The organism is Myxococcota bacterium, assembly GCA_039030075.1.
Taxonomy (GTDB): domain Bacteria; phylum Myxococcota_A; class UBA9160; order UBA9160; family SMWR01; genus JAHEJV01.
This window is the reverse complement of record JBCCEW010000004.1, coordinates 228327-283813: the sequence shown is the minus strand read 5'-3', so window position 1 is coordinate 283813 and position 55487 is coordinate 228327. Positions and strand designations below refer to the sequence as shown.

The following is a 55487-nucleotide window of genomic DNA, read 5'->3' as shown; positions in this document are numbered from 1 at the left end:
TGCGCGAGCAGCTCGGGTCGATCGACGAGCCCGATCTCCAGCGCCGCCGGCGTGCCCACCGCGACGCGCTGCTGGCCGAGCTCGACGCGAACCCGGGCGTGCGCGCGCTGCTCGACGCCGCTCGGGTCCGTGGCCTGGCCCTCGCGGTGGCGTCGAGCTCCGAGCGGGTCTGGGTGGAGCGGCACCTCGCGCACCTCGGCCTGCGCGAGCGCTTCCGGGCGCTGCGCTGCAAGGAAGACGTGGTGCGCGTGAAGCCCGATCCCGCGCTCTTTCGCGCGGCGGCCGGCGCGCTCGGTGTGGCGCCCGCCGACTGCGTGGCCTTCGAGGACTCGCCCAACGGGGTCGCTGCGGCCGTCGCTGCCGGGATGCCCTGCGTGGCCGTGCCCGGGCCGATGACCCGCGGCCTCGACTTTAGCCGGGCCACGCTCGAACTCGATTCGCTCGCCGGATCGGACCTCGACGCGCTCTTCGCGCGGCTGGCGTAGCTCGGCGCGGGGAGGACCCGCCCAGGCTCAGGACCGCCAGATGCGCTTGTCGACGCTGCCGAAGGTCTTCGAGAGTTCGACCCGGCTCGGGGCGATCTTCACGAGCGTGTAGTTCGGATCGGTCGGCCCGCCCGACCAGAAGTCGGACAGGTCGTAGTCGATCACGTCCCACACCCGCTTCTTCTCGGCGGCGTCTTCGACGATCGTGGCGGTGCCGCGGCACATCAGATGAACGAAGTCGGGCGGTGCCACCTGGAACTGCACGTCGACGCGCGGGTCGGCGCGCAGGTCGCGGACCTTCGGCGAGGTCGTGCCCGTCGCGAACCAGAGCGTATCGCCCTCCCAGGTCGGGTGGACCATCCGGACGCGCGGCCCATCGGACGAGGTCGTCGCGAGCGCGCACCAGACCGAGGCCTTCGCGGTGGCCTCCACGTCTGCGAAGAACTGCTTCGCGTCGTCGGCTTGGACTCGGGTCATGGGAAACCTCCGGTTCAGGATCTCTTGCGCCGCGGCGGGCCGCCGGGGAGCGTCTTCATCCACACGCCGGCGGCCTGGCCACCGTCGATCAGGAGCTCGGTCCCGGTGCAGTGGAGGCTCTCGTCGGATGCCAGATAGAGCACACCACTCGCGATCTCATCCGCGTGACAGGCGCGCTGCAGCGGAGTGTGGCCCTGATACTTGCTGTACTCCTCGAGGGGCACGCCCATCGCGTTGCCCATCGCGGTGTCGGCGCCGCCCGGCTGGACGCTGTTCACGCGAATGCCGCGCGGGCCGAGCTCCATCGCGGCCGCCTTCGTCATGCCCGAGACGGCCGACTTCGACGCCGAGTAGATCGCGAGCGCGTTCATCGGGCTCACCGACGCGGTCGAAGACAGGTTCACGATCGAGCCGCCACCGGCGGCGGCCATCGCGGGGACCACCGCCTGGATGCCCAGCATCACGCCGATCACGTTGATGTCGAGGATCTTGCGCGCGAGGTCGGGGGACAGCGTCTCCAGGAGTTCGAAGTGCGCGCCGCCGATGCCCGCGTTGTTCACGAGCACCGAGGGAGCCCCGAACTCGCGCTCGCAGAGCTCGACGATCTTCGGCCACTGGGTCTCGTCGGAGACGTCGTGTTCGGCGAAGCGCGCCGCCGAGCCGAGTTCGGCCGCGGTGGCCTTGCCGTCGTCCACGAGCACGTCGGTGAGCAGCACGTTGGCGCCCTCGGCCACGAACCGGCGGGCGGTCGCCGCTCCGATGCCGCGCGCGGCCCCTGTCACGATCGTCGTCTTTCCCTCGAGGCGTCCCATGCTTGGCTCCTTGGTCGGCGCGGCATTCTACCCAGCCCCTGCCGACCGCGGGAAGCACAGATCGCGGCACGGGGAAGGGTCGGTATCGTCCCCCTTCTCCGCCTCCCCGTGGACCCGCCCCGGACCCGCGAGCTCCCGAGCTCCAGAACCCTCGAGAACCGATGCCGGAAACTGCCCCGAGCCCCCCCGTTCGAGTCGCCGACGTCCCGGGCTGGGACTGGGAGTGCGACGTCGCGGTGGTGGGCTACGGCGCCGCGGGAGCCTCTGCCGCGATCGGCGCGGCCGAACAGGGCGCGCGCGTGCAGGTCTTCGAGGTGGCGTCGGGCCATGGGGGGACCAGTGCGATGGCCGGGGGCGACATCTACCTCGGCGGCGGCGGCGGGACTCCGGCGCAGCGGGCGAACGGCTTCGAAGACCAGACCGAGGACTTCTACCGCTACATGTGCCTCGCGGGCGGCGAGGACGCGGATCTCGAGCGCACCCGACTCTACGCCGACGGGGCCCTCGATCACTACACCTGGCTCGTGGAACAGGGGGTGCGCTACCGGACCAGCCATCTGCCCGGGAAGGTGCAGGCACCGGGCACGGGCGACTGCCTGATCTGGTCGGGCAGTGAGGGCGCCTGGCCCTACCGCGACGCGGCGACGCCGTGTCCGCGGGGTCACCTCCCCGAGGTGATCGGGGAGATGGGCGGGCGTTTTCTCGTCGACACCCTCGTCGCCGCAGCCGAAGCCCGGGGCGTGCGCACGGTGTACGACGCACGCGCGCGGTCCCTGGTGGTGGACGAGGTCGGCCGCGTCCACGGTGTGGCCGTGCGCAGCGAGGGCACGCTGCGCTTCGCACGCGCCACGGGTGGGGTGGTCCTGTGCGCCGGCGGCTTCGTGCTCGACCGCGAGATGCTGCTGCGGCACGCACCCCAGGTCGCGCGCCTCGCCGATGATGCGCTGAGCGCCGGGCACGACGACGGCAGCGGCATTCGCCTGGGACAGAGCGTGGGCGGCGACGCCATCCATATGGACGAGCTCTTCGTCACGCTTCCGATCTATCCGCCCGAGGCCCACGTGAAGGGCATCCTCGTGAACGAGGCGGGCCAGCGCTTCACCAACGAAGATGCCTATCCGGGTCGCGTGGCCGTCCACTGCCTGCGTCAGCTGGGGGATCGCATCTTCCTGCTGGTCGACGATGCGATCTTCGAGCCGCCGAGCGAGTTCTCGCGCATCGAAGTGGCGGCGGTCGGAGAGACCTGGGAGGAAGTCGAGCGCGAACTCGGCTTCCCGGAGGCGACGCTCGCCGCGACCGTCGCGTTCCACAACCGCTTCGCAGCGAAGGGTGAGGATCCGCTCTTCCACAAGGAGGCGGCCTGGCTGAAACCCCTGGACGCGCCGCCCTTCGCGGCACTCGCGTGTCACCTCGGGGACGCGTTCTATCCCTACTTCACGCTGGGAGGCCTGCGCACCCGGCCGACGGGCGAGGTGCTGCGCTCCGATGGCGCGGCGATCGCCGGCCTCTACGCGGCGGGACGCACGGCCTGCGGCTTGCCGCGTTCAGCCGAGGGCTACAGCTCGGGGATGTCGCTCGGCGACTGCACCTTCTTCGGGCGACGCGCGGGCGCGGCGGCCGCGCGCGCGACGGGCGCCTAGAGGGCATCTCATCGGCCCCTCGGTCGCCAGGCACCCGCCTTCGCCCCGATCTCATCGTGGCGAAATCTCGCCGTGGCTGCGGCTATGCCTGCGATTTCGCCTCGATCTCGGGCCGAATTCGAGCCCCTGGCTCGGTCGGGGTCTATGAGATGCCCTCTAGCCGCGCAGCTCGGCCAGCTTCACCACCCGCGCGGGGATCTCGCTCGGGGCTTCGCTCTCGGGGTGGACGATCCGGAACAGCATGCCGCCCTGGTCGTGGCCGAGGGTGTTCAGCCAGTTCGGGTAGGCAGGTCCCGGGTCTTCGGCGGCGATCACGATGCGCAGCCGGCCCTCGGCGTCGGTGCGCGCGGTGAACTTGTTGACCGAGATGTCGAAGAAGCGGTGCTCGAGCGACTCCATCCAGAAGTTCGAGAGCTGGAGGTTCCAGGTCTGACACCCGGGGAGTTCGGGCGGCTCGACCAGCAGGGCTTCGTCGGGCGCGAGCTCCCAGTGGCTCTGGTAGTAGCGGATGGTCGGGTCGCCGCCCGCCGCGAGCAGCGGCTTCTGGTCGTGGAGGGGCAGGGCGTTCAGCGTGCGTCGGCGGTAGTCCTGAGTCCAGAGCTGTCCGAGCTGCACCGTGCTCTCGAGGAAGGCGAGCGCTTGCATGAGACGCGGCTCGAGCTCGGCCGGATCGAGGTTGTTGTTCGGACGGTCCGGGTTGAGACACTCGATCGCGAATTCCGCGCGGCGTTCCTTCCTCCGGTCGCCGAAGGTCTGGCGCACGACCATGATCCCCGAGTCGGCCGTCATCGGTAGCCAGTTGCCGGGTTGGCGCTTCTGGCTCATCGAGATTTCGAAGCGGCCGTCGGCATCGAAGTCGATCTGGCTCGAGTCGATCTCGCCGGTGCTCGCCATCTTGTCGACGTTACCCGGGCCCGCTTTCACGCCGAGGCTGAACCATTTCACGGTGCCGCGCTGACCGGTGATCCGGTAGTCGAAGCGACCGTCGATGCGGCAGTTCTCGTAGTAGTTGTCCGGGTTGTCGTTCAACACCTTCTTCGTGTCGTCGGCGAGTCGGAAGAAGGCCGGGTACTGGGGGTCGGCGTAGTCGACCGCGCTCTCGAGACCGGCGCGCAGGATGCGCGTCAGATAGCGGTATCCCAGCGCCTGGTTCATCAGGTCCTTGGGAACGCCCTCGCCGCGGACGAGGGCGCCGGCCGCTTTCAGTCGGTCGCAGAAGTCGTTCCAGAGGCTGCCATCGAGGATGCGCTGTTCGCTGTCCGAACTCATGAGGTCTCCTTCGGGAACCAGCTTGCCACACCAGGCGCGCCGGCTCGCGGCAGCGCCATGCGGAGGGCCGGGCCGGCCGACACGGTGAACGTACGCGCCGGCGCGAAGAGCTCGGCGTCGAGGGTGCAGGTCTGAGGCACGGTCAACTCCAGCGTGCTCTCCCGCATCGGGAAGTGCGACAGGCTGTTGGGACCCCAACCGCTCCGCAGGGCTGGCAGCTCGAGCGAGAGACGCACGGCGCTGGCGTCGGTCGCGGTCAGGTGAATCCGTTCGGGGTCGTCCCCGGCGGTGAGAAAGGGCGCGAAGCCCAACCCGATCTCGCGGACGCCGGCGGCGCCGATCACGGTGAAGCGCTGCTGCCCGATGCGGTCGCCGTCGACGCACAGCTCGGTCTCGAAGGGTGCGAACAGCTCGCTCGCCAGGCGGCCGCCGCGCAGCGCCGAGCTCGCCACGCGGCCGACGACCGCGAGCGCGGCGCGCGGGCCCAGCACGGGCTCCTGGTAGTAGAGCTCGAGGAAACGCACGCCGGCCCCGACGACGAAGATCCAGCCGAAGCGCGGCGCTTCCCCGTCGGCGACCACGCGGACGACGGCGCGCGGTGCCTCCTCGAGCTTCCCCGCCAGCAGGGCTCGTAGCGAGTCTTCGGGGGAAGTCCGTATTCCGAAGGAGCGGGCGATGGTGTTCACCGTGCCACCGCGGCAGGGCACGATCACCGGCAGGCTCTCGGCGTCGAAGTTCTGGAGCAGCGGGGTGAGCGTGCCGGGCCAGGTGCCGTCGCCGCCGACGACCAGCAGAGCGTCGACCCCTTCGTCGAGGAGGCGAGACACGGCGGGCAACACGTCTCCGGCTTCCCGGGTGGCGACGACGTGCGCCTCGGGCAGCGTGCGCGCGAGGCGCTCGCGCAGGCTCGGATCGCGGCGGACTCCGCGCGCGTTCGCGTTCAACAAGACCCCGGGGCGTCGCGGCTTTCCGCTCATGGCCCCAAGGTATCCGAGTCGGAGGCCGACACCGAACGACGTCCGCTCTATGCTGGCGTAGTGACTGCCCTCGTCTCCGTCGCCCGCTATCGGCGCCGGGTGGGTGCGTCCCTCGAACGCGTCTGGGAGAACGTGCGCGACTGGGAGCACCTGCCCTGGTTGCACCGCGACAGCTTCAAGAGCATCGCGCTCCGCGAGGCCGGCGACTTCGGCTGGCGGGCCCGCGCCGAGATGCGCGCGGTACCCGGAACCTTCGATCTCGAGCTCGTGATCGGCAACGACGACCGCTACGTCTCGCGCACCCTGAGCGGGCCGGGCGCGGGTACCGAGATCTGGACCTCGCTCGATCCGGTCGACGCCGCCCACACCGACATCGAGGTCGAGTTTTGTCTGCCCGACGTGCCAGCCGAGCGCGTCGACGCCTTCGGCGAGCGCTACGTCGCGCTCTACACCCAGCTCTGGGACGAAGACGAGGCCATGATGCAGCGTCGCTCCTGGTTGCTCGACGGGCCCGGGCGCGGCGCTCTGGCGCCCGACGCCGTGGACCTCGGACCGGTCGATGCACTCGCGTCGCGGGTACCGCTACGCGTGGAGGTCGGGGGCCGGCCAGTGGTGGTGTGGCGCGACGAGGACAACTGGCTCGCATTCGACGCGCTCTGCCCCCACGCCCTCGGACCCCTCGACGCCGCGCCGATCGAGTCGGGTCGCGTGATCTGTCCCTGGCACGGCTACGCCTTCGATGTACGCAGCGGGCGCGGCTGCGACGGACACGAGCGCTTGCGCCTCGCATCGGCTCCGCGGCTCGAGCAGCGCGACGGCCATCTCTGGGCGTTGCCCGCTGCGAAGCGCTGAGTCGCGCGTAGGGCTAGTCGCGGGCCGCTGCCCGCGCGAGGGCGTCGCGTGCGTCGGGATGGGCGATCGCGATCAGCGCGTCGCGCCGCTGCTTCGTCGTCAAGCCCGCGAGCTCCGCCGCACCCTGTTCGGTCACCACCACGTCCACCTGGTGCCGTGGCGTGGTGATGCAGGTGGTGGGCGTGAACTCGGAGACGATCCGCGACACGAAGCCATCCTCACCGCCGGCGGTCGAGGGCAGACAGATCAGCGACCGCCCTTCTTCGGAGAACGACGCGCCCATCACGAAGTCCTCGTGGCCGCCGATTCCCGAGTACTCGCGGCCGCCGAGGTGGTCGGCGACCACCTGACCCACGAGGTCCACCGAGAGCGCTCCATTGATCGAGACCATGCGCCGGTTCTGGGCGATCAGCGACGGCGTGTTCACATCGTCGACCGGGAGGAAGCGCACGAGGTCCTGCCCCTCGCCCTCGAGCCAGTCGTACATCTCGCGGGTGCCCATCGCGAAGGTGCAGATCGAGTAGCCGTCGTTCAGCCCTTTGCGGTCGTTGGTGATCTTTCCCGCCTGGTGGAGCTTCATGAGGCCCGTCGTGAACATCTCCGAGTGGATGCCGTACCCGCCGCCGTCGCGTTCGGCGAGGATCGCGGCCACCGCGTCGGGAATTCCGCCGATGCCCGTCTGCAGGGTGGCGCCCTCGGGAATGAAGCGCGCCGCATGGCCGGCGATCGCGCGCTCGACGTCGCGCGAGCGGGCGTCGGGTAGCACCGGCGGCTCACGATCCGAGGCGATCAGCACGTCGATGTCGTCGACGTGCAGGGCATGACGCGACTCGCCCAACCCCAGCGTGCGCGGCAGCTTCGGGTTGGCTTCGACCATGAGCAGTCGCTCCGGGTCGCGGCCGGCGCGCAGCAGTTCATCGACGGTGGCACCGGCGTGCAGGGACAGGGAGCACCAGCCATCGGAGTCGGGGGGCGTCGCCGCCGTCGCCATCACCCGTGCGGACATCTTGCGGGCGATCTTCGTGAAGCGGCGGAAGTCGGCGGGCACGAAGTGCACGTCGTGACCCGCGTCGCGCAGGGCGCGTTCCGCCGGGCCGTAGAAGCCCGAAAGCAAGCGCACGCCGGGCCGCGCGAACAGAGGAAACAGATCGATCAGGAGCGATGCGAACACGACCAGTCGCTCGAAGCGCGGCCGTTCGCCGAGTGCGTGCAGGAAGGCGGCCGGCTGCCCCGGCCCGAGCGGTACGACGACGGAGTCGGTCCCGTGTACGCGGTCTGCCGCGGCGCCGGCGCTCAGCTCCTCCATGGCCTCCCCCCTCGGATGCGTTGGATGCTCGAAGCCGCCTCATTGTAGGAGCGGTCTCGGGCGACTCTGTCGCGTGTTGCTGGCTGCCGCGCCGGGTCGCACCCGGTCGGGTGGCTTCCCACCAGTATCGGCCAGTTTCGGCGGAACCGCCCCGCGGGAATAGGACATTTTCTGATTCGAATCGGGTGGCGGGCCGTCCTTTTCAGAATTAGAATTCGTATTCTGATTCAGCGAAGCCGCGGCGAGCCGATCACGCCGCGAGAGCAGGACCCAGCATGGCTGACACATCGGATTCACGACCGCCGCGCGGCGCCGACACGACAAGCGCGACCCCCCTGCGCTGGGTCCGCCCGCCCCAGCAGGCGCGCAGCCAGGAAACCCTCGAGCGCATCCTCGACGCCGCCGAGCAGCTGGTCGGTGAGAAGGGCTTCGACGACACCCCGATCTCCGAGATCGTGTCGCGCGCCGGCTCATCGGTGGGCGCCTTCTACAGCCGCTTCGACGACAAGAGCGCCCTGCTGCACGCCCTGTACGAGCGCTACGTCCAGCAGGCGCTGGCCACCGCGGACGAAGCGCTGGACCCGTCCCGATGGGCGGGCGCCTCGGTGGCCGAGATCATCGATGCGGTGGTTCGCTTCCTCGTCGAGATCTACCGCGATCAGGGCGGGCTGATCCGCGCCTTCGTGATGCGCAACCACGTCGACCCGAGCTTTCAGGCGCGACGCGAGCGCCTCTCCCACCGTGTGAGCGAGGGGCTCTCCGAACTCCTGCTCGCCCATCCGGACGAGATCGCGCATCCCGATCCGGCGCGCGCCGCCGCCTTCGGCATGACCCTCGTCTTCAGCACCCTCGACAACACCATGTTGTTCGGCGAGATGCGTTCCGGCGCCTTCCAGCTCAGCGACGAAGACCTCGCCACCGAGCTGACGCGCACCTACCTCGCCTACCTGGGCATTCCCGTTTCCCATTCCACGACGCAGAACCCATCCCACGCAACGAAGGGGTCGGCCGCCGCGCCGATCCGTTCCGAGGAATCCTCATGAGCCTGGATCCGATCGCGAAGTTTCAACCGGAGCAGCGGAACGCCATCGAGGCGTTCGATGTGCCGCAGAACCTCACGTACAACTGGGAGTACGACAACGATCGCAAGCGCCTCGCGCGCCTCTACGAGAACGCGAAGCGCGACCAGTGGAACTCGACCGAGCGTCTCGATTGGTCGATCGACGTGGATCCCGAGAAGGGGCTGATGCCCGACGCGGCAATCGGCATCTTCGGCACCGACATCTGGCAGAAGCTCGACGCGAAGCAGATCGAGCGGCTGCGCCACGAGGCGGTCACCTGGCAGCTCTGCCAGTTCCTCCACGGCGAGCAGGGCGCCCTGCTCGCGACGGCCCAGATCGTCGACTCCGTCCCGTGGTACGAGGGCAAGCAGTACGGCGCTACGCAGGTGATGGACGAGGCGCGTCACGTCGAGGTGTATCGCCGCTTCATCCAGGAGAAGCTCGGCAACCAGTACGACGTCAACCCGGAGCTGAAGAAGCTCCTCGACCAGATCCTCGCCGACTCGCGCTGGGACATGAAGTTCCTCGGCATGCAGATCATCGTCGAGGGATTGGCGCTCGCAGCCTTCGGGACGATGCGCGACACGACGACCAACTCGCTCCTGCGCGATCTGACCGCCGCCGTGATGGAGGACGAGTCGCGCCACGTCGCGTTCGGCGTGCTCTCGCTGCGCGAGTACTGCGCCGACCTCACCGAGAAGGAGAAGATCGAGCGCGAGGAGTTCATCTACGAGGCCTGCGTGCTGATGCGCGATCGCATCCAGAGCCGCGAGGTCTGGGAGCGGATGGATCTCGACCCCGAGCTCTGCATCGAGCACTCGGAGAAGTCGGGTATCGCGGCCCAGTTCCGGCACCGCCTCTTCTCGAAGATCGTGCCCAACGTGAAGAGCCTGGGCCTGCTCTCGGACCGCCAGCGCGAGCGCTTCCACCAGCTCGACGTGCTCCAGTACGAGCACGAGACCACCTCGGACGTCGAGCACGACATCGAGATCGAGCAGCGCGTTCGGGCGGGGGAGATCGACCCGGCCACGCTCGCGTCCTGAGCGCGTCAGCGTCGCGTCCGGTCGGGCCCTGCCGCTGGCGGGGCCCGCGACCGGCCCGCTAGCCTCCGCGCTTCGCCCGCCCTCGGAATCCGGGGTGCCCCTGTGGCATCCCAGTGTCGATGTCCATCCTTCGATTCTCCTGGCTCGGCCCGCGCGTCCTCCTCGCCGCGATCGCATGTTTCGCGTGCTCCGACGCCCCTGTCGACGTCGCGGCGCCCGGTCCGTCGGCCCTCGCCGGCAAGCTCACCCTGAGCGGATCCAGCACCCTGGCTCCCCTCGCCGCCGAGATCGGCAAGCGCTTCGAGGCGTCCCATCCCGGCGTGCGGATCGACGTGCAGACCGGCGGCTCCTCGCGCGGCATCGCCGACGCCCACTCTGGACGCGTCGACATCGGCATGTCGTCGCGAGCGCTCACGACCTCCGAGGGCGCCGCGACCCGGGAGCACGTGGTGGCGCGCGACGGCGTCGCCTTCGCCGTCCATGCCGACAACCCGGTCCAGGCGCTGAGCGGCGACCAGCTGTTGGCGATCTATCGCGGCGAACTCACCCGCTGGAGCGAGGTCGGGGGCGACGACGCACCGATCGTGGTGGTCGACCGCGCCGAGGGGCGCTCGGAGCTCTCCCTGGTCGCCGACTACTTCGGCGTCGTTCCCTCCGCGTTCCGCGCGGGGCTCGTGTGCGGCGAGACCCAGCACTGCGTGAAGACCCTGGTCGGGAATCCCTATGCGATCGCGTATCTCTCGGTGGGCGCCGCCGAGTTCGAGCGCGACCGCGGCGCGCCGCTGCGGCTGCTGGCGCTGGACGGCGTGCCGGCCAGTCGCGACTCGGTGGCGAGCGGCGCGTATCCCCTCGGACGTCCGCTGCTCTTCGTCACGCGTGCGTCGTCCCCCTTGTCCGAGGCCTTCCTCGCGTTGGCGCTCTCACCCGAGGTCGCCGACCTCGTGAGCGGGCAGGCGTTCGTTGCGCCGCGCTGAGGACCGCCTGCTGCGCGCCTTCGTGGTGAGCAGCGCGATCGGCTGTGCGTCGATCGTGCTCCTCATCTTCGGCTTCTTGTTCGCGACGGCCGCGCCCGCCGGCGCCGAGCTCGGCGTGTGGCGATTCTTCTCCGACCCGTCCTGGCACCCGCTCGAGGGGCGCTTCAACCTGTTGCCCATGTTCGTGGCGACTGTCGCCGCCACGGGCGGCGCGCTGCTGCTCGCCACGCCGCTCGGGCTCGCGTCGGCGCTCTTCTCGCGGGCCTACGCACCGCCCATCGTGGCGGCGCTCTACCGACGGCTGCTCGAACTCCTGAGCGGGATTCCCTCGGTGGTCTACGGCTTCTGGGGGTTGGTGACCCTGGTGCCCTTGATCTCCGCGTGGCAACCGCCGGGCGCGAGCCTGCTGGCCGGGAGCCTGATCCTCGCGGTGATGATCCTGCCGACGGTGGCGCTCCTGGCCGACGCGGCGATCGCTGCAGTTCCCGCCGCGACGGTGGCCGGCGCAACGGCACTCGGCCTCGGCCGCGCCTCGACCCTGCGTCGGGTCGTGCTGCCCGCAGCACGCCCCGGGATCGTGACGGGCGTGTTGCTCGCCACCGGCCGCGCCGTCGGCGAGACGATGGCCGTCCTGATGGTGTGCGGAAACGTCGTGCGCATGCCGGCGAGCGTCTTCGACCCGGTGCGCACGCTCACCGCCAACATCGCGCTCGAGATGGGGTACGCCTTCGGTCTGCATCAGGCGTCGCTGTTCGCGACGGGCCTCGTGCTCTGGGCGCTCGCGGCTTGCCTCGTCCTCGCGGCCGAGTGGGCGTCGTCGGGGCAGATGGGGGAGCGCCGTGCTTGAGATCGGCGCCTCGCGTCCGCCGTCGGGCCTGCTGGATACGCTGGCCCTCGTCGTCACCTGGAGCGTCGCGAGTCTGGTGACGCTCTTCTTCGGTTGGCTGCTCGTCGACCTGGTCGCGGGCGGGGTGTCCCAGCTCTCGTGGTCGTTCCTGATCGAATCTCCGCGCAACGCCCGCGGCGACGGCGGCATCGGCTCGGTGCTCGTCTCGACTGCGTGGATCCTCGCGATCTGTCTCGGCGTCGTCATCGTACTCGGCACCGGTGCCGCCGTCTGGCTGGCGGAGTACGCAGCGCGCACGGGCACGCGCGCCCGCTGGGTGCGGCGCAGCCTCGACGTTCTGGCCGGCGTTCCCTCGATCGTGTTCGGCCTGTTCGGAAGCGTGCTCTTCGGCGCGTGGCTCGGTCTCGGCTTCTCGATCCTCGCGGGCGGATTGACGCTGGCCTGCATGGTGCTGCCGATCTACATCCGTGCGGCCGAAGCGGGGCTGCGCGCGGTACCCGACGACCAGCGTCGCGCGGCTGCGGCGCTCGGTCTGTCGCGCACGACGACGCTCTGGCGCGTGCTGCTTCCCGGGGCGAGCGCCGGCCTGGCGGTGGGGCTCGTGCTGGGGGTCGGCCGGGCCGCGGCGGAAACTGCAGCGTTGCTCTACACGGCGGGCTATGTCGACCGTATGCCGACGAGCTGGCTCGATTCCGGCCGCTCACTCTCGGTGCACATCTTCGATCTCTCGATGAACGTGTACGGGGGCGAGGGGAACGCCTACGCGGCGGCTCTGGTGCTGGTCGGCCTGCTGCTCGCGATCAATCTGGTGGCGTCGGCGATTTCGGCGCGCTTCGGCGCGCGATCCGAGGGGGCCTGGTGAGCGATCGAAACATCCTTTCCCTGCACGAGGGGCGAGCGGCCAGGCCGGCGCCCCTGATCCGGACCTGTTGTCTGTCGGTGCACTACGACGGGAAGACGGCGCTGCGCGACGTCGAGCTCGAGATCACCGAGGGCGCCGTGACCGCCGTCATCGGGCCGTCGGGCTGTGGCAAGTCGAGCTTCCTCGCGAGTCTCAACCGCCTGACCGACCTCGTCCCGGGCTGTGTCGTCACCGGCGCAGTCCGACTGGCCGGCCAGGACGTCTGCGAGCGCAGCTGCGACGTGGTCGCCCTGCGTCGGCAGGTGGGAATGATCTTCCAGAAGCCGAACCCGTTCGCACTCTCGATTCGCAAGAACCTCGAGATGCCGCTCCAGGAGCACGGTGTGCGCTCGCGCAGGGAGCGCGGGGAAACGGCGGAACGGGTGCTGCGCGAGGTCGGGCTCTGGGACGAGGTGAAGGATCGGCTCCACCACTCCGCGCTCGCGCTCTCCGGCGGCCAGCAGCAGCGGCTGTGCATCGCGCGGGCGCTGGCCCTGGAACCCCGCGTGCTGCTTCTCGACGAGCCGTGCAGCGCCCTCGATCCGATCTCGAGCGGTGTCGTGGAAGACCTGATCGTGCGACTGCGCGGGCGCGTCACCCAGGTCGTGGTGACCCACAATCTTGCCCAGGCGCGTCGCATTTCCGACGACGTCGCGGTGTTCTGGGTGCGCGACGGCGCCGGTGCCATGATCGAGGCCGGCCCGACCGAGCGGATCTTCGAACGCCCCCAGCAGCTCGAGACCCGACAGTACATCGACGGCGTACGCGGGTAGCGCCCGGCCCGCGGACGTGCTGGCATCTCGGCGAGCCCCCGGGCTCGTCGCGCGCCAAACGTTCCGGAGGAAGGGATGAGCCAGCCGAAGCGACCGCAGGGATTCGATCGACGCACCTTCTTGCGCGGGAGCGCGGCCGCCAGTGTGTCCCTGTCCTGGCTTCCACTCGCTGGGCACGCCGCGGAGCCGCCGCGGGTGCGCAAGCGCGTGACGCTCGGGCGCACCGGGATCCAGGTCCCCGACATCGGGTTCGGCGCGAGCCGCCTGTCGGGTGACGAGAAACTCGTGCTGCACGCCCTGGACCGGGGTATCGACTACTTCGATACGGCCGATCGCTACACGCTGGGCAGCTCGGAAGAGACTCTTGGCCGGGCCCTTGCGGGCAAACGCGACGCCGTCACGTTGGCGAGCAAGACGAAGTGCGGCGCGCGCACCGACGTCGCGGAGCTCTTCGAGGCGCTCGAAGCGAGCCTGCGCCGGCTGCGCACGGACCGCATCGACATCTACTTCAACCACGCCGTCAACGACGTGGGGCGTCTCCAGAACGAGGCGTGGGGCGAATTCACCGAGCGGGCGAAGCAGCAGGGAAAGATCCGCTTCACCGGGATCTCGGGGCACGGTGGCAAACTCGCCGAGTGCCTCGACTACGCCTTCGATCACGACCTCGTCGACGTCGTGCTCGTCGGTCACAACTTCGGCCAGGATCCGGCCTTCTATCAGCGGCTGACGGCGTCGATGGACTTCGTGGCCGTCCAGCCCGAGCTGCCGCGCCTCATGGCGAAGGCGAAGGAGAAGAACGTCGGCGTCATCGCGATGAAAACCCTGCGCGGCGCACGTCTCAACGACCTGACGGCCTACGAGCGGGAAGGTGGCACCTACGCCCAGGCGGCCTTCCGCTGGGTCCTGTCGGGAAGCCACGTCGACGCGCTGGTGGTGACGATGAAGAGCCCCGAGATGGTCGACGAATACCTCGGCGCGTCCGGTACGGGCGGCGTGAGCGGCCACGATCTGCAGCTGCTCGCCCGCTACGAGGGTCTGCACGGCGACCAGCAGTGCCGCTATGGCTGCGGGACGTGCCTGTCGGCCTGCCCGGCGGGAGTGACCATCGACGAAGTGCTGCGCACGCGCATGTACGCGACGGACTACGGCGACCTCGAGCTCGGACGCACCGACTACGCGTCACTGGGCGAAGGGGCCTCGGCGTGCGCCACCTGTACCCATCAGTCCTGTGCGGGCGCCTGCCCCCACGGCCTCGACATCCCGACGCTGACCCGCGACGCGCATCGACGCCTGGCCTAGTCGCCGGCACGAGGAACCCTTGATGAACGGAGCCGAGAGCTTGGTGCGCACTGCGCACGCGAGCGGGATCGACCTCTGCCTGGCGAACCCAGGCACCACCGAGATGCAGCTCGTGGCAGCCCTGGACGCCCAGCCCGGGCTGCGCGCGGTGCTCGGGCTCTTCGAGGGCGTCTGTACCGGCGCGGCGGACGGCTACGCGCGCATGAGCGGGCGGCCCGCCTTGACCCTGACCCACCTGGGTCCCGGATTCGCGAACGGCATTGCCAATCTCCACAATGCCCGTCGTGCGCGCACGCCGATCGTGAACGTGATCGGGGACCACGCCCGCTGGCACCTGGAGGCCGACGCACCGCTCACCTCCGACATCGCCGGGCTGGCGCGACCGGTCTCCGGCTGGGTGCGCACTACGGCCCAGGCCTCCGAGCTCGCGGACGACACGGCGGCGGCGATCACCGCCGCGCGCACCGCACCGGGCCAGATTGCGACGTTGATCGTGCCCCAGGACTGCGCCTGGGATCCGGGGCCCGAGCCGCGCACGGCCGCGCAGCCGCCGGCTCCTCCGGCGGTCGAGGAAGGCCAGGTCGCGGCCGCGGCCGACGCGCTCGGCAGCGGAGCGTCGGGCGTGCTGTTTCTCGGAGGCGCCGCGCTCAGCGAGTCGTGCCTTCGCACCGCGGGCCGGATCGCGGCGCACACGGGCTGCGCGCTGGTGCACGAGACCTTCTACGCGCGTCTGGCGCGCGGGGTGGGGCTGCCTGCCGTCGAGCGGTTGCCCTATTTCCCGGAGCAGGTGATCGAGCGACTCCAGGGTGTGTCGCACCTGGTGTGTGCGGGCACGGCCGAACCCGTGGCGTTCTTCGGCTATCCGGACATTCCGAGCCGTCTCACCCCCGAGTCGACGGCGCTGCACGTACTCGCACGGCCCGAGGACGACGTGGCGTCCGCCCTGGAGGCGCTGGCCGAGCGTCTCGGCGCGCCGGACGGATTCGAGGCAGTGACTCCGGCACGCCCCGCGTTGCCCACCGGCGAACTCACCGTCGGTGCACTCGGGACCACCATCGCGGCCCTCCAGCCCGAGGATTGCATCCTCGTGGACGAGGCGGCGACCAGCGGGCTCGCCTACTACGCGCTCTCGGACGGAGCACCGCGACACGACGCGCTGTCGCTCACCGGCGGCGCGATCGGACAGGGGCTGCCGACCGCCGTCGGTGCCGCACTCGCCTGTCCCGATCGCAAGGTGATCGCGTTCCAGGCGGACGGCAGCGGCATGTACACCCTGCAAGCGCTGTGGACCTGCGCGCGCGAATCGCTCGACGTCGTCGTCGTCGTCGCCGCGAACCAGGCCTATCGGATCCTGCAGGTCGAGCTCGGCCGCGCCGGGATCGCCGAGCCCGGGGCCCAGGCGCGTTCGCTCACGAACCTCAGCCACCCCGAGCTCGACTGGGTCGCCTTGTCGCAAGGGCAGGGGGTCCCGGCCGTACGCGTCGACACCGCCGAGGCGCTGGCCGGGGCGCTGCAGCGGGCCTTCGCCGAGCCCGGGCCCTGTTTGATCGAAGCGCGGGTCTCCTAGTGCTCCGCGTCGTTCTCTTCGGCCTGTTCGGCGTGGTGCTCGGGATGGTCGGGATGTGGGGGTGGATGCTGCGCTCGGGCAGCGCACCCGGGGAGCCCACGCCCCCCCTGCTCGAAGCTCCGCCCGTCGCGGTGGCGGCACCGCGACCGGCCCCTCCCGAGGTTCCGGCCCTCGCACCTGCTGCACCGGCCCCGGAAGCAGCAAGCACGCTGGCGGTCGACCTGCCCGACCCGGCGGGGGACCCCGACGCCGTCTCTCCGCCGCTCCCCGACCCCCAGGAACACCCGGATTGGCCCGTGCGCCTCGAGGACTATCAGCGCGCCCGCGACGTGATCCTGGCCGATGACCACCTGAATCCGGCCGGGCAGCAGGCGGCCCTCGAGGTGCTGCGCGGCGAGCGCTTCTCCGAGCGCGAGGCGGAGATCGTCCGGGCGATCGACGCGGGGCTTTGACCCCGTGCTGAGCCGGATCTTTCGCCGCTGACACCTCTCGGTGGCTTAGGATGCGGGCTGGCGATGCGGCGAGAAGACTTCGAGGCCGGTTTCGAGACCTGGGCGGGGACGGTGCGGCGTGGGCGCTGGTGGATCCTGGCGCTCGGGCTGCTCTTTCCGGCCCTCGCCGTGACCCAGCTGTCGAAGCTCGAGGTGGTGACCTCGACCGAGAGCTACCTGCTCGAGAACGACCCCACCCGCGTCGCCTACGACGAGCTCCGGGCCCAGTTCGGCCGCGATCAGATGATCCTCCTCGCGATCGAGCCCCCCGAGGTCTTCGACCTCGGTTTTCTCGAAGAGCTGCGGAAGATCCACGAGGCCCTCGAAGAGGAGGTGCCCCACCTCGATCGCGTGACCAGCCTCGTCAACATCCGGGCCGTCGAGGGTCGGGGCGACGAGCTGCTCGTCGATGATCTGCTCCTCGAGATGCCGACGACCCCGGCCGAGCTCGCTGCGCTCCGCGAACGCGTGCTCACCACGCCGTCCTACCGCGACGTGGTGATCACGGCCGACGGCAAGACCACCGCCGTCATGGTCGAGACGAACGCGTACTCCTACGACGAGAGCTTCGACGCACTCTCGGGCTTCGACGCTCCCGCGGCCGACGACGGCAAGCCGCGCGAGTTCCTCAAGCCCGCCGAGAACGCGGCGGCCGTCGAAGCGGTGAAGGCGGTGGCCGAGCGTTTCCGCCGTCCGGATCTACCGATTCACGTCACCGGCTCGGCGATGGTCACCCACGAACTCGCCCTCGGGATGGCGCGCGACGTCCCGCGTTTCTCGCTCGCCGCGCTGGCCGTGATCCTGGTGTCGATGCTCGTGCTGTTCCGCCGCTTCGCGCCGGTGCCGCTCGCGCTTGCGTCGGTGTTCCTGTCGATGGCGACGACCTTCGGCGTGCTCGGAACCTTCGAGCGCACGCTCTCGATTCTCTCGCAGATCTTGCCCGTCTTCGTCCTCGCCGTCGGCATCGGCTACGCCGTGCACCTGCTCGCCATCTATCTGCAGCGCCTCGACGCCGGCGACGCCTCGGAAGCGGCGCTGGTGGCGGCGCTCCGCCACGCGGGTCCGCCGGTGGCGATGACCGCGCTCACGACCAGCGCCGGCATCGCCTCGTTCCTGGCCGCCGACATGGTGCCGATCCGCGAGTTCGGCAAGGCCGCGGCGCTCGGCGTGTTGGTCTGTCTGGTGTACAGCCTCGCGTTCCTCCCGGCGCTGCTCTGTGTCTTCCCGATGCGCGCTCGCGCGCGCGAGGCCCAGCGCGAAACCGTCTTCGATCGCTGGCTCGTCGGCCTGGGTATGTACGGCGCAAGGCATCCGCGACAGATCGGGGTCGGAGCTGCGCTGTTGGCCCTCGGCGCGGTCGTGTCGGCGACCGACCTCACCCCGTCCAACGACCCCATCTCCTACTTCCCCGAGGACGATCCGTTCCGTCAGGCCTTCGAGTACGTCGATGAACGCCTCGGAGGCGCCATGACGATCGAGGTGGTGATCGATGGGAAAGAGGAGAACGCCTTCTACGACCCCGATCTGATGAACCGGGTCGAGGCGCTGAGCGCTCACGTCGACACCCTCGTGGTCAACGGTGACGATCTCGGACGCACGGTCTCGATCCTGGACATCACGAAAGAGACCCACCAGGCGCTGAACGGGAACGATTCCGCCTTCTACGCGGTGCCGCAGGAGCGCGCGCTGCTCGCCCAGGAGCTCCTGCTCTTCGAGAACAGCGGCCACGACGACCTCGAGCGGGTCATCGATCCCCAGTTCCGCGTGGCCCGCTTCTCGATCCGATCGGCCTGGGACGACGGCAACAAGAAGGCCGTCGTGATCGAGCAGGTGCAGCGCGACGTGGCGCGCATCCTCGGAGACAAAGCGGAAGCGGTGGTCACGGGGGCCTCGTCGCTGATTGCACGGACGGTGCAGGCGACGAGCACGAGCCTGATCCGCACCTACGCGTTGGCCTTCCTGGTCATCACGCCACTGATGATGCTCTTGATCGGCAGCCTGCGATCGGGCCTCGTGAGCATGGTGCCGAACCTATTGCCGATTCTGCTGACGCTCGGGCTGATGCCGCGGATCGACGCGCCTCTCGACATCTTCACGATGATGTTCGGCTGTATCGCGATCGGCCTCGCCGTCGACGACACCCTGCACATGATCCATGGCTACCGCAGCGGTCTGGCGCGCCACGGCGACGCCTATCGGGCGCTCGAAGAAACCCTGCGCACCACCGGCCGCGCCCTGCTCTTCACCTCGGTGGTGCTCTCGCTCGGCTTCCTCGTCTTCACGCTCTCGACGATGGAGAACCTCCGCTACTTCGGCGTGCTCACCGCCTTCGCCGTCTCCGGCGCGTTCATCCTCGACGTCATCATCACGCCGGCCCTGCTGGTCCTCGTCACGAAGAAGCGCGCGGTTCCGGTCTGATCCCCGACGAAGCGGGGGCTGCGGGCGCTCCGAGGCTGCGCGACAAGACCCGGTCGGCGTCTCGCGCGATCTCGTCGAGCGCCAGCGCGACGGCGGGCGACGCGCCGGCGAAGGCCGTGAACGAGTGACACAATGAAGCGTAGCAGCGGAACACGGTGGGTACGCCCGCCGCTTCGAGGCGCTGGGCGTAGTCCTCGCCCTCGTCGCGCAGCACGTCGAAACCCGCGGTGTAGACGAGGGCGGGCGCGAGTCCCGAGAGGTCGCTGCGCAGAGCGGGGGCGAGGCGCGGGTCGGAGGCGTCGTCGGGCGTTGCGTAGTTCTCCAGGAACCAGCGCATGCCCTGGGGTGTGAGCGGGTAGGCGTCGGCGCAGTCGCGGTACGACGCATTGTCGGCGAAGGCCTCGAGCCAGGGGTAGACGAGCAGTTGCAGGAGCGGGGCGCGCAGCTTCTCATCGACGGCCCGCTGGGCGATGGTGGCGGCGAGGCCGCCGCCGGCCGAGTCGCCTCCCACGGCGAGTCGCGTCGGGTCTCCGCCCACCTCTTCCGCCGCGTCGAGGGCCCAGCGATACACCGCCCAGGCGTCTTCCTGGGCGGCGGGGAACCGGTGCTCCGGGCCCTTGCGGTAGTCGACGGCGAGCACCGGGGCTCGGGTTCGCTCGGCGAGCACGCTGCAGAAGTGGGCGCACCAATCGGGGTTGCCGATCACGCAACCGCCCTGGTGGAAGTAGAGCCACAGGGGGCGCGGCCCTTCCAGCTGGGACGGCACATAGACGCGCGCTTCGAGAGGGCCGGCGGCACCGGGAACCCGACGCTGCTCGATGCGCTCGAGGGGGCGGAGTGGCGCGGCGGCCAGCGCCAGGCTGGCATCGAGCGCGGCGCGCGCTTCGCCCGGCGTGGTCTCGTAGAACGGCGTCGACCGGCCCGCTTGCCCTGCCATGATCGAGAGGTGGGCGTCGAGCTTCGTCCCTCGCACCTCGGGGCGCTCCCCCGCGCGTTCGAGCCAGGCTTCGGGCAGGCGCGGCAGCAGGCGCGCGCCCCAGCGTTCGATCCAACTGGGCACCTAACGATCCTCGAACCGCGGCTCCCGCTTGCCGAGGAAGGCCGAGACTCCCTCACGGAAATCCTTCGATTGGACCGCCAGGATCTGGTTGCGATCCTCCATCGCGATGGCGGCCTCGAGGCTGCCCGCGTCGACATTGATCTTCAGGCACTCCTTGGTGAGGCGCAGCGCGAGCGGGGAGTTGCGCAGCATGCGCGCCGCCATGTCGCGGGTCGCGCCTTCGAGGGCGGCCTCGGGAACCACGTCGGACACCAGGCCGGTGCGCAGGGCGCGGTCGGCTTCGATGAAGTCGCCGGTGAGGAGCAGCTCCGATGCGACCGACGCGCCGACGATGCGCGGCAGGAAGTAGCTGACCCCGACGTCACAGGCCGACAGACCGATCCGGATGAAGGCGGCGTTCATGCGCGCGGTGTCGGCGGCGATGCGGACGTCCGAGGCGAGGGCGAGGGCGAAGCCGCCGCCCGCGGCGGCGCCCTGCACCGCGGCGATCACCGGTTGGGGTGCGCGCCGCAGCATCACCGAAAGCTCGGCGACCTGACGTTGGATGCGCAGACCTTCGGGAACGCCTCCGTCCCCGCCGCGCGACTCCTTCAGGTCGAGTCCGGCGCAGAACGCCTTGCCGGCACCGCGCAGCGCCAGGACCCGGGTCTCGGTGTCCTCGGGAAGTCGGAAGAAGAAGTCGTGGAGCTCCTCGATCATCTGGATCGAGAGGGCGTTCAGGGCCTCCGGTCGATCGAGGGTGAGCCAGGTGAGATGCTCCTCCCGTTCGACACGAATCGTTTCGTAGCTGGACATGGACTAAGCGCTCCCCGACGCAGCGCTGCCCCGCAGCCGTTCTTCGAAGAAGCCGAGGACGCGGTCGAGCGCCGCACGGGTGGGATGGCCGGCTTCATCGACGAGGTCGGTCGTCACCACCGAATGGGCGGTGCGCGCGATCCCGTGAGCATTCCCCGAGGACGAGTCGATCTCGATGCCCTCGAACCCGTCGCCCAGCTCCTGGCGGAGTCGCTCGAAGCGCTCGGGCGGGCAGAGCGGGTCGCTGGTGAAGCGCAGTCCGAGCACGCCGCAGCCGCCCTTCGCGCGCTCACGGACCCGGGCCAGGTCGTCGTCGGACAGGTGCAGCGCCTCGCGATGGGCGGCCGAGACCGGCAGCGGCAGCGAGGGTTGGCTGAGCACCGGTGCCATGACGCTGGCATCGACCATCAGAGTGAGGGCGAAGTTCCCGGTCAGACACATTCCGATCGCGCCCACGCCTGGGCCGCCACACTCGGCGTGCGCGGAGCGGCACAGCGCGCGGAGCCAGTCGGTGATCGGGCTCGACGCGCCGCGCGCGAGCACCGAGAATTCGCGGCTGACGCAGGCGCGCAGCATCTGCCCGGCGGCGTAGGAGCCCGAGAACGCCTTTTCGGGTGTGCCGAACAGGTGGGGCAGGTAGACCGTGAAGCCGGCATCGGCGACCCGGGTGGCGAAACCCTCGACCTCGGGTGTGATCCCCGGAACCTCGTGCATGACGACCACCGCGGCTCCGGTACCGCGGCGATACACCGTTCGCGTGGAGCCTGCGTGGGTGAAGGGAAACGAGTCGTAGTTGGCGAGCGGCATGGGCCGAGCGTGCCGCGCTGCCTGGGCGAACACAACCGGGGAAATCCGAGCGAAGCGGTGTAGCTTCCCGACTTGACCGAGCACCCGGCGTTCACCCTGGCCCTGGCGTTGGCCGTGGGCATCGTGGCCCAGTCGCTGGCGCGACATCTGCGTGTGCCGGGCATCGTGCTCCTGCTCGCCGCGGGCGCGGGTCTCGGCCCGGATGGTCTCGGTTGGGTCCAGCCCGATGCGCTGGGCGTTGGCTTGATCGCGACGGTCCAGCTCGCGGTCGCGGTGATCCTCTTCGAAGGGGGACTCAACCTCGAGATCTCCCGGCTGCGTCGCGAGCAGGCGGCGATCCGGCGACTCGTCACCTGGGGTGCGCTCGTCACCCTGGCCGGCGGGGCGATCGCGGCCCACCTGATCTTCGGTTGGCCGATCATGCGCTCGCTCCTCTTCGGCAGCCTCGTGGTCGTGACCGGGCCGACCGTGATCGGGCCGCTCGTGCGCGAGCTGCGCTTGAAGCCGCGGGTCGCGACCGTGCTCGAGGCCGAGGGCGTCCTGATCGATCCGGTCGGCGCGATCCTGGCGGTGCTGCTGCTCGAACTCGCGATCGCCCCCGATACCGAGACCCAGCTCGGAGGCGGGGTGACCTTCCTGCTCCAGTTCGGCTTCGGCGCCGGCGCCGGCGTACTCACCGGCTACGCGCTGGCCGGCATCCTGCGCGTGCGACGGCTGATTCCCGAAGGGCTCGAGAACGGTTTCGTCCTCGCCGCGGTGTTGCTGCTCTTCCAGGCCTGCGACGCCGTCGTTCACGAGAGCGGCATCCTCGCGGTCACCGTCGCCGGCGTCGTGGTGGGGAACCTGCGCAGCCGCGTGGATCGCGACCTGCGCGAGTTCAAGGACCAGCTGACGATCCTGTTGATCGGTCTGCTCTTCGTGCTGCTCGCCGCCGACGTGCGGATCGCCGAGGTCCAGGCCCTCGGCATGCGGGGGCTGGCGCTGGTGGCGGCCCTCGTCCTGGTGGTGCGCCCGCTCGGGGTCTGGCTGTGCACGATGGGGTCCGACCTCAACACCAAGGAGCGGCTCTTCGTCTCGTGGATCGCACCGCGCGGCATCGTCGCCGCCGCCGTCGCCTCGGTGACGTCCAACGCGCTGCTCGAGAGCGGCGACGCGGGTGGCAACGAGCTGCGGGCGCTGGTGTTCCTGACCATCGCGGGCACCGTCGTCCTGGCGGGCTTCACGGCGGGACCGGTGGCGTCGCTCCTCGGGGTCCGGCTGCCCAGCCGCGACCGGGTGGCCATCCTTGGAGCCTCGGGCCTGGGCCTGAAGCTCGGCGAGTGGCTGCGCAGCGTGGACGTCCCGGTGGTCTTCCTCGACTCGAACGCCGAGCACGTGCGCCAGGCCGAGGAGTCGGGCTTCTCGGTCGTGTTCGGCGACGCGGTCCAGGAGCGCACGATGCTGCGCGCCCGCTTCGAGAGCGTGGGTTCGGTGGTGGGCCTCACGCCGAACCAGGTGCTCAACAGCGTCTACGCCAGCCGCTCGCGGGAGTTCTTCGGCGTACCCCAGGCCTACATCGCCGTCATGCGCGCGGGCACGGGCATTGCTCCCGACCTCGTGCAGAAGGGCGACGCGCGCACCCTCTTCGAGGGACCCCACGACGCCGAGCGTTGGGAGGTGCGGGTGCGCCACGGCGATGTCGCCGTCGAGGAATGGAGCGTCGGGGAGCCGCCGACCGAATCGCTCGAGTCCAAGACCGGAGAGCGGCTCGTCTTCCTCGGACACCATCGCGGCAAGACCGCCGGGCCGATGCACGCGGGGATCAAGCTCGCGAAGGGCGACCGCGTCGCCGTCGCCATCTACGAACCCGACCGCGCCGAGGCCGAAGAGGTGTTGCGGACGCTCGGACTCGAACCCGCCGAACCCGCGGACTGAGCGCCGATCGTTCCTGGCGGGCGACCCCGTGGCGGGTCGTCTCGATCGCCCGATGCGCGTCGAGCGTCAGGAGGCGTCTTCGTCCTGCAGCCCGTCTTCGCCGTAGCGGCCCGCCGGGCCGGGTCCGCCTTCGCCGAGGCGTCCTTCCTTTCCGAAGTGGCCCTTGCCGGGCACGTGGTTCACTTCCACGCGGATCCCGTCCGGGTCTTCGAAAAGCAGCGAGTAGTAGCCCGGCGCGAACTGGGAACCGTCCTCGGGCGGGTGGACGATCGTCGCCTCGGGGTACTCGCGCACGAAGGCATGGATCTTGTCGATGTCGTCGTGCGCGCGGGCGCGAAAGCAGAAGTGGTGGAGCCCCACGCGCTCCTGGTCGAAGTGGCCGTCGCGCTTCACCGCCGGTGCGGCGCGCACCAGGATGCCCGTGCGACTCCCGATGCAGTAGACGATCTCCTCGTTGCGGATCAGCGTCTTCATCTCGAGGAAGTGACAGAACGCTTCCCAGAAGGGCAGGGAGCGATCCGGATCGTTCGTGGTGAGTTGGATGTGCGCGATGCCGTTCACTTCGACGGTCATGGGAACCTCGCTGGGCGCGCGGAAACGCGGGGCACGCGCAAAGTGTAGAGCGGGCGAGGGGGCGCATCCGGCAGGCGGGGTTGACTTCAAGCGTACTTGAACAAGTAATCTTTCCCTGTCCTCAGGAGGAACGCGTCATGGGAACCGAGCTCGGAGCGTCGCTGCCCGCGGGCAGCAGTTGCACTCTCTCCTCACCGGAGCTTGCCGAGCGCCGCGCCTGGATCGCGGCCGAGGTGGCGCCGCTCGTCCGTCGCGTGGTGCGCCTGCCCGACGGGGTCCTCTGGGAGTGCGATGGCAGTGCCGCCGCCGAGGCGACCCTGCGCCGTTGGATCGAGAAGGAGCGCGCCTGCTGCGCCGACGTGCGCTTCGAGCTGGGTCGCAACGCGGCCGGCGACGCGATCCTCGAGGTGCGGGGCGACGATCCCGTCGTCGAGGTCCTGGCAGGGATCACGCCGCCCGCCAGCATTGGCCCGCGGGCGTGGTTGCGCGCGGGAGGCATCGCCGGCGTCATGGGGTTCGGGGTGAGCTTCGCCGTGCTCTGTGGGCTGCCGATGCTCGTCGCCGCACTCTTCGGCGCGGCGGTGGCGGCGCCCCTGGCGCGCCTCGAGAGCCCTGCCACGTTGACCGCGGGAACACTCGCGGTCGCCGGGCTCATTGGGGTTCGGGAGTGGCGGCGACGTCGGCGTCCGCCGAAGACGGCGGCAGCAGGGGATACGTCCCCTTGCGGATGTTGACGAAGAAGAGCTCGGGAACGCTCGCGACGCTGCCGCGCACCGAACGCGAGAACAACGCCCCTTGATCCCAGGGCAGAGTGAACAGACCCAGGGCGCCTCCGACCACGCCGGTCGCCAGGTTCGCGGCGCCGAGCAGGGGGCGCACCGGCGCGGCGTTGTCGGTGAAGAACAGGAAGAGCGAGTCCTCGAGCGGGCTCTCGTAGCGCGTCGCGGTCAGGGTGTTCGATTCACGCAGGGCCGACCACCAGCTCTCGCCGACCAGCGTGCGTCGGTGGGAGAGCAGGGTGCGCGAGTCGCCCCGGCCCCAGCGTTCGGCGACGGCCTGGGCCGACAGCACGGGGACGAAGCCCGGCGCCCCGCCCGCTCCGTCGCCCGCTTCACTCGGAACAACGTCGCCGAGTGCGGCGTCGAGGTGCGCGAAGAGCTCGGTCACGCAGTTGCGCGAGACGAGGTCGTAGGCCGCCTGTGCGTCGTGGCTCGCCTCGGCCTCCTCGAGTCGCACGCGCGCCAGCGCCAGCAGGCGAGCGCCCTCGTCTCGGGCGAAGCGCGGCCGAGGGGTGGGCGCGATGAAACGCGACGCTTCGGGCAGACCGTTGCGCAGCGGAATCCGCAGCGGCCGATGCCGGGTACGCGCGTCGATCAACTCGGCGTAGTCGCTCTGGGCCAACTCGAGGTCGCCGAGGCGCGTCTCGTCGTCGGGAGCGTCGATCAGTGCCTGGCGCGCACGCAACCACTGGCTGCGCCGCCACTCCTCCTGCAGGTCGAGAGTCACGTCGAGCGACGCCCACGCCGCGGGGGCCAGCTCCAGGACCTCTTCGGGGTAGGCGTCGAGCAGTTGCAACTGGTGCGTCGCGAGCGATCCCTCGATCGCCGCGAGGCGCGCCATGCCGAGCAGGAACGCGCGCCCCCAGTCGGGACGGGCGGAGTCGATCAGGGCGATCAGCGACGCTTCGATGCGTCGTGCCTGTCGGGCCAGGGCGAGCCGCTCGGGGGGACGCAGGGGCAGGGCTTCGGCGCCCACGCGCCGTAGAGCCGCCTGCCGCAGCGGGGGCGCTTCCTCGAGCACGCGCAGGGCCAACCACGCCGCGTAGGCGTCCGCAAAGCGGCGCGAGAATCCGTAGTCGAGGGCCTCGCTCGCACGCGGCGCGCGCGTCTCGGGCCGCAAGTGTGCGATCGCGCTCTCGGCGACGCGCCGCCGGAACGCCAGGCTGGGTCCCGCGCCGCGGCCGAGCAGGCGCTCGCGCAGGCGTCGCAGCGCGCGTTCTCCGGCACGCTCGGCATCGGTGGTCGCGAGCGCTTCGAGGTCGAAGAAGCCGGCGCCGGCGATCGGCACCCGGCCCTCGGGCGCGTTCAAGGCGGCGAGCAGCGCGACGTCGCGACGCAGTGCATGGAGGCGATCCCGCTGGGCGCGTTCGCGCAGGAACTGGGTGTCGAGGCGTTCCTGTAGCTGGGTCCGCCGAGGCGCCGTGGTGGCGATCTGGGTGATCTGGAGGTTGCGGTTCTCACTCACCCGATAGCGGAACACGAAGGCGCGCCAGCCCTCCCGACGCAGTTCGACGGCGCCGTCGGCTTCGCGCTGGTAGTGGTACGCGAGATCGCCGAGCCGCAGCGCGACGTGGCCCCCGCTCGAGCCGCCTTCGCCCGCTTCGATGTAGACGTACTCCACCTGCTGCGTCGCATCACTCACCGACGCGGCGAACACGCAGGCGAGGGCGACGCCGATCGACCAGCGGCGACGCGCTTCTCGTCTCAACGCCACCGGCGCTCTCCCTCGGCCACGATGCCCCGACGTACCAGGGCCGCGGACCAGAGGCGATTGCGAAAGCGCGCGCGCTGGGGCGGCGTCAGGGCGCTGCGGGCGAGGCCGGCTTCGACGCCGCGTCGCACCGCCGGATCCTGTTCCCAGTGACGCACGCCGTGCTCTGCGCAGAGCCGACCGAGTTCGCGGCGGAAGGCGTCGAGACTGCCCCCGTGTTCGAGATAGAGGGCCGTGAAGGTGCGGACGTCCCGCTCGAGTCCGACCGCGCGCGGTCCGCCGCTGCTGGAGCTGGAGGCCGAGGAGCCCGCTTCGAGCAGGATCTCGCTCACGCGGGACGCGCTGCTCAGCCCGCCCGAGGCGCTGTCCGAGCTGGCGATCACCGCCTTGCATCCAACACACGAAAGCGTCAGGGCGAGCCCCCACGCCGCGACGACTGCCCTCGGCCGCTGCCTGCTCCGCGTCATTCCGCCCGACCGCTCCCCTCGACCGTCCGAACCGAACCCATCGGCAAATCAAGCAGCTGGCTTGACGGTTGCCGACGGGTTACCGGCCGCTGAGCGGTCGGTCTCGGCCGTGGAGCCGGGGCCTAGGGTGCGCCCTCGGCGCGGCTCTGGATGTCGGCGCGCAGGCTCTCCAGCTGGGGATTGCCGGGGTGGAGTGCGATCAGCCGGTCGACCGCGGCGAGCGCGTCCTCGTAGGCACCGAGATCCCGGCCCATCGTCGCGAGGGTGCTCAGCAGCGCGCTGTTGTCCGGATGCGCCTCGAGCCCCTCGCGCAGCAGGTCCAGCGCGGCATCCGAGCGGTCCTGGGAATGCAGTGCGACGGCGAGCACGTACAGGACCCGGGGATCCTGGGGCGCCTGCTCTCGCGCGGCCTCGAACGCCGCCAACGCGTCCCCTTGCCGGCCCTGGCGCACGTGCAGCATGCCCAGGGCGAGGTGCAGGTCGGGGATCTCGGGCGCGCGCTCGAGCGCCGCCTCCAACACGTCGCGACCTTCGTCGTCGCGGTCGAGCTGGCCGAGCAGGTCGGCGAGCCCGAGCGAAGCCGGCAAGAAGTAGGGGCCAACGCGCAGCGCCGTGCGGAAGGCGGCCTCCGCTGCGGGGCCGTCCCGGTTCTCGCGCAGGTGCAGCGAGGCGAGCTGGACGTGCGAGCCCGGCTCGTCGGCGCGGGCGTCCTGGGCCGCGCGGAACGCCTCGATCTCGCGGCGTCGCGCGGCGCGCTGGTCCGGGGTCAGGAGCTCCGCCGGGACATCGATGAGCGCGCGCGCCGCTTCGATGCGTACGGCGTGGCGGGGGTCGCTCAGCAGCGGGGCCAGCGCGGCGGCGCGCTCCAGCGCGGGCAGGGCATCGCTGGCGCTGGCTGCCGCGAGACGCACCAGGGCGTCCGGCGAAGCCGCGGCAGCGCGGGCACGTTCGGGGCTGGGCGTCGCGAGCCCGACGAAGGCGGCGGCGCGGGCGATCGCCGGCGCCGAGCGGTCGTCGATCAGGGCTTCGAGCGCGCGGGCGGCTTCGGCCCCTTCCTGGTGACGCATGGCCAGGCGGCGCCCGAAGTGGGTGCGCTCCTCGCCACCGCTGCGCCAGGCGATGAGCTGTTCGGCGGCCCAGCCCGGCGCCGCGTCGGCGTGACACCCATCGCAGGCCGACGGCGTTCCGAGTGCCGCGCTCTGCTCCGGCCGCGGGATCGAGAAGCGATGGTCCCCGCGTGCGTCGATCTGCATGTAGGTGCGGCTCGGCATGTGACAGGCGGTGCATTGCGACGCCGGCGTGTCGCCCGCGTGATGGTGGTGGTCGCGCGTGTCGAAGACCGCGGGGTCATGACAGTTGCCGCACAGGGCGTTGCCCTCGGCGCGCAGACCCGTCGAGTGCGGGTCGTGGCAGTCACTGCAACGCACACCGGCGGCGTACATCTTGCTCTGCACGTAGGAGCCCCAGACGAAGACCTCGTCGGCGATCTGTCCGTCATCGTGGTAGAGGCCAGGCTCGAGCAGCGCCGGGCGATAGCCGTCGAGGAAGTCCTGTTCCGGCCCCGCCGCGTCGACGAGCCGCGTGCGGCGCGAGTGGCACGGTGCGCAGGTATCGATCTCGGTGTCCGGCGAAACGGCACCCGACGCCGCGTGGGCGATCGGCGCGCCATCGGCCCGCTCCCAGCGCGTTGGCGCGGGATAGTCCACGCGAAGCTGCGGCCCCCCGCGGCCCGCGCCCCCGGCGGCCCAGCGCGCGTGCGCACCGCCGGCCCCGTGGCACGCCTCGCAGCCGACGTCGACCTCTTCCCAGTGGGAGGCGTAGGTCCGCTCGGCGAGATCGAAGCCCTTCCGAAAGCCCGTCGAGTGACAGTCGCCGCAGAGAAGGTTCCAGTTCCCGGCGGCGCTCTGCCAGTGCAGCGGATCCCCCACCGTCGGCGGTGCATCGTGGAGCGAGAACCAGCGCTGGCCGCCGGCCGCGGCAGGGCGCGTGTCCCAGGCGACGTGCAGCGCCTGGAGCCGTCCGTCCGGGAAGGCGATCAGGTACTGCTGCAGCGGGTCGGCGCCGAAGGTGTACGCCACCTCGTACTCGCCGCTCTCGCGGCCCTCGCTCTTGATCAGGTACTTGCCCTGGTAGCGGACGAAGCTCCAGGTCGTGCCGGCTTCTTCGAAGCGTGCGTCCTCGAAGTCGCCCAGCACGCTCTCGGCGTCGGGCTCCTGCATGGCCCGGTCGTGATCCGACCCGCGCCAGGCCTCCGCCTCGGCGCCATGGCACTCGGCACAGACCGCGCTCCCGACCCACGCGGCGGTCTCGGGGATCTCCACGGCGGACGTGCGAGCGCTGGGGGTCGACTCCCCCGCGGGTCTCGGAGCCTCCGTCTCGGAGCAGCCCCAGCACCCCGCTGTGAGCACGAGGTAGACGGAGATCCATAAAAAACGCCTTCCAGCGCAGGTCTTTCCGAGAGACTCGAGAGATCGAGACATCAAAAAATAGATCCCAGTCTAAAAATGGACTAGCGTCGTGCGAATGGCATCACCCAGCACCGGGGCCCGTTTGCAGGGCCAGCCGGATTCCGGGCACGGCCGCCGCGGCCGCAAGAAGGCCCGCACCCGCGACGCGATTCTCGATGCAGCTCTTCGGCTGTCCGCGCGCCGGGGTTTCGCCTCTCTCACCGTAGAGACCATCTGCGCAGAGGCCGACGTCGCGCGAGCCACCTTCTTCCTCCACTACCCCTCGAAGGCGGCGCTCGTCTCCGAGTGGAGTCGCCGGCTCGCGTCCGCGCTGGCGTCCGAAGCCGAGGTGTCATCCGCCACCGCGCGCGGTTCCGCCGCGCGGGAGTATCGCATGCTGGCGGAGCGCCTCTGTGAGGTTTGGCTAGACCAGAACTCGCTGATGCCTGCACTCGTCCAGCAGTTCTTCGCCGAACTCGCCCCGTCCGTTCCCGCCGCGCCGGGCGCATCCCGCCCACCCGAACTCGGCGCCTGGTTGGCCGCGCGGGTTCGCGCCGGGCAGGCCCGCGGTGAGCTGCGTGCGCAGGCCGACCCGGAGACGAGTGCGCTGACCTTCCTCACGGGCTTGGCCGCCCTCTGCGCGCGATCCGATGCCGAGGCCGACGCCGCTCGCGAGCGATTCCTCGCGAGCTGGCTGCAAGGGCTGCGCGCCCCAAAGCCGCGGCTCAAATGGAGCGCTCCCTCATGAGCGACGCGCGCGATGCCGTCGTGGTGGGAGGCAGCGTTGCCGGGATGCTCACCGCGGTAGCGCTCGCTCAGCGTGGCGCCCGGGTCACCGTGCTGGAGCGTGACGCAAGCCCGCTCCCCGAGAGCCCGGACGCGGCCTTCGACGCCTGGGATCGCCGCGGATCGCCACAGCGCAGCCATTCGCACGCCTTCCTCGCGCGTCTCCACAATCTGTTGGCCGAGCACGTGCCCGCGCTGCTGGACTCCCTCCTCGAGCACGGAGCCGAGCGCATGCGCTTCTCGGACCTCGCCGGTTCGCTCGGCGACGCCACGGGGACCGTGCCCGAGGACGAAGAGCTGGTGTTGCTCGCGTGTCGACGCATCACCTTCGAGTGGTGTCTGCGCCGCTACGCTGCCGCGCTTCCCGGCCTGGAATGGCGGCGCGGCGCGGCGGTCCAGGAGCTCCGGGCCGACGCGGGCGTGCCGCCTCGCGTGACGGGAGTCGTGTGCGACGACGGTGCGACTCTCGAGGCGCCGCTGATCGTCGACGCGACCGGACGCCGCAGTCGTTCGGCGACCTGGCTCGAAGCGGCGGGCATCACGCCGCCGCAGCTCGAGCGTTCACCCTGCGGGATCTTCTACGCGTCGCGCTTCTACCGGGTGCGCGAGGGCGCCGAGGCGCCGAAGCTCGAGGGTCCGATCGGGGCGGACCTGGGCTTTCTGAAGTACGGGATCTTTCCCGGCGACGATCGGGTCTTCTCGATCACCTTGGCCGCGAGCCCGGACGACCCGGAGCTCCGCACGCTGGTGCGTCCCGGCTCCTTCGACGCCCTGGCGGCGTGGCTGCCCGCGACGCGGGACTGGGTCGACCCTGCCGTCTCCGTACCGGTGAGTGACGTTTCCGCGATGGCGAAGCTCGAGAACCGGCGTCGCTTCCCGGTGTCGGAGGGAACGCCGGTCGCGCTGGGGATGGCGTGGGTCGGCGACGCGCTCCTGCACACCAACCCGATCGTCGGCCGCGGTTGCACCTTCGCGGCGATCAACGCCTTCCTGGTCGCCGACGCCTGGGAAGCCCACCCGGACGCCGGCGCGGCATTCGCCCTGGAGCTCGACGCGGCGGTCGAGCGCGAACTCGTGCCCTGGTACGAGGAGGTGCGCAACCAGGATCGCAACGCGATCGAGGTCGCGGCCCGCCTGCGCAGCGGCGAGGATCCCTACCAGGTGCATCGGCCCGACGGCAGCGTCGACCCGAAGGGCTACATGCGTTCGCTCGTGCGCGAGGGCTTCGTGCCCGCGCTGCGCGAAGACGTCGGGGTGCTCCGGACCTTCCTGCGCATCTTCAACCTGCTCGAGTCGCCCCAGGACCTGATGCGCAACCCGGCCGTGTTCGCGAAGGTGCTCGAGGTCTACGGGCGCCGGGAGTCGCGTGACGACGTGCTTCGCGGCCCGGATCGCGCGGCCGTGGTGGCGCGCCTGGCCGAAGGGCCGGACGCACCCGCCGAACGTCTCGCCGGATAGGGATCGTCCGGGTCGGCCTCGATCGATATCGGTCGGGTCGCGGCCGAGGATCGAGCAGGCCGAGGCGGATTCCCGGGTCGTTCCGGGGCCCTGACGACGCGCGCGGGCCGCTCCCTACCCACCGGGTGTCCCGTCGGAATCGCCCGCTAGAATGCCGCCCTCGCAACGCAGGAGATCTCCATGATTGCCCCCTACGGCTCGGCGACGCTCGCCCCGCGCATCGTCGCAGACCCCGCCCGCAAGAGCGCCCTCGAGAAGGAGGCCGCCGGCCTTCCCGACCGCGTGGTCACCTCCGCCGCCGCCGCCAACCTGGTGATGCTGGGCGCCGGCTACTTCAACCCGCTCGAGGGTTTCATGAGCCTCGCCGACGCCGTGTCCGTGGCGTCGGACATGAAGACCAGCGGGGGGCTCTTCTGGCCGGTACCCGTGGTGAATCGTCTCGAGGACGTCGCCGGGATCGAGGTCGGCGCGCGGATCGCCCTGCGCGATCCCAACCGCGAGGGACATCCCATCCTGGCCGTGCAGACGGTCGAGGCGATCGACACGGCGAACGAGGCCCAGCTCCAGACGATGACCGAGCAGGTCTTCGGCACGACCGACGGATCCCACCCGGGCGTCGAGACCTTCCTCTCCCATGGTCCCCACTTCGTTTCGGGTCCGGTCGAGGTGCTCGACTACAGCTATTTCGACACTGAGTTCCCCGACACCTTCCGCACCGCCGTGGAGATCCGCGACGAGATCGGGAAGCGCGGGTGGGAGAAGGTCGTCGCCTTCCAGACCCGCAACCCGATGCACCGCGCTCACGAAGAGCTGTGCAAGATGGCCTCGGAGGCGGTGTCGGCCGACGGCGTGCTGATCCACATGCTGCTGGGTCGCTTGAAGCCCGGCGATATTCCGGCGCCGGTGCGCGACGCCGCGATCCGCAAGATGGTCGAGCTCTACTTCCCCGAGAACTCGGCGATGGTGACTGGCTACGGCTTCGACATGCTCTACGCCGGGCCGCGCGAAGCCGTGCTCCACGCCGTGTTCCGCCAGAACTGCGGCTGCACCCATCTCATCGTGGGCCGCGACCACGCGGGCGTGGGCGACTACTACGGCGCCTTCGACGCCCAGGAGATCTTCGACCAGGTGCCGGCCGGCGCCCTGCAGATCGAGATCTTCAAGGCCGACCACACCGCCTTCTCGAAGAAGCTCGGCAAGGTGGTGATGATGAAGGACGCCCCCGACCACGACTCGAGCGACTTCGTGCTGCTCTCGGGCACGAAGGTGCGCGAGATGCTCGCCGAGGGGAAAGCGCTTCCCGAAGAGTTCGCGCGTCCCGAAGTCGCGGCGATCCTCATGGAGCACTACCAGAACGCGGGCTGAGCCGGGTCGGCCCGCTCGCGTCGAAGCGGCGGGCTAGTCGCGCGACCGGCCCACCGGCGGGTGGATGTCGCCGTCGGGTACCGGGCGCTTGAACTCCCAGAACGCCCGCAGCGACACGATCTTGCCGGCCTCGTTCACGCGGTAGACGAACACGCCTTCCGACGCGAACTCCTGTCCGCCCGGCAGGGTGTTGTAGACGGTGCCGATGAACGCGCATTCGTCGCCCGCGGCGTAGGAGCGCGGGTAGTCGAAGCTGACGTTTCCCTTCGAGATCACGTTGTCGTAGAAGGCGGTGATCCCCGTCTTCCCGATCTGTCCCTTTCCCGTCGGGTCCAGGGGCGACACGCCCACCGGGTCCTGCACGACGGCGTCCTCGGCGAAGAGGTCGAGCCAGGCGTCGCGGTTTCCTTCCGAGACGTGCTTCTGGGACAAGAGGCCCGCCGTGCGGGCGGGATGTTCGTCGCTCATGGGGAGCTCCTCGTCAGGCGGTCCGGCCCGCGGCCGGGCGAAAGGCTTCGACCAGGGGGGCGAGCAGGTCGGTGGCCGCCTGCTCTTCCTCGGGAATCGGCAGTTGGATGCGGAGGTCGGTGATGCCCGCGTCTACCATCGGGGCCACCGCGGCCATCGTCGCCGCTACGTCGATGCTGCGGTCTTCCCGCTTCTTGACCGGGATGTAGCTCGTGACCTGAAAGCCGTCGCTGGAGCGACCGGCCGCGTCGATCTCCTCGCGAATGCGCGCCAGCCCGGCGGCCGGATTCATGGCATCGGGGCCCCACGGAATCCAACCGCTCCCGAAGCGCGCGATGCGTCGGAGCACGTTCTTGTTGAGCGTGCCGCTGATCCAGAGCGGAACACCGCCGGCCTGGAGCGGCTTCGGGTTGCAGTGGATGCGCTCGAAGCTCACCGCATCGCTCTCGAACGCCGCCGGTTCGTCGCGCCACAGGGTCTGGCAGATCTCGAGCGTGCGATCGAGGCGGGCGCCGCGCTTCTCGAAGGGGATCCCGTTCGCCTGATACTCCTCGCGCTGCCAGCCCACGCCGACACCGAGGTCGAGGCGGCCCTCGGAGAGCACGTCGAGGGTGGCTGCCTGCTTCGCGAGGTTTGCCGGGCGGCGCAAACCGGCGATCAGGATGCCCGTCATCAGGCGCGTGTGTTGCGTCACCGCAGCCCAGGTCGCGAGCACCGTCAGCGGATCGAGCCAGTGTCCGTCGGGGCCCGTCGGCTGACGTCCGCCTTCGACCCCGCCGAGCTTCGGGTCGCCGTAGGCGTCGAGGTTCTCGCCCAGCACCACGTGATCCGAAACGACGAGGCGGTCGACGCCAGCGTTGTCGGCGGCGCGGGCCTGGGCTTTGAGAAAGCGCCAGCCGCCGACGCCCGGATCCTTGGCGGCGAAGTTCATCGGCTGGATCGACAGCGCCGGTGTGACCGACGCGAGCGGGGAGGCGGTGTTCACGGGATCTCCTGAGGCGGTTCGCGCTGCACAGGGATACCCCGAATCGAAGCGCGCCGCCCCGTCGGCGAATCGTCGGAGGGGAGCGGCCCCGGGGAAAGAACGCGGGTTAGACAAGCCGCTCTGACGAAAGTCCTCCGACGAGCGGCGCGCGCCGCGACGCTCGAGACCGCTTCGGATCCGACACGCGACGGTGATGATTGACGCCCTTGGGCATGCACGCCCGGAATAGACTGGGGCGTCGGTCCGCAGGGTGCGGTCACCGACGCCCCATCCTCATCGCCGTCCGGCGTGGGAGACATTCATGCGTTCTCGATGCATCGCAGTAGTGACGGGACTTCTACTGAGTCTCGGATCGTTCTCGGCACAGGCTCTCGACATCTTGTTGACCAACGACGACGGGTTCGAGACGGAGAACATCCAGGCGCTCTACCGGGCCCTGGTCGACGCGGGCCACAATGTCATCATGGCGGCGCCCTATGTGGGCCAGAGCGGAACGAGCGGGCAGATCGCCTTCCTGCAGCCGATTCCCCCGACCAGTGAACCGTCCGAGGGAGGTCTCCTGCCGGCGGGTTCATTCGGGATCGGGCCGACGACCATCGCGGGTCAGCAGTTCTACGCCGATGGATCGCCGGCGGCGGCGGTGCTCTACGGCATCGACGTGCTGGCGCCCCAGGTCTTCGGCGGACCGCCTGATCTGGTGCTGTCGGGTCCGAACGAAGGCAACAACCTCGGCCTGGTCACGCCCCACTCCGGCACCGTGGGCGCCACGGTGACGGCCCTCAACAAGGGGCTTCCCGCGATCGCCTTCAGCGCCGACAACGACGACGAGACGGTCGCGGAGGCCGAGCTCATCGCGGCCATTGCGCTCCGGGTCGTCGCCGCGGTCGACGGTCGCCACGGGATCCGCTTGCCGCGCGGCACCGGCCTCAACGTGAACATTCCCGATGTCGATCCCGACACCACCGACGCGCACGACTTCTCGTTCAAGCAGACGCGCATCGGCACCGCTTCGAACATCGGGCTCCAGTTCTACGAGAACATCGGCGACAGCCCGATCGCCCAGGCCGTCGGCATCCCGCCGAACATCGGCCTGCCAGGCGTCAGCGTGGAGATTCCCTACACGGCTGCTGGTTACCCCGAAGACACTCGGCCGAGCAGCGAGGGCAACGCGCTGGGCGGGACCACGGTGACCGTGAGCCCGATCCAGGCGACGTACGCCGCGGACTTCTACCGCGAGTGGATCGTCCGGCACCGACTGCGGGGCCTGTTCCACTAGGCACGTGCCGTGGGCTTCGTGCGTGCCGGCCGGCGCTCGTCGGTCGGCACGCCTCGGAGCCCCTTGCGTCCTCGCTCCTAACGACGAACGGCTACGCTCGTCGCGCGATGGAATCCAGCGACCGAACTCCCGAGACCTCCGGAACGGGCCAGCTGCTCGCCGACGGTTACCGGCTGGTGCGGCGCTTCGTCGTCTTCGTCCTCGGCATTTCGGTGCTCGCCGTCGGCACCGCGATGCTCCTCCTGCCGGGTCCGGCCTTCCTGGTGATCCCGGCCGGTCTCGGCATCCTGGCCCTAGAGTTCGAGTGGGCGCGCCGGCTCTTGCGACGCGTGCGCGAGGAGTCGTCGGCGTTCTGGAAGACGCGGGACGACTCGGGCGAAGACGCGACGTCCGCCGAAGCGGACGCCGTCTCCGAGAAGGCCCGAGGGGAGTGAGGGCGCGCGGCGCAGGGGCCGCGCGCATCGCTCAGGCGGGCACCTCGGCGCCCGTGTTCGGTGCGGTCGCTTCGAGTTCGTAGAAGCCCGCCCAGTCGGCGAGTTCGTAGAGCCAGTCGAAGCCGCCGAAGCTCTTGTACGCGGCCCGGACGCCCAGACCGAGCGCGAGGTGTTCGAGGAAGATGCCCGTGCTGGGCACTGTGGCGAGTCCCATCATGATGGCTGCCGTGATCATGCCGCCGCCGATCAGCAGGAGGGTCAGTGCGTACAGCGTGAACACGCGATCGTTCTTCAAGGGTCCAGCTCCTGTGGGTCACGTCTCGGATCGGAGAACGTGCCGGTAAGGGGTGCACGGGGACTTCGTGGGGAACTCCGGCGCACCCGGGTTCGTGCCGCGCTGCGATCCGGCCGGTAGAGGAGACCCGGAACGATCGCGGACACGCCCGGACCCATTGCAGCCCGTATGCCAGTACGACGCGTCGCGTCGAGATGTTTCGAAGGAACCCGGAAACCCAGTACGGACGCGGCTTTCGAGCCGAGCCGGCGACGCGCGGCGGGACTCCTGGTGCGGGCTGTGCACGATCCTACGCACAGCGGCTGGGGCGGGCCGCCCCAGGTCGTCGCGGCGGGTGGGTCATCGGGCCCCAGGCGAGGTGTGCTGCGCATCCGTGAGACGCCCGCCGAGCCGCGAAAACCCCTGTGATAGGATCGCGCGCCGCGGAGGACCCCCATGCCCATGCCCAAGGACGTCGCGATCGTCGACACGATGATCGGCATCCCGAGCCCGAACCAACCCGCCACCTACGACTTCATGCGGCCCTTGTTCCGGGACAAACAGAGCCTCGACCAGTTCGACTTTCCCGTCGAATACATGTTCAAGGACGTGCCGAAGACCGGGTCCCACGAGGACTACATCAAGTACACGCTGCAGAAGATGGACGAGTTCGGCATCGAGAAGGGCTTGATCGGGGTATCCCTCGACAACGAAGTCTCGGTGCGCGCCGTCAAGCAGCACCCGGATCGCTTCATTCCGCAGGGTCAGGCCAACCCCAACGAGGCGATGGAAGGCGTCCGCCGCATCGTGCGCGAGTACGAGGAGCTGGGCATCCGCTCGGTCGGGGCGTTCCCCTGCGGCCTCGTGCCCCAGGTGCCGATCAACGACAAGCAGTTCTACCCGATCTACGCGAAGTGCGTGGAGCTCGACATCGCGATCTTCTGCTGCGCCGGCGTGCCCGGGCCGCGAATCCCGATGTACCCGCAGATGGTCCAGCACGTCGACGAGGTGTGCTGGTACTTCCCCGAGCTGAAGTTCGTGTTCCGCCACGGCTGCGAACCCTGGGAAGACCTGGCCGTGAAGCTGATGCTCAAGTGGCCGAACCTCTACTACTCGACCAGCGCCTTCGCGCCGAAGCACTACCCCCAGGCAATCATCGACTACGCCAACACGCGCGGTGCCGACCGGATCATCTACGCGGGCTACTGGCCGATGGGCCTCTCCCTCGAGCGGATCTTCCGGGACATGCCGAACGTGCCGTTCAAGGACGAGGTGTGGCCGAAGTTCCTGCGCGAGAACGCGCTGAACGTGCTGGGCGTCGAGTCCTAGCCATGCGACTCTCGTGTGCGCTTCCGCCCGGTCCGAAGGCGCCCGAGCTCGCGGCCGTCGCGGAAGAGCTGGGCTACGAGCGCCTCTGGTTCTACGACTCGCCCGCGCTCTACGCGGACATCTGGGTGACGATCGCGCGCACCGTCGAGCGCACCCAGCGCATCGGCGTCGGTACCGGCGTGCTGATTCCGAGCCTGCGCCACGTCGTCACGACGGCTGCGGCGATCGGGACCATCGAAGCCCTGGCGCCCGGGCGCCTGCAGGTGGCCATCGGCACGGGCTTCACCGGGCGCTGCCTCTTCGGCCAGCAGGCCATGCGCTGGGACGAGGTGCGTCGCTACGTCGTGGCGCTGCGCGCGCTGTTGCAGGGCGAGGAAGCGGAAGTCGACGGCAAGCAGTGCAAGTTGATGCATCCCGAGGGCCTGATCGCGGCGCGCCCGATCGAGGTCCCACTGATCGTCGCCGCGAACGGCCCGCGCGGGCTCGCGATCGCGAAGGAGATCGGTGACGGCGTGATGTGTGGCGGCGTGTTTCCCGAAGGTGTCGAGAACGCCGCACTGCTGTCCTTCGGAACCGTGCTGCGGCCGGGCGAAGACTTCGAGTCACCGCGCGTCGTCGAAGCGATCGGTCCGGCGATCGCGGTGGTCTATCACGGGGCGTACGAGTCGGGTGGCGCCGAAGCCGTCGACCCGCTGCCGGGCGGAGCCGCCTGGCGCGCCGAGGTCGAGAAGTTCCCCGAAGCCTCTCGCCATCTCTATGTGCACGAGGGGCACATCTATGAGCTGACCGATCGCGATCGCCGCCACATCCATCCCGCCGTCGGGGCGTCCACCTTCAGCGGCACGGCCGAAGACCTACGCGAGCGCGCGAAGGCCTTCGAGTCCCAGGGCGTGGGCGAGATCGTCTACGCGCCGATGGGCCCGGACGTTCCCGGCGAGCTGGCGGCGATGAAGGAAGCGCTCCACGGCTAGCGCGGTCCTGGGGGCAACGGGAGAGGCCTTCGTGAGACTCGATCCCAGACTTGCCCTGCTGATCGCGGGGACGCTCTCCGGCTGCGCGTTCTTCGACGGCCCCGTCGGCATCTTCGCCGGTGGGCCCCTCACCTCGGGCGCGCTCGTCGACGAGCGCGAGGTCGACTGGAGTTTCGCGCGCGAGGTGGAGTCGATCGAGCTCGAGTCGGCGGGACGGTCGCGCACGACGCGCATCATCGCGCTGGGCAGCGAGGGCTTCGTTCCCGCGAATCCGGACTTCCCGCCGTTCAAGACCTGGCACGAGCGGGCCCTGGCGTCGCCCGAGGCCGTGGTGCGTATCGACGGGCGTCGCTACCGGGCGACACTCGAGCGCGTCGAGAACGATCCCGAGCTGGCCCAGGAGCTCTTCGATCGGGTCCAGGAGAAGTATGGCGGCGGTCCGTCGAAGTCTCCGGAGGAAGCCTGGTACTTCCGGTTGGCGCCGCGCGCTTCCGACTGAGCGCCGCTCCGCCTACGAGAGCGGCGCGATGACCTCGTCGCGGAAGCGGGCGAGTTCCTCGGGGAGCGCGCCGTCGAGGGGGCCCTTCGGCGGCAAGACTACGACGCGGTCCGCACCGAGCTCGCGGCAGTGGGCGGCGGTGTCGTAGGCGGTCTTCGCATCGCTGGTACTGGTGAGGGTCAGCGAGACCGCATCGGCGCCTCGGCCGGCGCGTTCGGCTTCTTCGCGGACGATCGGCCAGAGCGTCGCCAACGCCTCGTCGTTCGGGCCGCGTGTCGACCAGTGGGGATAGAACTCGTCGCCGTAGCGTCCCGCGCGTCGGGCGGCGGCCTCGCTATGACCGCCGATCATCAGGGGGATCCCGCCTTCCTGTACCGGCTTCGGTGCGCTCACCACGTTCTCGAAGCGAAAACGCTCGCCCTCATAGGCCGAGACGTCCTGGTCCCAGAGCGCGCGCATCACTTCGATCCACTCGTTTGCGCGGCGTCCGCGGTCGTGGAAGTTCTGGCCGAGGATCTCGGTTTCTTCCTGTACCCACCCGACGCCCACGCCGAGGGTGATGCGCCCACCGGCGAAGCGGTCGAGGGTGGCCACCTCCTTCGCCAGCACGATCGGATGGCGCTGGGGCAGGATCAGCATCGAGGTGCCGATCCGCAGGCGTTCGGTGGCCGCCGCGATCCACGTCATCAGGATCAGCGGGTCGGGCATGTCGGCGTCGGCCGGGATCGGGGTGCGCCCGGTCGTCTTGTACGGGTAGGTCGAGTCGTACTCGACGCACATCAGCGCGTGGTCGATCGTCCAGACCGACTCGAAGCCCATCGCTTCCACCAGCTGCACGTAGCGGGTAATGAACTCAGGGTCGGACACGGGCCCCATCTGGGGCGGGGGGATGCGGATACCGAACTTCAACGCGAACTCCTCGTGAACGCGCAGCCCGAGGGCTCCCCCGCCTGCGGCTGCGGTAGGATGATCTATCCCTCGCCGGTGTGCCGCCCGACGAGTGCTTTCCGGAGCAAGCGATGACGGCGATCGACATGGTGGGACGCGGAGCCGTCGTCGTCGGAGGCGGGCAGGGGATCGGCCGGGCGGCGGCGCATGCGCTGGTCGCCGCGGGTGCCGAAGTATGCGTCGTGGACGCGGAGGCCGAGCGCGCCGAAGCCGTTCGCGACGAGCTCGCAGCGCAGACCGACCGTGCGCACTGCGCGGTCGCCGACGTCACCGACGCCGATCAGGTCGAGCGTGTCCTCACTTCTGCGGCCGGGTCCCTCGAACGCTTCGACGCGCTGATCAACATCGTCGGCGGGGCGTCCTGGGGCAGTCTGCTCGAGCTCGACGACGCCACCTGGGAAGCGGATTTCGCCCTCAACCTGAAGCAGCACTGGTACGTGTCGCGCTGCGCGGCGCGCCACTGGATCGGGACGGAGACGGCCGGGGCCTTGTGCGCGGTCGGATCGATCTCCGGCGCGTTCTCTTCCGCGCGGCATGCCGCCTACGGCGCCGCGAAGGCCGGGCTGCAGAGCCTCGTGCGCTCCGCGGCCGAAGAATGGTGGCCGCACGGGATCCGCGTGAACTCGGTCGTTCCCGGCGCCGTGCGCACGCCCCGCATCGAGGCGGCCTGGGCCGACGGCACGATCCCGGCCCCCACACCCGAGACCCTGTCGCGGATGGCCCTTCCCGAGGACATCGCCCACGCGGCGCTCTTCCTGGTCTCCGGGCTGGCGGGTCGGATCACCGGCCAGAGTCTCGTCGTCGACGGCGGCGCGTCGACGCGTTTCCCCTTCGATCTGGGGTGAACGGGAAGTCTTGGGTGAACGGGAAATCTGGGCTGAGCAGGAGCCCTGGAGGTACGGTGACGAAACTCGCAGGCAAAGTGGCGTTCATCACGGGAGCCGGGCGCGGCGTCGGGCGGGGGATCGCTTTCGCGCTCGCCAAGCAAGGCGCCGACATCGCGATCGCCGAGCTCGATCCGGAAACCGGCCCGGCGACCGCCCGCGATCTCGAAGCCCTGGGCGTCCGCGCGATCGCACCACCGTGCGACGTCACCGACCGCGCCCAGGTCGACGCCGCCGTGGCACAGACCGTCGAGACCCTCGGCGGCCTCGACATCCTGGTGAACAACGCCACCGGCGCCCGCCAGGAGACGGCTTTTCGCAGTCTCATGAAGCACACCGAGGAACAGGTGGAGCTCCAGCTCGCGGTGGACGTACGCGGGAGTTTCTCGTGCATGCAGGCGTGCTACCCGCATCTGTCTGCGAGCGAACGCGGGCGCGTCGTCAACATCTGCTCGATGTCGGGCACCGAACGCGCCCCGGGTTTCGCGATCTACGCGGCGGCGAAAGAGGCCCTGCGTGCGCTCACCGGCGTCGCCGCGCGCGAATGGGGCCGCAAGGGGATCACCGTCAACGCGGTCTGTCCGACGGCTGCGACCGAGGCGAACCAGCGCTGGGCCGCCGAGAATCCGGAGACGTTCCAGCGACACCTCGCGACGGTCCCGCTCGGGCGCGAGGGCGATCCCGAACGCGACATCGGAAGGGCCGTCGCGTTCCTCGCCAGCGAGGATGCCGACTTCATCACCGGCCAGACCCTGTGGGTCGACGGCGGCGCCGTGATCCACGCCTGAGGTTCGCGACCGCGCGTCTCAGGTCGTGATCGACCCGCCGTTCACGTGCAGCGTCTGTCCCGTCACCCAGGCGGCCTCGTTCGAGGCGAGCCACACGCAGGCCGGGCCGATGTCGTCGCCGGTGCCGAGTCTTCCGAGCGGAACCGTCTTCGAGAGCTGCTCGACGAGCGCCGCGTCGGTGACCTGGGTCATCTCCATCAGCCCGAGCGCTACCGAGTTCGCGGTGACCCCGAGCCGCGCGTTCTCGATGGCGATGTGACGCATGAAGGCGATCGCGCCGCCCTTGCCCGCGCCGTAGGTGGCGACCCCGATCGGGAGCCCGACCACGCCGGCTCCCGACGCGATCGTGACGAGTCGCCCGAAGCCGCGCTCGACCATCCCCGGCAACACGGCGTGGGTGGTGTGGAGGACGCCGTAGAGGTTCACGTCGAGGGCGTTGCTCCACTTCGCCGGGTCTTGCTCGCGGAACGGCGTCGGGGCGAAGACGTGTGCACCGGCGTTCCCCGCGTTGTTCACCACGATGTCGATGTGCTCCTTGCCGACGGCGGCGCGCACGGCGTCGGGGTCGGTGACGTCGAAGGGGCAGGCCTGGGCCGCTCCGCCCTCGGCGACGATGGCCTTCGCGGTGGTCTCGGCGCGCTCCCCCACCACGTCGTTCACCCAGATCTCCGCACCCTGGCGCGCCAGATGCGCGGCGATACCGGCTCCGATGCCCTGGCCGGCGCCGGTCACGAGTGCGCGGCGTCCCGAAAGATCGAACATGGGTTCTCCCTTGCGCCGCCTCAGTCGAAGAAGCGGTCGAGTGTCTCGACGATGTAGGCGCAGCCCGCATCGTCGATGCCATGGTTGCACGGCAGGATCAGCCCGCACTCCATGACGCGGTCGGCGTTGTCGAGCCCGCCCGGGGCGATCCGGTGCGGCGCGTCGCGGAAAGCGGGCTGGCGCGCGACGTTGCCCGTCCAGACCATCCGGGTGTCGACGCCGTTCCGCTCCATGTGCGCCTGGAGCGCGCTCCGCGACACACCCGATTCGGGCCGGATCAGGAAGGGCACCATGTGCCAGCCGGTCTCGACCTCGGGCGTCACGCGCGGCAGCACGAACACGTCGGGTCGCTTGCCGAGCCCTGCGGTGATCCGATCGAAGTTGCGGCGCCGCCGCGCGAGGTTCTCCGGCAGCTTCTTCATTTGCACGCAGCCGAAGGCCGCCGACAGCTCGCTCGGTTCGAAGTTCCAGCCGACCTCGTCGAAGATGAAGAGGTCGTCGTACTCGAGTCCGTCGACGTCGCTGAAGAAGCGCTTCTCGCCGTCTCGCGCCTGGCGCTTCTTCGAGCCGAACAGGGCGGGTTCGCTGCGACGGCCCCAGCGTCGAAGCATCAGCGCCCGGTCGGCGAGCTCGGGGTCGTCGAGGAGCAGCATCCCACCGGTCCCGGCGGCGGTGATGATGTGGGAGAGCGCGAAGCTCGTCAGCGAGAGATCCGAGCGGGTTCCGGTCGGCGTCCCGCGCAAGGTGGCGCCCAAGCAGTCGCAGGAGTCCTCGACCACGCGCAGCTGGTGGCGTTCGGCGATGTCGCGGATGCGGTCCCAGTCGGGGCAGTTGCCGATCAGGTTCGGCGCCAGGATGGCGCGGGTGCGCGGTCCGACCGCGGCCTCCAAGCGCTCGACGTCGATCTGGTACGTGTCCGGCGTCACGTCGACATACACGGGAACCACGCCGCTGCGCACCATGGGTGCGATGTCCGTCGAGAAGGTGACCGCCGACGTCACGATCTCGTCGCCGGGCTCGAGATCGAGCAGCTCGATCGCCAGGTAGAGCGCCGAGGAGCCCGAGTTCACCATCACCCCGCGCTGTTTGCCGAAGCACTCGGCGACGAGACGCTCCATCTCGCGCACGTGTTTGCCGATCCGCAGCGCTGTGGCGCCACCGCGCAGGACCGAGAGGACGGCTTCGACCTCCTCTTCGTCGTGCACACTGCCCGCGTAGTCGATGCGATCCATGACTCCTCGAGGCGGCGGGCCGAGACCCGCCGGCGCGTGTAGGATGGCGGCGCTCCGAACGCCCGCCGGCCGCCTTCCTTGGGGCGCGTCGGGCGCGACGCTTCCGACGTGCAAGTCGCATTCACTTGACGAACGCGAACCGTGCCGCGTCATCATCGCACACCCCAAGCCTTCCAGAGGACGCCATGAGCTACGACTCCGATGCTGTCACCGAAACCGCCACCCGTCCGAGCTGGCCCGATTCCGCCGACGACTACACGGTGCTGCTCGTCGACGACCCGGCGCCCCACGTCCGACGCTTCACGCTGAATCGACCCGAGAAGCGCAACGCCCTCAACCATCCCCTGCGCGCGGAACTGCTCCACGCACTGCAGGAGGGCGACAACGACCCGCAGGTGCGCGTGATGATCATCCGCGGCGCCGGGCCCTCGTTCTCGGCGGGCTATGACCTCGGCGGCGGCAACGCGGGTTACGACTATCCCTTCTTCACCGCCGCCGGCGAGGGCCAGTGGCCGCGCCACGTCACCGAGAGCTGGATGAGCATCTGGGAGCTGCACAAGCCGGTGATTGCCCAGGTGCACGGCTTCTGCCTGGCTGGCGGCAGCGAACTCGCCACCGGCTGCGACGTCGTCTACATGGCCGAGGACGCCCAGATGGGATACCCGGCCGTGCGCTTCGGCGTGCCGGACATGCAGTTCCACGCCTGGCTGGTGGGCATGCGCAAAGGCATGGAGATGATGCTCACCGGCGACTCGATCGACGGGATCGAGGCCGAGCGCCGTGGCTGGGCCACCCGCGCCTTCCCGGCGGATCAGCTCGAGGCGAAGACCCTGGAAATGGCCCAGCGCATGGCCGAGCTGCCCCCGGACATCGTGCAGCTCAACAAGCGCGCGGTGCATCGGCAGATGGAAGTCATGGGCCTGCGACAGGGCATCCGTCAGGGCACGGAGCTGTGCACGCTCGCCATCCATCAGAAGTCCTTCGACGAGTTCATCTCGAAGACGGGCTCGGGGAAGGGGCAGCTGACCCAGGCGCTGCAGGATCGCGACGAGAAGTTCGGCGACTACCGCACGAAGAGCTGAGCGGGATCAGAGGGGCGGGGTCGGCACCCGGATCGAGGGCGCTTCCGTGCCGCCGTCGATCTGGAAGATCTTCCCCGTCACCCACGCCGCGGCAGGCGACGCCAGGTAGAGGGCGCAGGCCGCGATGTCCTCGACCTCGCCGGGCCGCTGCATCGGCGTGTTCGCGTTGAACTGTTCGCGCAGCGTATCGTTGGTGAGCACCACGGCCAGCCCCTCGGTGTTGATGCCACCGACCGAGATCGCATTGATTCGGACCTTCGGTGCGAACTCGATCGCCATGTTGCGCGTCATCATGTTGAGCGCCGCCTTCCCCGCGCCATAGGCTACGAACGATGGCTGAGGCATGTCGCTCGAGCGCGACGAGATGTTGACGATGGCGCCGCCGCCCGCCGTCTCGACCATCTTCGGCACGACGCGGGTGGTGAGCAGGAAGGCCTGGGTGACGTTGAAGCGCAGCGTGTTCTCGAAGAACGACTCGGAGGTCTCGAGCGCTGGCCGCGGCCCGGTGCCGCCGGCGTTGTTCACCAGCAGGTCGATCTTCCCGAACTCGTCGAGGGTGGCCTCGACCAGCCGGTCGAGCTGGTCGGTGTGGGTAACGTCGGTGGTCACGGTGAGCGCGCGTCGACCGCGTTCGCGGATCGCGGTGGCGGTCTCGTCGAGGTCGCTCTGGGTGCGCGCGGCGCACACGACGTCGGCGCCGGCTTCGGCGAAGGCGAGGGCGATCCCGCGCCCGATGCCCTTGCCGGCGCCGGTGACGATCGCGACCCGATCGGTGAGCTTGAAGCGATCGAGGATCACGATGCGTTCCGGGCGTACTTCGGCGCCGCGCGTCCCGCGACGAGGGGCAGGTCCAGGTAGCTCTTGATCCCCGGCGTGGCATCGCAGGTGGCGGGGATGGCGCTCACTCCGTGGATCGCTGTCGCGACGATGCCCGGGTTGCGCGCCAGGCCGGCGGCGATCGACTCGGGGTGCCAACCCTTGAAGGTGAGCAGGCTGCCCGGATCGCCGACGACCTCGACCTCGAAGCGCTCGCCCTGCTCGCCGAAGGACCAGTCGTCTTCGAAGCCCGACTCGCCCATCAGCCAGTTGGTGCGCACGGTGATCACGGCTTCACCCCGGACGGTGCCCTCCCAGGTGAAGCGCTGAGCCGCGACGAGGCCGGGCTCGATCACGCCGATCGGCGAGTCGATGGGTTTCGTGGCTGCGCTCACCTCGTGGGTGACGCGCTTTTCCGGGTCGAGATCGAAGCCCAGCGTGTCGGCGACCATGTCGACCGACTGGAGGAAGCCGTCGCCCAGCAGCTTCGCCATCGGGCTGCTCTTCGCGTCTTCCGGCGTCTTCCCGAACATCATGACTTCGCCGACCACGGCCGGCGCACCGTAGGTGCGGAGGTCCGACCACTCCTCGGCGCGGACGTGGGTGATCTCGCGCGAGAGCGCCGACACCATCAGCGGGAAGCGTTCGGTGATGCCGCCCGGGTGGATCCCGGTCCCGTGGAGGGTCACGCCTGCCTTCTGGCAGGCCTGTTCGAGATCGTCCCAGTTGCGGTTGCCGCGGTAGAACCAGTTGAGCGGCGTCACCACGTTCTTCCCCGACTCGAGGATCCGGATCAGCTGGGGCCGATCCGCGACCACCGGGCCGTAGAGCACGCAGTCGGCATCGAGGGCGAGGATCTTCTCGACGTCGTTCGTCGCCTCGACCCCGACCGGCTCGCGCTCGAGGATCTCGCCGACGTCCTTGCCATCCTTCTCCTGGCTGTGCGCCCAGACGCCCACCAGCTCCAGTTCGGGGTGGGAGAGGATGCCTTCGATGGCGGCCTTGCCGATGCCACCGGTGGCCCATTGGATGACGCGATAACTCATGGGGGACTCCTGTTCGAAGAAACGAAGGGTGGGGAGGTCTAGCGCACCCGCTTGCGCCCACGCTCCGGGTCCCAGACCGGGACGTAGTCGGTGATGCCGTCGAGCCGCGCATTGCTGGCGGTGGCGGCTTCCACGGCTGCCGCCCGTTGCTCGGGGCTGAGATGGGGAAAGGCCTGTCGCAGCGCCGCGTTGGGGATCCAGACGGGACCCTCGTGGAGGTGATCGAGACCTTCGCGAGCGACTTCGTCCGCCCTGGCCACGAAGCTCGGGTCCGGGAAGAGACGGCCGAAGTCCAGCCCGAGCACCTCGTCGGTGGTGGGGGTGTGGGTCGGACCGACCAGCAGCGAGAGGACGTCGACGCCGTGGGGCGAGAGTTCGTGCCAGAGCGACTCGGCGAAGAGCTGATCGAAGGCCTTCGTACCGCAGTAGAGGGCGTGGCGTCCGCCGCCGGCCTGATTGGCGAGTGAGGTCAGGAAGAGCAGTCCGCCCCGGCGGCGCTCGCGCATGCCGCGTCCGAATGCGTGTGCCAGCTGCATCGGGCCATCGCAGTTGAGCCGGATCTGACGGGTCCAGGTGTCGGGTTCGGCATCGAGGAAGTCGACGTGTTCGGTGGGCGATCCGCTGACGTAAACGAGTGAGCCGATCTCGCGCGGGCCCACCTGGGAGGTGACGTCCGCGACGAGGGTGTCGGCGGTGAGGTCGGCGACGACGACCCGCGCGTCGACGCCATGCTGCGCGGTGAGCTCCGCGGCCAGCGCCTCCAGCCGGTCACGGCGTCGTGCCAGCAAGGCGACGTGCAGCCCGGCGGCCGCGAGTTCCCGCGCGAACGCCTCGCCGATCCCGTCCGAGGCGCCGCACACGAGCGCCCACGGGCCGTAGCGGTCGCGGAAGTCGGCGGCGCGCGCGCTCATGCCGAAGCGCTCGGAAGCGATCCGAGTCGCAGCACCGCGTCCGAGATCCAGCGCACCGACGCCGCGCGGTCGACGAATCGGTCCTCGTCCTCGGTGGCCCCGAGCTTGGCGTTGTGAGCGCCTTCGGCGAAGAACGCCTCGACCGAGGCCAGGTGGAGCTCGGACACACTGCTCGCTCGCGAAGTCGGCACCCCGGCGACCTCGGCGGCCGCGGCGGTGGCCTCGGAATCGATGTGGAACTGGGCGTAGCCCTCGATGCCGCGGGTCTCGAGCCCGAAGCGCGAGTGCACGGCGGCGTAGCGCTCGAGGTACGCGGTGTGGCTGAAATCGTGGCGGCGCCGCATGCAGTACTGGAAGCGCACCGGTGTGGGATCGCAGGCGACGAAGCTGCGGTGTGCCCCGAGTTGGAGCGCACACAGGTCGATCCACGCAACGGCGTCGAGTTCGCTGGCGAGCCCGGCAAACAGGTCGTGCTCCAACGGAGGGCCGCTCGTGCGGAGTTCGAGCGTCGCGTCGAAGCACCGCGTGGGTCGTCCGTTGCCGTCGCCCCGCATCGCGTCCTTCGTGTGCGCGCGCAGCAGCGTCAGCTGCGAACCGCCGACGGAGGTACGCCAGCGTTCCGCGAGGCCGCCCAGCACGTCGACGAGTGCGTCGTGCTGCGCATCGCGCGCCACCGCGTGCAGGAGCGCCTTGTCCACGCCCATCGCGAACCTCCACTCGCCTCTCGTAGCAAAGCCTTCCGTAGCGAAGCGTCTCGCAACGAACGCACCCGCGTAGTATATGCTCGCCGCGCCCCACGATGGCGCGCACAAAGTCAGGCACGTCTTCCTGACGAGTCCCGCGCCCCCCGGAGAGTTCCATGAAGTTCGTGATCAGTGAAGCGATGTGCGATGTCGACCACTACCTGCCCCTGGCACGCGCGGCCGACGAAGCGGGCTTTCACACCTTCAGCACCGGCGACAGCATCTTCTTCCCCGAGCAGGCGGTCGGGAAGTATCCCTACACGCAGGACGGCGATCGCAGCTTCCTCGAGGGGGCTCCGTTCCTCGACCCCTTCCAGCTCTTCGCGGCGATGTCGGCGGTGACCGAGCGGATCCACTTCCAGGTGGGCGTGCTGAAGCTCCCGATCCGCAACCCGGTGCTGGTGGCGAAGCAGGTGAGTTCGCTGGCCGTGTTCACCGGCGAGCGTTTCGCGCTCGGCGTGGGCCTCTCGCCGTGGGTCGAAGACTTCCAGGCCTGTGGCGAAGACTGGGATTCACGGGGTCCGCGCATGGACGAGATGATCGAGATCATGCGGGGTCTCATGACCGGCGACTACTTCGCGTACGAGAGCGAGCACTACCAGATCCCCAGGCTCAAGCTGTGCCCCGTCCCGTCGCGCTGCCCCGACATCATCATCGGCGGCCACAGCAAGCCGGCCTACCGCCGCGCCGCGCGCCTCGCCGACGGTTTCACCTTCACCGGGGTCGACGAGGCCGAGCTCCTCGAGCGTCTCGCCACCCTCGACGCGCTCCGTCGGGAGTATGGCCGCGAGAACGAGCCCTTCTCGGTGTACGCGGGGCTCGCCAGCGTGCGCTCCCGCGACGACATGTTGCGTCTGCGCGATCGCGGCGTGACCCACCTGCTGGTGGGCTACCGCAACCCCTACGCGCCCGACACGATGCAGCTCCAGGAGAAGCTCGATTGGGTGCGGCGCTTCGGCGACGGGGTGATCGCAAAGTTCTGAGCGCACCGCGCCGGAGCGGCGCGCTACTTCCGCTTGAGCTCGCCCTGGTGCTCGGCGATGAACGCGCGGATCTGGTCGCTCATGCCGAGCACGGTGTCCCACTCGTCGGCGTAGAACGTGATCGGGAAGCGCCGGATCCCGTAGAGGGAGACGGCGCCCTTCTGACTCACCTGGAGCCGGAGCCCCTGCTTTTCCTTCGCCTTCAGCGCCTCGTTCTCGGCGCGGAGCTTCTCGAGCTCGGCCTTCAGGTCGGCGTCGTCACTCATCCCGAGTCCTCCCCTCGCGCCCCCAGGCGCCATGGGGAGTGTCGCAGACCCGGAGGCCGTCTCCACCCCGCGAGAAGTCTCAGCCTTCGCTGGGCATCATCGCGTTCAGGTACTTCGCGAAGGGGTCCGTGTCGGGATCGGTGTGGGGCTGATACTCGGTGAGGGCACAGATTCGCTCGGCTTCCTCGTCCGAGTACAGCCGACGGATCACGCCGATCGCCATGTCCATGCCGGCGGACACGCCCGAAGACGTCACCATCTTGCCGGCGTCGACCCAGCGCGCCTCGGGTACCCATTCGACGCGGTCGCTCTGCTGGGCGGCGAGGTCGAAGAACTGTTTGTTGCTGGTGGCCCGCTGACCGTCGAGCACGCCGGCCTTCGCCAACAGGGCGGACCCGCTGCAGACCGACATCACCACCTCGGCCTCGTCCGAGCGCTTGCGCAGGAAGTCGAGCAGGGGCTCGTTCGCGAGTGCCGCGATCGTGCCGAGACCCCCCGGCACGAGCAGCAGGTCGAGCTTCGGGCAGTCCTCGAAGTCGTACTCGACGTCGGTCTTCGGTCCGCGTACGGGGCCCACGGGCCCCTTGCGGTCGGCGACGCTCACGATCTCGATCCCAGGCTCGATGCTCGCAAACATCTCGAGCGGCCCGTACATGTCGAGCAGCTCGAACTGGTCGTAGAAGAGGGCACCGAGGGTGCGGGGCGACGAAGTCATGGCGGTCTCCTTTGCGGGGCGCGCAAACGCGGGGCGAGCCCCGTCACGGTAGCGGCACGGGTGCCCGGCCGAACCGACGTTCCTCCCTCGCTTTCGGCCAGGATGCCGTCCCGCCGACCTGGGGCTAGCGCAGCGTCACTTCTCCGGACTGGATTCCCGCGTAGAGCGCGCCGTCCACCGGGACGAACTTCTCCCCGTCGAGGAAGTAGAGCGGGTCGGTGACCTGGCTCGGGTCGTAACCCTGGCGCCGGTAGTCGACCTTCTGGTGCTTGAAGGTGCCGGTGATCTGCATCTCTTCGAGCAGGCGCACGAAGTAGGGGCGCTGGTAGCCCGGGAGCTTCTCCACCACGTAGGCGGCGAAGTCGTCGAGGGAGAAGTCCTCGCCCACGTTCAGGGCCGCCATGCCCGCGCGCCCGTCGGCGCCCGGGATCTGCACCCCGAAGACGTTGCTCTCCTGTACGCCCGGCGCGCCGTTCAGCACCTCGGCGACCTCGTTGGTGGACACGTTCTCGCCCTTCCAGCGGAAGGTGTCGCCGACGCGATCGGCGAAGGAGAGCCAACCGTAGGCGTGGAGTGTCAGGAGATCGCCGGTGTTGAAATAGCAGTCGCCCTTTTTCAGGACGTCTTCCATGATCTTCTTCTTCGAGGCCGACTCGTCGAGGTAGCCGTCGAACTTCGAGGTCTGGTTGATGGGCGTGACGAGGAGTCCGGTCTCTCCCGCGGCGACCTTCGCGCACAGGCCGTTCGCGTCGCGCAAGAGTTCGCCCGTGTCCTGCTCGCAGCGCAGCACCGCCTGGCCCGGAAGCAAGCGGCCCACCATTCCGGGGCGCCCGGCGAAGTTGGCGACCGGCGTCGTGCCCTCGGTGGCTCCGTAGAACTCGCGGATCATCGGGATCTGGAAGCGCTGTTGGAAACGTTCCCAGATGTCGGGTCGCAGCCCGTTCCCGGCGATCACGCGGAGCCGATGCTCGCCGTCGCGGGGGTCGTCGGGCTGGTTCAGCAGGTAGCGACACAGCTCGCCGATGTAGATGAAGCAGGTGGCGTCGAAGCGGCGCACGTCCTCCCAGAAGCGGCTCGCCGAGAACTTCCGGCGCAGCGCCATGGTCGCGCCGGTGATCAGCGACGACGCGACCCCCGCGAACATCCCGTTCGAGTGATAGAGCGGCAGCGTCACGTAGATGACGTCGTTCGGGCCGGCTTCGAAGAAACCGCGCGAGAACATCGTGCCCGCCATCAGGATGCGCTGGTTCGTGACGATCGCGGCCTTCGGCAAACCGGTGGTACCGGAGGTGTAGATGTAACAGGCGCGATCCTCGACCCGCGGCTCCTCGCTGCGCGCGGCGGCTTCGGAGGCCAGCTCGATCAAGCCATCGAAGGAAGGCAGGTCACCCGGAGCCGGGTCGCCCGCGTCGGCGTCGACGAGCAGGTCGCCGGCGGTGAGCGAGGTCAGCTCGGGCAGCACCTCGCGCACCTTGTCCAGATGCTCGCTCCCGATGATCGCCTTCACCGGCTTCGTGATCTCGAGGGCGTGCACCAGGCCGCTGCCGCTGATGTTGGTGTTGATCAGGGCGGGCGTTGCGCGCAGCCGCGAACAGGCCAGCAGGTTGAAGACGAACTCGGGCCGGTTGTCCATCAACAGCACCACCGAGTCACCGGCGTTCACGCCCTGGTCGCGCAGCGCGTGCGCGCGCCGATTCACGGCGCGGTCCATCTCGGGCCAGGTGTAGCGGCGGTCTTCGAAGGCCAGCCCCAGCACACCCGGGTGGGTTTCGGCGCGCTCTTCGAGCAGTCGCGCCAGGTTCCACTTGCGCCCCGGGAGGAAGTAGGGGGCGCGGGTCACGATGCGCGCGAGGCCGCGGGCGTCGCTGGCGCGTGCGGCGAGTTCTTGCAGGGGGCCGAAATCGGACACGAACACACTCCTTCTCGCGGGCGAGTCGCCGGATGATGGCACAGCCGACGGGCCCGAGGAGCGTGTTCGTGGCGCCGGAGGCGCGTGTCGAGCGGGCGCGTAGCGCGTTCCCGCCAGCGCCGGAGCTAGCGGCCCAGCTTCTCGCGATCGAGCATGGCACCGAGCTCGTTCAGGTCGTCGGCCATGGGCTGAAAGGCCCCGTCGTGGCTTCGGAGCTTGATGCGCGCGTCCGTGTCGCCGTTCTTCAGCGCCTCGATCATGCGGCGGATCGGGACGATCGGACCGAGCATGCGATGGCTCCAGGCGACGCAGAAGCTGACCATGACGGCCACGTAGGCGATCAAGATCGCGCCCGACACCCATACGAAGTCCGAGGCCTGCTCGGAGAGCTGGAGGAGGAAGCTCTCGGGCGCGGTCGAGGCCAGCATCTTGTAGAACCCGGCGTAGGCCGAGTGGGCGTGCCACGCGAACGCGCCGGCGAACCCGAGAGACAGGCACAGCACGGCGCCGGTCAGAATCAGCTGGGTGCGCGGCATCAGAAGCCGCATCGCACGTCGCGAGTCAATACCCTTGCGCATCGAGAACCCCCTACGTCCCTGGGCCGAATCGGCCCGACGCCCCCGGTTCTTGACCCTCCTGAGCGCCTCCCGAGGTTGGGGTGGGGGCCACCCGGAATCCGAGCCGGCCCGGCGCGCGACCCGCCGCGTCCGTCCCGCTTCGAGGAATCGTGTCTGGCGCGACTTCCGCTCCCCGACTGCCGGGTCCCGAGGCGGGCGGCGGGCGCAGCGGTTCAGGCGCGCGCGCTGGCGGGCCCGTCGCGCCAGACGCGCCAGGTCTGCTCGGCGATCACCGCTTCTTCGTCGGTGGCGACGACGGCGACGGCGATCGCGCTGCCCGGCGCTTCGATGCGCTCCGCGTGCGCGGCGTTGGCCTCGGCCGAGAGCGCGATCCCGAGCCAGGCGAGTCGCCCACAGGCGCGCGCGCGGACCTCGGCCGAGCGCTCGCCGATGCCGCCGGTGAACACCAACGCGTCGAGGCCGTCCAGGGCCCCCGCCATGCTCGCGACCTCCTGCACCAGACGCTGGACGAAGAGCGCCACTGCGGTCGCGGCCGCTTCGCCCGCGTCGACGAGCAGGTCCTGCATGTCGTGGCTCGAACCGGATACGCCGAGCAAGCCGCTCTCGTCGTAGAGCAGCGCCGAGAGGCGAGCCTCGTCGTAGCCGTGTTCGCGCAGCAGGTAGAGCAGGACGCCCGGGTCGAGGGCCCCGGGACGCGTACCCATCAGCAGCCCGTCGAGCGGCGTCAGCCCCATCGTGGTCGCGACGCTGCGTCGCGCGCGCAGCGCGGCCAGGCTCGCGCCGTTGCCGAGGTGCGCCACCACCACCTTGCCGTCGGCGCGCTCGCTCAGCACCCGCGGAAGCTGCGCGGCGACCGCCTCGTAGGACAGCCCATGGAAGCCGTAGCGCCGCACGCCTTCTTCGTGGAGGGAGCTGGGGAGACCGAAGCGCTCGGCCAGCGGATCCTGGCTCCGATGAAAGGCCGTGTCGAAGCACGCGACCTGCAACAGGTCGCGGCGCTGTTCGGCGAGCGCGGCGATCGCCGCGAGCCCGTGGGGCTGGTGGCGCGGAGCGAGCGGCACCAGTCGCTGGATCTCCGCCCGCACCGCGTCGTCGATCCGGGCCGGTCCCGCGAAGCGCGTGCCGCCATGGACCACGCGGTGGCCCGCGGCCGCGATCTGCAGGTCGGGGAAGCGGGAGCCGATCTCCTCCAACAGGAAGGCGAGGGCCCGGGCATGGTCGCGGCCATGCTCTCCGAGAGGCGTGGCTGGGACGTCGGCGGCGCTCCCGGCCGCGCTCCACGAAGCCGCGTCCCCGATCCGCTCGATCCGCCCGCGCCAGAGGGGCGCGCCGGCGAAGGCCTCGGCCGAGGCCGGATACAGGCCGAATTTCAGGCTCGAGGAGCCCGCGTTCAGGACCACGATGGCGTCACGCATGGGGCCCTTTCCTGCCGGTCGGGTGCGTCCCGGGGCCCGCACGGGGTAGTTCAGAAACGCCCCGGGGCCCAGCCTTTACCGGCTTTTCGGCCTGTGAGAGACTGCCCGATCGCGACCCGACCCCGCCCTTGCCGGGGGCCGCGTCCCGACTTCCACCGCGGCGATCGTCCCGACATCGCCCCGTTCCGACAGGAGAACTCCCGATGGCACAGCAGGACGCCCGCCAAGTCGTCCAGGGTCGGCAGCGCATGACCCCCTCCGAAGCGTTCGTCGAGACGCTGGTGGCCCAAGGCGTGACCGACGTCTTCGGGATCGTCGGGTCGGCGTACATGGACGCCTTCGACCTGTTCCCGGCGGCGGGCATTCGCTTCATCCCCACCGTGCACGAGCAGGGCGCGGCCCACATGGCGGACGGGTACTCCCGGGTCTCGGGCCGTCACGGGGTGTGCATTGGCCAGAACGGTCCCGGGGTCACGAACTTCGTCACCGCGATCGCCGCGGCGTACTGGGCTCACAGCCCCGTCGTCGCGATCACGCCCGAAGCCGGCACCACGGCGATCGGCCTGGGCGGCTTCCAGGAGACCGATCAGCTCTCGATCTTCCAGGCGATCACGAAGTACCAGGCCCACGTGAACAACCCGGTGCGCATGGCCGAGCTCACGGCGCGCGCCTTCGACCGCGCGTTCATCGACATGGGCCCCACCCAGTTGAACATCCCGCGCGACCACTTCTACGGCGAGCTCGAGTGCGAGATCCAGCCGCCGCTGCGCATCGAGCGCGGCCCGGGCGGCGCGGCCGACCTCGATGCCGCGGCCGAGA

At 69.9% G+C, this 55487-nt stretch carries 55 protein-coding genes (2 of these 55 cut by a window edge); 28 read left to right on the top strand and 27 right to left on the bottom strand.

The features are described from left to right. Window positions 1–485, top strand: partial view of an HAD-IA family hydrolase gene (locus tag AAF430_06455; GenBank protein ID MEM7409855.1) — the 3' portion only. 172 nt of this gene lie to the left of the window's left edge; the window shows 485 of its 657 coding nt (coding positions 173–657); the start codon falls outside the window, past its left edge; the stop codon is at window positions 483–485. A 27-nt stretch (window positions 486–512) separates the two neighbouring features. Here the strand turns inward: AAF430_06455 and AAF430_06450 are convergent, their stop codons facing one another. Then, window positions 513–962: a pyridoxamine 5'-phosphate oxidase family protein gene (locus tag AAF430_06450; GenBank protein MEM7409854.1), complete on the bottom strand. Its 450-nt coding sequence runs from the start codon at window positions 960–962 to the stop codon at window positions 513–515. A gap of 14 nt (window positions 963–976) precedes the next feature. Further along, complete coding sequence (locus AAF430_06445) at window positions 977–1774, bottom strand: glucose 1-dehydrogenase (GenBank protein MEM7409853.1); 798 nt, start codon at window positions 1772–1774, stop codon at window positions 977–979. Window positions 1775–1935: 161 nt separating this feature from the next. On the opposite strand from AAF430_06445, the gene AAF430_06440 reads away from it, so the two are divergent. Continuing rightward, complete coding sequence (locus AAF430_06440; GenBank protein ID MEM7409852.1) at window positions 1936–3414, top strand: FAD-dependent oxidoreductase; 1479 nt, start codon at window positions 1936–1938, stop codon at window positions 3412–3414. A 156-nt stretch (window positions 3415–3570) separates the two neighbouring features. Here the strand turns inward: AAF430_06440 and AAF430_06435 are convergent, their stop codons facing one another. Together AAF430_06435 and AAF430_06430 are read right to left on the bottom strand one after the other, a co-directional pair. After that, window positions 3571–4683 (bottom strand): DUF1214 domain-containing protein, encoded by a 1113-nt coding sequence (locus AAF430_06435; GenBank protein MEM7409851.1) that lies wholly within the window; start codon window positions 4681–4683, stop codon window positions 3571–3573. Next, window positions 4680–5660: a diacylglycerol kinase family protein gene (locus AAF430_06430; protein MEM7409850.1), complete on the bottom strand. Its 981-nt coding sequence runs from the start codon at window positions 5658–5660 to the stop codon at window positions 4680–4682. Before AAF430_06430 ends, AAF430_06435 begins: the two co-directional genes overlap by 4 nt. Before the next feature lie 60 nt (window positions 5661–5720). On the opposite strand from AAF430_06430, the gene AAF430_06425 reads away from it, so the two are divergent. Next, window positions 5721–6512: a Rieske (2Fe-2S) protein gene (locus AAF430_06425; protein ID MEM7409849.1), complete on the top strand. Its 792-nt coding sequence runs from the start codon at window positions 5721–5723 to the stop codon at window positions 6510–6512. 13 nt (window positions 6513–6525) lie between these two features. Here AAF430_06425 and AAF430_06420 read toward each other — a convergent pair whose 3' ends face one another. Then, window positions 6526–7818, bottom strand: coding sequence for an acetyl-CoA hydrolase/transferase C-terminal domain-containing protein (locus AAF430_06420; protein MEM7409848.1), 1293 nt, complete (start codon window positions 7816–7818; stop codon window positions 6526–6528). A 275-nt stretch (window positions 7819–8093) separates the two neighbouring features. Here AAF430_06420 and AAF430_06415 point away from each other — a divergent pair, with 275 nt between their 5' ends. From AAF430_06415 to AAF430_06370, 10 genes are all read left to right on the top strand, one after another. Continuing rightward, window positions 8094–8861 (top strand): TetR/AcrR family transcriptional regulator, encoded by a 768-nt coding sequence (locus AAF430_06415; GenBank protein MEM7409847.1) that lies wholly within the window; start codon window positions 8094–8096, stop codon window positions 8859–8861. Further along, window positions 8858–9922 (top strand): ferritin-like domain-containing protein, encoded by a 1065-nt coding sequence (locus AAF430_06410; GenBank protein MEM7409846.1) that lies wholly within the window; start codon window positions 8858–8860, stop codon window positions 9920–9922. The genes AAF430_06415 and AAF430_06410 overlap by 4 nt, the downstream gene beginning before the upstream one ends. Before the next feature lie 119 nt (window positions 9923–10041). After that, on the top strand, window positions 10042–10896 hold the full coding sequence (locus AAF430_06405; GenBank protein ID MEM7409845.1) for a phosphate ABC transporter substrate-binding protein: 855 nt from the start codon (window positions 10042–10044) through the stop codon (window positions 10894–10896). Further along, window positions 10883–11743, top strand: a complete 861-nt coding sequence (gene pstC, locus AAF430_06400; protein ID MEM7409844.1) for a phosphate ABC transporter permease subunit PstC — start codon at window positions 10883–10885, stop codon at window positions 11741–11743. Before AAF430_06405 ends, pstC begins: the two co-directional genes overlap by 14 nt. Continuing rightward, the gene (gene pstA, locus AAF430_06395; GenBank protein MEM7409843.1) at window positions 11736–12605 is read left to right on the top strand and encodes a phosphate ABC transporter permease PstA; all 870 of its coding nucleotides are present in this window, start codon (window positions 11736–11738) and stop codon (window positions 12603–12605) included. Before pstC ends, pstA begins: the two co-directional genes overlap by 8 nt. After that, the gene (locus AAF430_06390; GenBank protein ID MEM7409842.1) at window positions 12602–13417 is read left to right on the top strand and encodes a phosphate ABC transporter ATP-binding protein; all 816 of its coding nucleotides are present in this window, start codon (window positions 12602–12604) and stop codon (window positions 13415–13417) included. The genes pstA and AAF430_06390 overlap by 4 nt, the downstream gene beginning before the upstream one ends. Window positions 13418–13492: 75 nt before the next feature. Next, window positions 13493–14716, top strand: a complete 1224-nt coding sequence (locus tag AAF430_06385) for an aldo/keto reductase (GenBank protein ID MEM7409841.1) — start codon at window positions 13493–13495, stop codon at window positions 14714–14716. A 22-nt stretch (window positions 14717–14738) separates the two neighbouring features. Further along, window positions 14739–16283: an acetolactate synthase large subunit gene (locus tag AAF430_06380; protein ID MEM7409840.1), complete on the top strand. Its 1545-nt coding sequence runs from the start codon at window positions 14739–14741 to the stop codon at window positions 16281–16283. Then, on the top strand, window positions 16283–16735 hold the full coding sequence (locus AAF430_06375) for a lipase secretion chaperone (GenBank protein ID MEM7409839.1): 453 nt from the start codon (window positions 16283–16285) through the stop codon (window positions 16733–16735). The genes AAF430_06380 and AAF430_06375 overlap by 1 nt, the downstream gene beginning before the upstream one ends. 63 nt (window positions 16736–16798) lie before the next feature. Next, window positions 16799–19192, top strand: a complete 2394-nt coding sequence (locus AAF430_06370; GenBank protein MEM7409838.1) for an efflux RND transporter permease subunit — start codon at window positions 16799–16801, stop codon at window positions 19190–19192. On the opposite strand, the gene AAF430_06365 is transcribed toward AAF430_06370, so the two are convergent. The 3 genes from AAF430_06365 to AAF430_06355 are packed head-to-tail and all read right to left on the bottom strand — an operon-like array spanning window position 19164 to window position 21854. Beyond that, window positions 19164–20252 (bottom strand): alpha/beta hydrolase, encoded by a 1089-nt coding sequence (locus AAF430_06365; protein MEM7409837.1) that lies wholly within the window; start codon window positions 20250–20252, stop codon window positions 19164–19166. The two genes, AAF430_06370 and AAF430_06365, sit on opposite strands and share 29 nt — an antisense overlap. Beyond that, window positions 20253–21047 (bottom strand): enoyl-CoA hydratase/isomerase family protein, encoded by a 795-nt coding sequence (locus AAF430_06360; protein ID MEM7409836.1) that lies wholly within the window; start codon window positions 21045–21047, stop codon window positions 20253–20255. Between the two features lie 3 nt (window positions 21048–21050). Next, window positions 21051–21854 carry a dienelactone hydrolase family protein gene (locus AAF430_06355; protein ID MEM7409835.1) on the bottom strand — a complete coding sequence of 268 codons (804 nt, stop codon included), beginning with the start codon at window positions 21852–21854 and terminating at the stop codon, window positions 21051–21053. Between the two features lie 72 nt (window positions 21855–21926). On the opposite strand from AAF430_06355, the gene AAF430_06350 reads away from it, so the two are divergent. Next, entirely contained in the window at window positions 21927–23768 is a 1842-nt protein-coding gene (locus AAF430_06350; protein ID MEM7409834.1) for a sodium:proton antiporter, read from the top strand. Between the two features lie 66 nt (window positions 23769–23834). On the opposite strand, the gene AAF430_06345 is transcribed toward AAF430_06350, so the two are convergent. Then, window positions 23835–24341, bottom strand: a complete 507-nt coding sequence (locus AAF430_06345) for a VOC family protein (GenBank protein MEM7409833.1) — start codon at window positions 24339–24341, stop codon at window positions 23835–23837. A 137-nt stretch (window positions 24342–24478) separates the two neighbouring features. Between AAF430_06345 and AAF430_06340 the strand changes: the two genes are divergently transcribed. Further along, window positions 24479–25075: a hypothetical protein gene (locus AAF430_06340; protein MEM7409832.1), complete on the top strand. Its 597-nt coding sequence runs from the start codon at window positions 24479–24481 to the stop codon at window positions 25073–25075. Here the strand turns inward: AAF430_06340 and AAF430_06335 are convergent. The 3 genes from AAF430_06335 to AAF430_06325 form a co-directional block, all read right to left on the bottom strand. Beyond that, entirely contained in the window at window positions 24993–26834 is a 1842-nt protein-coding gene (locus tag AAF430_06335; protein ID MEM7409831.1) for a hypothetical protein, read from the bottom strand. The two genes, AAF430_06340 and AAF430_06335, sit on opposite strands and share 83 nt — an antisense overlap. Then, window positions 26825–27214, bottom strand: coding sequence for a hypothetical protein (locus tag AAF430_06330; protein MEM7409830.1), 390 nt, complete (start codon window positions 27212–27214; stop codon window positions 26825–26827). Before AAF430_06330 ends, AAF430_06335 begins: the two co-directional genes overlap by 10 nt. A gap of 206 nt (window positions 27215–27420) precedes the next feature. Then, a complete protein-coding gene (locus tag AAF430_06325; GenBank protein MEM7409829.1) occupies window positions 27421–29619 on the bottom strand; it encodes a tetratricopeptide repeat protein in 2199 nt (732 codons plus the stop codon). Window positions 29620–29821: 202 nt separating this feature from the next. Between AAF430_06325 and AAF430_06320 the strand changes: the two genes are divergently transcribed. From AAF430_06320 to sat, 3 genes are all read left to right on the top strand, one after another. After that, a complete protein-coding gene (locus AAF430_06320) occupies window positions 29822–30493 on the top strand; it encodes a TetR/AcrR family transcriptional regulator (protein ID MEM7409828.1) in 672 nt (223 codons plus the stop codon). Beyond that, complete coding sequence (locus tag AAF430_06315) at window positions 30490–31989, top strand: FAD-dependent monooxygenase (GenBank protein MEM7409827.1); 1500 nt, start codon at window positions 30490–30492, stop codon at window positions 31987–31989. Before AAF430_06320 ends, AAF430_06315 begins: the two co-directional genes overlap by 4 nt. 180 nt (window positions 31990–32169) lie before the next feature. Then, window positions 32170–33354, top strand: coding sequence for a sulfate adenylyltransferase (sat, locus tag AAF430_06310; protein MEM7409826.1), 1185 nt, complete (start codon window positions 32170–32172; stop codon window positions 33352–33354). A 33-nt stretch (window positions 33355–33387) separates the two neighbouring features. Here sat and AAF430_06305 read toward each other — a convergent pair whose 3' ends face one another. Both AAF430_06305 and AAF430_06300 read right to left on the bottom strand, forming a co-directional pair. Beyond that, on the bottom strand, window positions 33388–33822 hold the full coding sequence (locus tag AAF430_06305; GenBank protein ID MEM7409825.1) for a nuclear transport factor 2 family protein: 435 nt from the start codon (window positions 33820–33822) through the stop codon (window positions 33388–33390). 13 nt (window positions 33823–33835) lie between these two features. Next, a complete protein-coding gene (locus tag AAF430_06300; GenBank protein ID MEM7409824.1) occupies window positions 33836–34807 on the bottom strand; it encodes a TIGR03619 family F420-dependent LLM class oxidoreductase in 972 nt (323 codons plus the stop codon). 301 nt (window positions 34808–35108) lie between these two features. Between AAF430_06300 and surE the strand changes: the two genes are divergently transcribed. Then, window positions 35109–36083: a 5'/3'-nucleotidase SurE gene (gene surE / locus AAF430_06295; GenBank protein MEM7409823.1), complete on the top strand. Its 975-nt coding sequence runs from the start codon at window positions 35109–35111 to the stop codon at window positions 36081–36083. A 107-nt stretch (window positions 36084–36190) separates the two neighbouring features. Beyond that, complete coding sequence (locus AAF430_06290) at window positions 36191–36517, top strand: PGPGW domain-containing protein (protein ID MEM7409822.1); 327 nt, start codon at window positions 36191–36193, stop codon at window positions 36515–36517. Between the two features lie 31 nt (window positions 36518–36548). Here AAF430_06290 and AAF430_06285 read toward each other — a convergent pair whose 3' ends face one another. After that, window positions 36549–36812 (bottom strand): hypothetical protein, encoded by a 264-nt coding sequence (locus AAF430_06285; protein MEM7409821.1) that lies wholly within the window; start codon window positions 36810–36812, stop codon window positions 36549–36551. A gap of 435 nt (window positions 36813–37247) precedes the next feature. Here AAF430_06285 and AAF430_06280 point away from each other — a divergent pair, with 435 nt between their 5' ends. The 3 genes from AAF430_06280 to AAF430_06270 are packed head-to-tail and all read left to right on the top strand — an operon-like array spanning window position 37248 to window position 39590. Then, a complete protein-coding gene (locus AAF430_06280) occupies window positions 37248–38120 on the top strand; it encodes an amidohydrolase family protein (protein ID MEM7409820.1) in 873 nt (290 codons plus the stop codon). 2 nt (window positions 38121–38122) lie between these two features. Continuing rightward, window positions 38123–39091: an LLM class flavin-dependent oxidoreductase gene (locus AAF430_06275; protein MEM7409819.1), complete on the top strand. Its 969-nt coding sequence runs from the start codon at window positions 38123–38125 to the stop codon at window positions 39089–39091. 31 nt (window positions 39092–39122) lie between these two features. Then, window positions 39123–39590 (top strand): hypothetical protein, encoded by a 468-nt coding sequence (locus AAF430_06270; GenBank protein MEM7409818.1) that lies wholly within the window; start codon window positions 39123–39125, stop codon window positions 39588–39590. A 12-nt stretch (window positions 39591–39602) separates the two neighbouring features. Here the strand turns inward: AAF430_06270 and AAF430_06265 are convergent, their stop codons facing one another. After that, window positions 39603–40499: an LLM class F420-dependent oxidoreductase gene (locus AAF430_06265; GenBank protein MEM7409817.1), complete on the bottom strand. Its 897-nt coding sequence runs from the start codon at window positions 40497–40499 to the stop codon at window positions 39603–39605. A 110-nt stretch (window positions 40500–40609) separates the two neighbouring features. Here AAF430_06265 and AAF430_06260 point away from each other — a divergent pair, with 110 nt between their 5' ends. Further along, a complete protein-coding gene (locus AAF430_06260) occupies window positions 40610–41383 on the top strand; it encodes an SDR family oxidoreductase (GenBank protein MEM7409816.1) in 774 nt (257 codons plus the stop codon). 56 nt (window positions 41384–41439) lie between these two features. Then, window positions 41440–42210, top strand: a complete 771-nt coding sequence (locus tag AAF430_06255) for an SDR family NAD(P)-dependent oxidoreductase (GenBank protein MEM7409815.1) — start codon at window positions 41440–41442, stop codon at window positions 42208–42210. 18 nt (window positions 42211–42228) lie between these two features. Here the strand turns inward: AAF430_06255 and AAF430_06250 are convergent, their stop codons facing one another. Both AAF430_06250 and AAF430_06245 read right to left on the bottom strand, forming a co-directional pair. Next, window positions 42229–42972, bottom strand: coding sequence for an SDR family NAD(P)-dependent oxidoreductase (locus AAF430_06250; protein ID MEM7409814.1), 744 nt, complete (start codon window positions 42970–42972; stop codon window positions 42229–42231). Window positions 42973–42992: 20 nt separating this feature from the next. Further along, entirely contained in the window at window positions 42993–44204 is a 1212-nt protein-coding gene (locus AAF430_06245; GenBank protein MEM7409813.1) for an aminotransferase class I/II-fold pyridoxal phosphate-dependent enzyme, read from the bottom strand. Window positions 44205–44389: 185 nt separating this feature from the next. Here AAF430_06245 and AAF430_06240 point away from each other — a divergent pair, with 185 nt between their 5' ends. Next, window positions 44390–45286 carry an enoyl-CoA hydratase-related protein gene (locus AAF430_06240; protein ID MEM7409812.1) on the top strand — a complete coding sequence of 299 codons (897 nt, stop codon included), beginning with the start codon at window positions 44390–44392 and terminating at the stop codon, window positions 45284–45286. Window positions 45287–45292: 6 nt separating this feature from the next. Here AAF430_06240 and AAF430_06235 read toward each other — a convergent pair whose 3' ends face one another. The 4 genes from AAF430_06235 to AAF430_06220 are packed head-to-tail and all read right to left on the bottom strand — an operon-like array spanning window position 45293 to window position 48763. Then, entirely contained in the window at window positions 45293–46084 is a 792-nt protein-coding gene (locus AAF430_06235; protein ID MEM7409811.1) for a glucose 1-dehydrogenase, read from the bottom strand. Then, window positions 46081–47148: a dihydrodipicolinate reductase gene (locus AAF430_06230; protein MEM7409810.1), complete on the bottom strand. Its 1068-nt coding sequence runs from the start codon at window positions 47146–47148 to the stop codon at window positions 46081–46083. Before AAF430_06230 ends, AAF430_06235 begins: the two co-directional genes overlap by 4 nt. A gap of 38 nt (window positions 47149–47186) precedes the next feature. Next, window positions 47187–48059, bottom strand: coding sequence for an SDR family NAD(P)-dependent oxidoreductase (locus AAF430_06225; GenBank protein ID MEM7409809.1), 873 nt, complete (start codon window positions 48057–48059; stop codon window positions 47187–47189). Beyond that, window positions 48056–48763, bottom strand: a complete 708-nt coding sequence (locus AAF430_06220) for an EthD domain-containing protein (protein MEM7409808.1) — start codon at window positions 48761–48763, stop codon at window positions 48056–48058. Before AAF430_06220 ends, AAF430_06225 begins: the two co-directional genes overlap by 4 nt. A 155-nt stretch (window positions 48764–48918) precedes the next feature. Here AAF430_06220 and AAF430_06215 point away from each other — a divergent pair, with 155 nt between their 5' ends. Beyond that, window positions 48919–49785, top strand: a complete 867-nt coding sequence (locus tag AAF430_06215) for a TIGR03619 family F420-dependent LLM class oxidoreductase (protein MEM7409807.1) — start codon at window positions 48919–48921, stop codon at window positions 49783–49785. A 23-nt stretch (window positions 49786–49808) separates the two neighbouring features. On the opposite strand, the gene AAF430_06210 is transcribed toward AAF430_06215, so the two are convergent. The 5 genes from AAF430_06210 to AAF430_06190 all read right to left on the bottom strand — a co-directional run bounded on the left by AAF430_06210 (window position 49809) and on the right by AAF430_06190 (window position 54668). Continuing rightward, a complete protein-coding gene (locus AAF430_06210; protein ID MEM7409806.1) occupies window positions 49809–50051 on the bottom strand; it encodes a hypothetical protein in 243 nt (80 codons plus the stop codon). A 79-nt stretch (window positions 50052–50130) separates the two neighbouring features. Continuing rightward, window positions 50131–50766: a DJ-1/PfpI family protein gene (locus tag AAF430_06205; protein MEM7409805.1), complete on the bottom strand. Its 636-nt coding sequence runs from the start codon at window positions 50764–50766 to the stop codon at window positions 50131–50133. A 124-nt stretch (window positions 50767–50890) separates the two neighbouring features. After that, the gene (locus tag AAF430_06200; GenBank protein MEM7409804.1) at window positions 50891–52675 is read right to left on the bottom strand and encodes a long-chain-acyl-CoA synthetase; all 1785 of its coding nucleotides are present in this window, start codon (window positions 52673–52675) and stop codon (window positions 50891–50893) included. Window positions 52676–52800: 125 nt separating this feature from the next. Next, window positions 52801–53223, bottom strand: coding sequence for a hypothetical protein (locus tag AAF430_06195; protein ID MEM7409803.1), 423 nt, complete (start codon window positions 53221–53223; stop codon window positions 52801–52803). A gap of 242 nt (window positions 53224–53465) precedes the next feature. Further along, window positions 53466–54668 carry an acetate/propionate family kinase gene (locus tag AAF430_06190; protein MEM7409802.1) on the bottom strand — a complete coding sequence of 401 codons (1203 nt, stop codon included), beginning with the start codon at window positions 54666–54668 and terminating at the stop codon, window positions 53466–53468. 203 nt (window positions 54669–54871) lie between these two features. Between AAF430_06190 and xsc the strand changes: the two genes are divergently transcribed. Beyond that, window positions 54872–55487: the 5' portion of a sulfoacetaldehyde acetyltransferase gene (gene xsc, locus AAF430_06185; GenBank protein ID MEM7409801.1), read on the top strand. Its footprint extends 1169 nt past the window's final position; the window shows 616 of its 1785 coding nt (coding positions 1–616); it begins with the start codon at window positions 54872–54874; the stop codon falls past the right edge of the window.

What these genes read in the sequence shown, in the direction of transcription:
- AAF430_06435 (MEM7409851.1), bottom strand. Translation starts at nt 4,683, where the DNA reads ATGAGTTCGGACAGCGAACAGCGCATCCTCGATGGCAGCCTCTGGAAC.
- AAF430_06445 (MEM7409853.1), bottom strand. Translation starts at nt 1,774, where the DNA reads ATGGGACGCCTCGAGGGAAAGACGACGATCGTGACAGGGGCCGCGCGC.
- AAF430_06320 (MEM7409828.1), top strand. Translation starts at nt 29,822, where the DNA reads ATGGCATCACCCAGCACCGGGGCCCGTTTGCAGGGCCAGCCGGATTCC.
- AAF430_06450 (MEM7409854.1), bottom strand. Translation starts at nt 962, where the DNA reads ATGACCCGAGTCCAAGCCGACGACGCGAAGCAGTTCTTCGCAGACGTG.
- AAF430_06220 (MEM7409808.1), bottom strand. Translation starts at nt 48,763, where the DNA reads ATGGGCGTGGACAAGGCGCTCCTGCACGCGGTGGCGCGCGATGCGCAG.
- AAF430_06340 (MEM7409832.1), top strand. Translation starts at nt 24,479, where the DNA reads ATGGGAACCGAGCTCGGAGCGTCGCTGCCCGCGGGCAGCAGTTGCACT.
- AAF430_06205 (MEM7409805.1), bottom strand. Translation starts at nt 50,766, where the DNA reads ATGACTTCGTCGCCCCGCACCCTCGGTGCCCTCTTCTACGACCAGTTC.
- sat (MEM7409826.1), top strand. Translation starts at nt 32,170, where the DNA reads ATGATTGCCCCCTACGGCTCGGCGACGCTCGCCCCGCGCATCGTCGCA.
- AAF430_06230 (MEM7409810.1), bottom strand. Translation starts at nt 47,148, where the DNA reads ATGAGTTATCGCGTCATCCAATGGGCCACCGGTGGCATCGGCAAGGCC.
- AAF430_06355 (MEM7409835.1), bottom strand. Translation starts at nt 21,854, where the DNA reads ATGCCGCTCGCCAACTACGACTCGTTTCCCTTCACCCACGCAGGCTCC.
- AAF430_06245 (MEM7409813.1), bottom strand. Translation starts at nt 44,204, where the DNA reads ATGGATCGCATCGACTACGCGGGCAGTGTGCACGACGAAGAGGAGGTC.
- AAF430_06410 (MEM7409846.1), top strand. Translation starts at nt 8,858, where the DNA reads ATGAGCCTGGATCCGATCGCGAAGTTTCAACCGGAGCAGCGGAACGCC.
- AAF430_06190 (MEM7409802.1), bottom strand. Translation starts at nt 54,668, where the DNA reads ATGCGTGACGCCATCGTGGTCCTGAACGCGGGCTCCTCGAGCCTGAAA.
- surE (MEM7409823.1), top strand. Translation starts at nt 35,109, where the DNA reads ATGCGTTCTCGATGCATCGCAGTAGTGACGGGACTTCTACTGAGTCTC.
- AAF430_06380 (MEM7409840.1), top strand. Translation starts at nt 14,739, where the DNA reads ATGAACGGAGCCGAGAGCTTGGTGCGCACTGCGCACGCGAGCGGGATC.
- AAF430_06210 (MEM7409806.1), bottom strand. Translation starts at nt 50,051, where the DNA reads ATGAGTGACGACGCCGACCTGAAGGCCGAGCTCGAGAAGCTCCGCGCC.
- AAF430_06415 (MEM7409847.1), top strand. Translation starts at nt 8,094, where the DNA reads ATGGCTGACACATCGGATTCACGACCGCCGCGCGGCGCCGACACGACA.
- AAF430_06215 (MEM7409807.1), top strand. Translation starts at nt 48,919, where the DNA reads ATGAAGTTCGTGATCAGTGAAGCGATGTGCGATGTCGACCACTACCTG.
- AAF430_06385 (MEM7409841.1), top strand. Translation starts at nt 13,493, where the DNA reads ATGAGCCAGCCGAAGCGACCGCAGGGATTCGATCGACGCACCTTCTTG.
- AAF430_06260 (MEM7409816.1), top strand. Translation starts at nt 40,610, where the DNA reads ATGACGGCGATCGACATGGTGGGACGCGGAGCCGTCGTCGTCGGAGGC.
- AAF430_06250 (MEM7409814.1), bottom strand. Translation starts at nt 42,972, where the DNA reads ATGTTCGATCTTTCGGGACGCCGCGCACTCGTGACCGGCGCCGGCCAG.
- AAF430_06225 (MEM7409809.1), bottom strand. Translation starts at nt 48,059, where the DNA reads ATGAGCGCGCGCGCCGCCGACTTCCGCGACCGCTACGGCCCGTGGGCG.
- AAF430_06420 (MEM7409848.1), bottom strand. Translation starts at nt 7,818, where the DNA reads ATGGAGGAGCTGAGCGCCGGCGCCGCGGCAGACCGCGTACACGGGACC.
- AAF430_06195 (MEM7409803.1), bottom strand. Translation starts at nt 53,223, where the DNA reads ATGCGGCTTCTGATGCCGCGCACCCAGCTGATTCTGACCGGCGCCGTG.
- AAF430_06305 (MEM7409825.1), bottom strand. Translation starts at nt 33,822, where the DNA reads ATGAGCGACGAACATCCCGCCCGCACGGCGGGCCTCTTGTCCCAGAAG.
- AAF430_06440 (MEM7409852.1), top strand. Translation starts at nt 1,936, where the DNA reads ATGCCGGAAACTGCCCCGAGCCCCCCCGTTCGAGTCGCCGACGTCCCG.
- AAF430_06430 (MEM7409850.1), bottom strand. Translation starts at nt 5,660, where the DNA reads ATGAGCGGAAAGCCGCGACGCCCCGGGGTCTTGTTGAACGCGAACGCG.
- AAF430_06315 (MEM7409827.1), top strand. Translation starts at nt 30,490, where the DNA reads ATGAGCGACGCGCGCGATGCCGTCGTGGTGGGAGGCAGCGTTGCCGGG.
- AAF430_06275 (MEM7409819.1), top strand. Translation starts at nt 38,123, where the DNA reads ATGCGACTCTCGTGTGCGCTTCCGCCCGGTCCGAAGGCGCCCGAGCTC.
- AAF430_06405 (MEM7409845.1), top strand. Translation starts at nt 10,042, where the DNA reads ATGTCCATCCTTCGATTCTCCTGGCTCGGCCCGCGCGTCCTCCTCGCC.
- AAF430_06345 (MEM7409833.1), bottom strand. Translation starts at nt 24,341, where the DNA reads ATGACCGTCGAAGTGAACGGCATCGCGCACATCCAACTCACCACGAAC.
- AAF430_06240 (MEM7409812.1), top strand. Translation starts at nt 44,390, where the DNA reads ATGAGCTACGACTCCGATGCTGTCACCGAAACCGCCACCCGTCCGAGC.
- AAF430_06360 (MEM7409836.1), bottom strand. Translation starts at nt 21,047, where the DNA reads ATGTCCAGCTACGAAACGATTCGTGTCGAACGGGAGGAGCATCTCACC.
- AAF430_06370 (MEM7409838.1), top strand. Translation starts at nt 16,799, where the DNA reads ATGCGGCGAGAAGACTTCGAGGCCGGTTTCGAGACCTGGGCGGGGACG.
- AAF430_06290 (MEM7409822.1), top strand. Translation starts at nt 36,191, where the DNA reads ATGGAATCCAGCGACCGAACTCCCGAGACCTCCGGAACGGGCCAGCTG.
- AAF430_06280 (MEM7409820.1), top strand. Translation starts at nt 37,248, where the DNA reads ATGCCCATGCCCAAGGACGTCGCGATCGTCGACACGATGATCGGCATC.